The sequence below is a fragment of the Streptomyces sp. NPDC039480 genome, assembly GCF_055597165.1.
Genome location: NZ_JBVITX010000013.1, coordinates 113,363 through 171,033, shown reverse-complemented (window position 1 = coordinate 171,033; position 57,671 = coordinate 113,363). Strand labels below are relative to the sequence as shown.

The window sequence follows — 57,671 nt, the reverse complement described above, 5'->3', positions numbered from 1 at the left end:
CGACGTCATCGACTTTCTGCAGCAACTGACCGTCCGCTGCTGTGACATCTTCGCCGTCACCGACGTCGCGGTCCTGCTGGCCTACCCCGGTCCACAGTTGTACAGTCCCGCCCCGTGCGACCCCAGCCCCGCCCTGGCCGGGCTGCTGGAGCTGGCCCTGCGCGAGGGCCCGGCCCTGGACGCCTACCGCGCGGCCGACACCGTCGCGCCGGGGGACCTCGCCAACGCCCCCGCCGACTGGCACGACTTCACCGCGCTGGCCCGCGCATCCGGCTACGCCTACGCCAGCGCGGTCCCCCTGCGGCTTCGCCGGGAGACCCTCGGCAGCCTGCTGCTCCTGCGCACCGTCGACAGTCCGCTGCCCGCCGACGACCTCGCCATGGCCCAGGCCTTCGCCGACGCGGCCACCATCGGGCTGCTCCACGCCCGCACCCTGCGGCAGGCCGAAACCGTCAACGGCCAGCTCCACACTGCTCTGCACAGCCGCATCGTCATCGAGCAGGCCAAGGGTTTCCTCGCCGCCCACCGCACCATCGCCCCCGACGAGGCCTTCACCGTCATGCGCCGCCACGCCCGCCACCACCGCCTCCTGCTGACCACCGTCGCCCGGCACGTCGTCGACACGGGAGAACTCCCACTCCCCAGCCGTGCGACCGACGGCGCGTCGAAGGGGTAGCGGGAGGGCCCCGCTGAGGGCCCTCGGATGAATCGATTCATGCCGGGCTGGGGCGGGCAGGGAGCACTGTCCGGTCGGCCTCCTGCGGTGGGCGCGTCGGGCAGGGGGGCACGCCGGGTCGGCGGCGGGCGTAGCGCCGGGGGCCCTGGGTGTGGCGCGCCTGGCGGGCGTTTCGCCGCAGGCGCGTCGGCTGGGGGGGGCTGCTGTCGGGCTGGTCTCCTGCGGTGGAGGCGTCGGGGAGGGGGCATGTCGGGGCGGCCGGGCCGGCGGGTGAGGGCGGGCGTGCGGCGGATGTAGCGCCGGGGGCGCCCTGGGTGTGGCGTGCTTGGCGGGTGTCTCGCCGTAGGTGCGTCGGGTGGGTGGGCCGCTGTTGGGCTGGGCGCCTGTGGTGGACCGTCGCCGTCGGGGAGGGGGAATGCCGGGGGCGGCCCGGCCTATGGGTGAGGGCGGCGTACGGCGGACGTAGCGCACGGGGCGGGCACCCAGGGCGTGGCGTGCCAAGCGGGCGTCTCGCCGCATACGCGTCCGGGCCGCGGCTCGCTCCCTCGGACGCGCCCGTACCGTGCCCCGCGCGCCATTTTGCAGGCGACCCGCAGCAGGATCGCGGGCCGCGATGCGCTCCCTCGACCGCCTCCGTCCTGTGTCCGCGCGCCCTTTGCGGGCGGCCCGCAGCAGGACCGCGGGCCGCGTGCACTCCCTCGGCCGCCTCCGTACCGCGCCTCCGCGCCAGTTGTGGGCGGCCCGCGCAGCAGGAGCGTCCGGCTGCCCGTCCTGGACACGCGCAACCCGGCCTTCGCGTACTTGGCCGTGGCCGCCGAACGCCCGGGCCCGTGGCCCGGGGCTCGGCGTGGTGCGCTGCGACGGCGCGCGGGACGTGGGGGAGTGGCCGTCCGCCTGGGTCTCTTCGCTGAGTAGCGGGTGCGAGCCCCCCTGGCGTGACCTGCGGAGCTGGGCGGCGCGACGCCGCGCGCGTGGCCGCCGAACGCCCGGTCCGTGACGTGGGGCTGTATGTGGCGTGCTGCGACGTCGCGTGGGACGCGGGTGAGGAGGCCGGCCGCCTGGGCCTCTTCGCGGAACAGCGGTTGTGGGCCCTCCTGAAAGGACCTGCGGAGCTGGACGGCGTGACGTCGCGCGTGGCCGGGCGGCACGGTACTCCGTACGTTGCCGTGGACCGCGCGGTGAGGGACCGCGGCGCCCGCCACCTGCCGAGCACCCGGTATCGCGCTCCCGCCTTCGTCGCCGGTGCGGCGCACGTGGCGCAGCGCAGGGGGGCGCGTGCGTCACCGTGTGCTCTCCGCGCACGAAGCCCACCACCTCCCGCGAGCCCCGTGCCAACAGCGCGCCGACACCCGGCGCCGCAGGCGTTGTTCGCCGCCGGCGACCCCGCCGCGCCGACCCACGCGCCGGACGCGCACCCCGCGGCGGTTCCGGCCCGCCGCTCCGGCCGGCACCCCGGCGAAGCGCTTCGACGAATTTCCTGTCCGAACCGTTGACGTACGAACGCCCTCTCCCTACGTTGGCCCGGAAAGCGCTTGCCTAAAACGATTCAACTCGCGTCTCGAGGGGCTAACTGTGCCTGTACAAGGGGAACTTGACCGACGCGGCCTGCTCAAGTTCGCGGGCGGCTCGCTGGCCGCCGTCGGCCTGACGGCGGCGGGCTGCGGTTCCGGTGACGGGTCCGGGAACGGCACGGTCACGCTCCGGTACGCGTGGTGGGGGTCGGACGACCGGGCCCAGCGGATCAACAAGACGATCGCCCTCTTCGAGAAGAAGCACCCGAAGATCAAGATCAAGACGGACTTCCAGCCCTACCTCGACTTCTGGAAGAAGTTCAACACGCAGGCGGCGGGCGGCAATCCGCCCGACGTCTTCCAGAACGCGATCGGTTTCCTGCGCAAGTACGACGAGCGCAATGTGCTGCTCGACCTGAACGCGCAGGCGAAGGCGGGCAACCTGCGGCTCGACGGCTTCCGGGCCGGCCTGGAGAAGTTCGGCGAGGTCGACGGCAAGCTGCTCGGTGTGCCCGTCGGCAGCAACTCCATGGCCCTGGTGATCGACAAGCCGCTCTTCGCGAAGGCGGGCGTCACCCCGAAGATGGGCTGGACCTGGGACGACTTCCACGCCGCGATGAAGAAGATCCGCGACAGGGGCGGGCGGCCGGGCGACAGCGGGCTCTACGGCGTCATGTACCTGTACGACCTCTACCTCCGCCAGCACGGCAAGGCCTTCTTCACCGAGGACGGCCTGGGCTTCACCGAGGCCGATCTGAAGGAGTGGTGGGCGAAGGGGTACGAGGGCGTCAAGTCTGGTGTCTACGCCGACCCCAAGAAGGTCGCCCAGGTCAAGCCCAAGTCCGCGGTCGCCGCCGAGCTCGCGGCCGCCGAGTTCACCTGGGACAACTTCACCGTCCGCTACTCCGCCGAGGGCAAGAGCAGTTACGGTCTCGCCCCCATCCCGACGACCGACGGCGAGAAGACCGGCCAGTACCTCGGTTCCCTGATGCTCAGCGGCTCCCGGCGCACCAGGCATCCCAAGGAGGTCGCGCGGTTCATCGACTTCATGGTGCACGACCCGGAGGTCGCCAGGATCATGGGGTACGACCGCGGGGTGCCGACGACGACGGCGCAGTACGAGGCGTACAAGCCGGCGCAGGAGAGCGACAGGACGATCGCGTCGGTGAACAAGGAGATCGCCGCGTACGAGGAGAGCCTCGTCGACGCGGGGGTCCTGGAGACCATCACCCCGCATCCGGCGGGCGCCGACGTCTGCGAGGCGGGCTTCCTGCGCATCGCCGAGGAACTCGCCCTCGGGAAGCGGTCGGTCGGCGAAGCGGTGGAGCAGTATTTCGCCGAGTGCAAGACGGCCCTCGGTTCCCGATGAGCGCCACCATGACCCCTGTGGGCGCGGCCCGGCGCGGCCGGAGTGACCCGGACGGCGGGCCTGGCGGACGCGGTCGGCGCGGGCGGCGCGGCCGGCGTGGTGAGAATCTCGCGGGATACCTCTTCATGTCGCCCTGGATCGCCGGGTTCCTGCTGCTCACGGCAGGCCCGATGGTCGCCTCGCTCTACTTCGCGTTCACCGACTACAACCTCTTCGACGCGCCCACGTGGGTCGGCCTGGACAACTTCACCGAGATGTTCGGCGACCCGCGCTGGCGCACGTCGGTAGAGGTGACGCTCTGGTACGTGGTCATCGGCACCCCGCTGAAGCTGGCCGCCGCACTCGGTGTGGCGCTGCTCCTCAGCCAGCGGCGACGCGGCCAGGGCTTCTACCGCGCCGCGTTCTACGCCCCCTCGCTGATCGGCGCCAGCGTGTCGGTCGCCGTCGTCTGGAAGGCGATCTTCTCGGACGACGCGATCGTCGACCGCACCCAGCGCGCCCTGTTCGGCGTGGACGTCGGCGGCTGGACCGGCGACCCCGACTGGATCATCTACAGCCTGGTGGCGCTCACCGTCTGGCAGTTCGGCGCGCCGATGGTCATCTTCCTGGCCGGCCTCAAACAGGTGCCGCGCGAACTGTACGAGGCGGCCGCGATGGACGGCGCGGGCAGCTGGCGCCGGTTCTGGCACATCACCCTGCCGATGATTTCCCCGGTGCTGTTCTTCAACGTCCTCCTGGAGACCATCCACTCCTTCCAGATCTTCGCCTCCGCGTACATCGTCGGCGGTGGCGCGGGCGGCAACGCCTGCGGTCCGGCGGACGGTTCGCTCGTCTACACCTGCTACCTCTACGTCCAGGGCTTCGAGAACAGCCGGATGGGCTTCGCCTCGGCCATGGCCTGGATGCTGCTGCTCGCCGTCGGCCTGGTCACGGCGGTCCTGTTCTGGTCGCAGAAGCGCTGGGTGCACTACGAGGAGGGGGCCCGATGAGTACAACGCGTGTGACGAGTACATCGCGTGTGACGAGTACGTCGCGTGTGACGGCCGGAGCCCGTGAGGGCCGCGCCGGCTCCCTCGCCTGGCACATCGGGGCGCTCGCCGTGCTCGCCGTGGTCCTCTACCCCGTGGTATGGCTGATCGGCGGCTCGTTCAAGCCCAATGACAAGATCGTCGGCAGTCTGGATCTGCTCCCGACGGACCCGGTCGTCTCCAACTACACCGGTCTCGCCGACGGCCTCGCCGACATCTCGATCACCACCTTCTTCACCAACTCCCTCTTTCTGGCCGGGGGTTCGGTGGTGGGGGTGCTGGTCTCCTGCTCGCTCGCCGCCTACGCCTTCGCCCGGATCAGGTTCGCGGGCCGCAATCTGCTCTTCGCCCTGATGATCGGCACGCTGCTCCTGCCGTACCACGTGCTCCTCATCCCGCAGTACGTGCTGTTCCAGAAGCTCGGCCTGATCAACACCTACACGCCGCTGCTGCTCGGCAAGTACCTCGCCGTCGACGCCTTCTTCGTCTTCCTGATGGTGCAGTTCATGCGGAGCCTGCCGCGCGAACTCGACGAGGCGGCGCGGCTCGACGGCTGCGGCCATCTGCGGATCTACTGGTCGATCGTGCTGCCGCTGTGCCGGCCTGCGCTGATCACCAGCGCGATCTTCACGTTCATCAACGCGTGGAACGACTTCATGGGCCCGTTGATCTACCTCAACGACCCCTCCAAGTACACCGTTTCGCTCGGTCTGAAGATGTTCGTCGACCAGGAGGGCCTCGCCAACTACGGTGGCATGATCGCGATGTCGCTGGTGGCGCTGCTGCCGGTGCTCGCCTTCTTCCTGGCCTTCCAGAGGTATCTGATCGACGGCATGGCCACGTCGGGGCTGAAGTGACAGGCACGCGCGGCAGACGGTTCGGGGTCTTCGCCGAGTGCCTGCTCACCGGGGTGTGGATCGCGGTCGCCGCGCTGCCGCTGGTGACGGTGCCCGCCGCCCTGGCCGCGGGCGCCGCCCACCTGCGGCGGCATCTGGCTCATGAGGCGGGCGGTTGGCGGGAGTTCGCCGCCGACGTGCGGGATGCCGCCGTGCGGCGCGGGTGGCTCGTGGGGGTCGCCGGGTGGGCGGCGCTCGGGCTGCTCTGGCTCGACCTGTCCGTCGTGCGGTCGGGGGAGCTGCCCGGTGGGGCGGCCGTCGGAGTGGTGGGCGTGCTGGTGCTGCTCGTGCTGGTGGTCACGGGCGTGCGGGGGGCCGTGGCCTGGCGGCCCGGGGCGTCCTGGCGGGAGCTGCTGACCGGCGCGGTCCGCCGTACGGTCCGTGACCCCGCCGGGTCGCTGGTGCTGGTGTGCGGGCTCGCCGTGGTGGCGGTGTCCGGGTGGTTCGCGGCGCCGCTTGCCGCTCCTGCGGTGGGGGTCCTCGCGGCTGCGGGGGTGGCGGTGGAGCGGCGCGGCTGAGTTGTTCTCTTGGCTGCGGGCCGCGTGTGGCTGGTCGCGCCCCGCGGCGGAGCCGCACATGTCGGAGTCCCGCGCCCCTGGAGGGGCGCCCATGTCCTGTCAGCGCATTGGTACCGGTGAGGAAGTCGAGGGATCGTATGCCGCCCGTAACCCGTAGATCTCTGCTCAAGGCCGCCACCACGGCCGGCGTGGCCGCGCAGTTCAGCTGGGCGCTCGGGCGTGGCGAGGCCCGCGCCGACGCGCCCGGGGCGCCTGCGGCCGGCGCCCCCGCCGACATCCGCTGGCTGGAGGACGGCGGGCTCGGTGCCGCGCCCGGCTCCACCTTCGGGGTGCCCTGGCCCAAGGGCGTGCACGACGCGGACACCACGTTCGCGCTGGTCGCGGGCGACGGCACCGGCGTTCCGGTGCAGAGCTGGCCCACCGCGTACTGGCCCGACGGATCGTTGAAGTGGACGGCACACGCGGTCGGCCCCGGGGGCGCCGACGCCGAACGGTTCACGCTCGCGGCCGGGACCCCGGCGACGTACGAGAAGAAGCTCACCGTCTCCCGGACCGGCCGCGAGGTCACCGTGGACACCGGGGTCATCACGGCGGTGATCGGCGAGGGCGGCGAGCGGCTCGTGCGGTCGGTGACGCGCGGGGGCAGGAAGGTCGCCACCGACGGGCGGCTCGTCCTGCTGCGGCAGGGCGACGTCGACGACGGGGACTCGGGCAGTGCGAAGTGGGAGCGGTTCGACGGTGAGATCGGCGACGTGCGGGTCGAGCAGGACGGGCCGGTGCGCGCGGTCGTCCGCATCGACGGCAAGCACCGCAGGGGAAGGCGGAGTTGGCTGCCCTTCAGCGTCCGCCTCTACTTCTACGCGGGCGCCGAATCCTTCCGCATGGTGCACACCATCACCTACGACGGGAACCAGGAGAAGGACTTCATCCGCGGGCTCGGCGTGCGCTTCACCGTGCCGATGCGGGACGCGGCGTACGACCGGCACATCCGGATCGCGGGCGAGGGGAAGGGGTTCCTCACCGAGGCCGTGAAGGGGATCACCGGGCTGCGCCGCGACCCGGGCGCCGCCGTGCGCGCCGCGCAGGTCAAGGGCGAGAAACTGCCGGACCCGGCCACCTGGGACCAGCGGGTCACCAGCAGGCTTCAGTACATCCCGACCTGGGGCGACTACACGCTCGCGCAGCTCTCCGCCGACGGGTTCACGCTCCGCAAGCGCACCGAGGAGGGCCGGGGCTGGATCACCGCGGGCGGCGGCGGGCGGGCAGCCGGCTTCGGTTACGTCGGCGGGGTGAGCGGCGGATTCTCCTTCGGGCTGCGGGACTTCTGGGAGAAGCACCCCGCCCAGCTCGACATCCGGGGAGCCGCGGGCGACGCCGCCGAGGTCACCCTCTGGCTCTGGTCCCCCGAAGCACCCCCGATGGACCTGCGCTTCTACCACGACGGCCTGGGCCAGGACACGTACCCCGAGCAGCTCGAAGGCCTCAACATCACCTACGAGGACTACGAACCCGGCTTCGGCACGCCCTACGGCATCGCCCGCACCAGCGAGCTGATGTTCTGGGCCGACGCCGCGACACCGTCCGCCGCGGCGCTCGTCGCCCGGTCCGCCGCGGTCCGCACCCCGCCCCAGCTCGTCGCCGCGCCCGAGCACCTGAGCAGGGCCAAGGTCTTCGGCGGGCTCTTCGCGCCCGTCGACCGCTCCACGCCCGCGAGGGCCGAGATCGAGGACCACCTCGACTTCCTCTTCACGTACTACAAGGACCAGGCCGAACAGCGCCGCTGGTACGGCTTCTGGGACTACGGCGACATCATGCACACCTACGATGAGGACCGGCACCAGTGGCGGTACGACGTCGGGGGATACGCCTGGGACAACTCCGAGCTCTCGCCCGACCTCTGGCTCTGGTACGCCTACCTGCGCTCGGGCCGCGCCGACATCTTCCGCTTCGCCGAGGCGATGACCCGGCACACCGGCGAGGTCGACGCCTACCACCTCGGCGAGTGGGCCGGGCTCGGCACCCGGCACGGCGTGCAGCACTTCGCGGACAGCGCCAAGCAGCAGCGCATCTCGACGGCCGTCTACCGCCGCCCCTACTACTTCCTCACCGCCGACGAACGCGTCGGCGACCTCATGCACGCCCTCGTCGACTCCGACGAGACGTTCCTCGCCCTCGACCCGCTCCGCAAGGTTCGCACAGAACCGTACGAGCCGGACCGGCACGCCCTGTCCATCGGCTTCGGCACCGACTGGAGCGGCCTCGCGGGCGCGTGGCTCACCGAGTGGGAGCGCCGGGGCCCGAAGGCGAAGAAGGCGGAGGCGCGGCTGCGCTCCACGATGCGGACCATCGCCGCGCAACCCAACGGCTTCGTGCAGGGCAGCGGCCTCTACGACCTCGACACGGGCGAGTTCGCCGTCGCGGCCGACCCCGCGGTGAACGTCTCGCACCTCTCCGCGATGTTCGGCCTCGTCGAGATGTGCGCCGAGCTGATCGACCTCATCGACCTGCCCGGCTTCAGGACGGCCTGGCTGGACTACTGCCGCTACTTCAACGCGACCAAGACCGAACAGAAGGGCCGGTACGGCAAGGACTTCGGCAGCCTGCTCCTGTTCCAGGGCCACTCCCGCCAGGACGCGTACGCGGCAGCACAACTGCGGGACGACCAGCTGGCCGCACGCGCCTGGCGGAAGTTCCACGACAGCGACGGCTACACCCGCGCCATGAAGTGGGAACGCACGAGGATCGAGGGCCCCGCCACCCTGGAGCCGGGCCACGAGCACCCACGCGTCAGCACCAACGAAACGGCCCTGTTCGCCCTCGCCGCGATCCAGAACCTCGCCCTCATCGGCGACAGGCTGCCCGGCTAGCCGACTGCCGAGGTCACGCGGACCCCCGCCGCACCAGCCGGCAACGCCTGGGAGAACCAGGTGCTGTTCGGCTACGGCCGTCAACTACCTCCGGCGGCCCGCTGGTTCGGGCGCCGCTGGTGCCGCCGGGAAGGTCGTCGGTGCTTCTTTTGTCAGAAGCGTTGACGAAGACGTGGCGCCCTCTTAGCTTCTACGCGTCGTACTTCGTACGTCATATATGAGACGTGATACGCGATACGTGAGATCTGAGGGTGCCCATGACGTCCGTGCCGACCCCGATCCCCTCGCGCACGCAGTTCGTGCTCGAAGCGATCAAACACCGCATCCTCGCCGGCGAGTTGAGACCGGGACAGCCCCTGGTCGAGACGGAGCTCGCCGGTGAGTTCGGGGTCTCCAAGACGCCCGTCCGCGAGGCCCTCAAGACGCTGGCGGGCACCGGGCTCGTCGCGATGAGCCAGTACAAGGGCGCCGCCGTACGCACCGTGGACGCGGCCATGGCGCGTGAGGTGTACGACGTACGGCTGCTCCTGGAGCCCGAGGCGCTGCGCCGCACCGTCCGGCGCGGCGCGGCGCTCGACACCGCGCGCGAGGCTCTGGCGCGGGCCGACCTCGCCGAGGACGCTGCCGAACGCTCCCTGGCCAACCGGGAGTTCCACCGCACGCTGTACTCCGCCTGCGGCAACCCGCTCCTCGGCCGCCTCCTCGACGAGGTGCGGGACCAGGCCGCCCTCGTCTCGGCCGTCGCCTGGGCGGCCGACCCCTCGTGGGCCCGCGAGGCCACCGAGCACCAGGAGATCCTGCGGCTCGCCCTCGCCGGGGACGCCGACGGCGCCGCCGAGGCGCTGCACCGCCACATCGCGTCGTTCGTGCAGCGCGCCTTTCCCTCGGAAGGGGACCTCCAGTGACCCTCGTGACACCGCGGACCTTCGCGGACCGGCGCGCCGCGCTCGCCGACGTGGTGGCGATTCCGGTGACGCCCTTCGCCGAGGACGGCTCGATCGACCACGGCGCCCTCCGCAAGCTGCTGCGCCGGCAGCTCGACGCCGGGGTGCGGACCCTCACGCCGAACGGCAACACGGGCGAGTTCTACGCCCTCACTCCCGACGAGCGCCGCGCCGTCGTCGAGTCGACCGTCGAGGAGGCTGCGGGACGCGCCGCGATCCTCGTCGGGGTCGGCCACGACGTGCCCACCGCGGTGGCCGCCGCCCGGCACGCCGCGACGGTCGGTGCACACATGGTGATGGTCCATCAGCCCGTGCACCCCTACGTCTCCGACGACGGCTGGGTCGACTACCACCGGGCGATCGCCGAAGCAGTGCCCGGGCTCGGCGTCGTCCCCTATCTGCGCGACGCCGCCCTGCCCGGCGCCCGCCTCGCGGAACTCGCCGACGTCTGCCCCAACGTGATCGGCGTGAAGTACGCCGTGCCGGACGCGGTCCGCTTCGCCGGGTTCGCACGCGACGCCGGGCTCGAACGGTTCGTATGGGTCGCCGGACTCGCCGAGCCGTACGCCCCCTCGTACTTCTCGGCGGGCGCCACCGGCTTCACCTCCGGGCTCGTCAACGTCGCCCCGAGCCTTTCGCTGCACATGATCGAAGCGCTTCGATCCGGTGACTACGGGGCAGCCATGGCGGTCTGGGCGCGGATCCGCCGCTTCGAGGAGCTGCGCGCGGCCGACGGCTCCGCGAACAACGTCACCGTCGTCAAGGAAGCCCTCGCCACCCTGGGTCTCTGCCGCCGGGACGTGCGCGCCCCGAGCAGCCTCCTGCCGGAGGCGGAGCGGGCCGAGGTCGCCGCCATCGTCGCGGGGTGGTCCCTATGACCGGCACGGGCGGGCAGCCGCCCCGCGAGCTGCGCAGCAGCCAGTGGTACGGCGACAGCGTCTCCGCCGGGCTGCGGTCCTTCAGCCACCGTGCCCGCACCCGGCAGCTCGGATATCTCCCCGAGGAGCACCTGGGCAAGCCCGTCATCGCGGTGCTCAACACCTGGTCCGACATCAACCCCTGCCACTCCCACCTGCGCGACCGCGCCCAGGCCGTCAAGCGGGGCGTGTGGCAGGCGGGCGGCTTCCCCCTCGAGTTCCCGGTCGCCACGCTCAGCGAGACCTTCCAGAAGCCGACCCCCATGCTCTACCGGAACCTCCTCGCCATGGAGACCGAGGAGCTGCTCCGCTCCTATCCGGTCGACGGCGCCGTGCTGCTCGGCGGCTGCGACAAGACGACGCCCGCGCTGCTCATGGGCGCCGCGAGCGCCGACCTGCCGGCCGTGTTCGTGCCCGCGGGGCCCATGCTGCCGGGGCACTGGCGGGGCGAGACCCTCGGCTCCGGCACGGACATGTGGAAGTACTGGGACGACCACCGCGCCGGACTCGTCGGCGACTGCGAGCTGACCGAACTGGAGAGCGGGCTCGCCCGTTCCCCGGGACACTGCATGACCATGGGCACCGCCTCGACGCTCACCGCCGCGGCCGAGGCGCTCGGGGTGACCGTGCCCGGCGCCTCGTCCATCCCCGCCGTCGACTCCGGGCACGACAGGATGGCGGCCGCGGCGGGACTGCGGATCGTCGAACTCGTCCGCCGCGACCTGCGGCTGTCGCACCTCCTGACCCCGGACGCCTTCGCGGACGCCGTCACCACCGTCCTCGGACTCGGCGGCTCCACCAACGCCGTCATCCACCTCATCGCGCTCGCCGGCCGCGCCGGGGTGAAGCTCACCCTCGACGACTTCGACCGGATCGCCCGCACCGTGCCCGTCCTCGCCAACGTCAGGCCGGGCGGCGACACGTACCTGATGGAGGACTTCCACTTCGCGGGCGGGCTGCCCGGATTCCTCTCCCGGATCACGGACCTGCTGCACCTGGACCGCCCCACCGTCGCGCACGACACCCTGCGCGAGCAGCTCGCGGGCGCCCGCGTCCACAACGACGACGTGATCCGCCCCCGCGACAACCCCGTCGCCGGGGAGGGCGGCGTCGCCGTCCTGCGCGGCAACCTCTGCCCGGACGGCGCCGTCATCAAGCACATCGCCGCCGACCCGCGGCTGCTCCGGCACACCGGCCCGGCCGTCGTGTTCGACGACTACCGCACGATGCAGCGCACCATCCACGACCCGGCGCTCGGCATCACCCCCGACCACGTGCTCGTCCTGCGCGGCGCTGGACCCAAGGGCGGCCCCGGCATGCCCGAGTACGGCATGCTGCCCATCCCGGACCACCTGCTGAAGCAGGGCGTGCGCGACATGGTGCGGATCTCCGACGCGCGGATGAGCGGCACCTCGTACGGCACATGCGTCCTGCACATCGCGCCCGAGTCGCACGTCGGCGGGCCGCTCGCCCTGGTGCGCACCGGCGACCTCATCACCCTCGACGTCGCGGCACGCAGCCTTCGACTGGAGGTGGATGAGGGGGAGTTGGCGCGGCGACGGGCCGAGTGGACCGCGCCGCCCGAGCGCTACGAGCGCGGCTACGGCGCGCTCTACAACGAGCAGATCACCCAGGCCGACACCGGGTGCGACTTCGCGTTCCTGGCCAGGCCGGGCACGGTGCCGGACCCGTACGCGGGCTGACCACCCCCCTTTTTTTTCTGTTCGGTACCTCGAACGACGTACGCGAAGCGCTTCACCGCACCGTCTCGTCACGCCTCTCAGCACCTCGTACCTCCACGATCGGAGAAGTGTCATGGCCCACGCCGCAGCCGTGGCGAAGCCACCGCCCCGCACCGCAGGGGCGCCGCCACCCCCGCAGAAGAAGCGGCGCAGGACCGGGACGACCCCGCGCCGCCTGCCCTACCTGCTGATCGCCCCCGCCGCCCTGCTGATGCTCGGCTTCATCGCCTACCCGGTGATCAGCGTCTTCTACTACAGCCTGCGCCACTACAACCCCACCAAGCCGTGGCGCAACGGCTACGCGGGCTTCGAGAACTTCGTGACGGCGTTCACCGACGACCCGGACTTCTGGCGCACCCTCGGCTTCAGCTTCCAGTGGGTGGCCGTCGAGGTCGTCCTGCAACTGCTTCTCGGGCTCGCGCTCGCCCTGCTCGTCAACCAGACCTTCGTCGGCCGTGCCATGGCCCGCGCCCTCGTCTTCTCGCCGTGGGCCGTCTCCGGTGTGCTGACCTCCACGATCTGGCTGCTGATCTTCAACTCCCAGACCGGCATCACCCGTTACCTCGCAGATGCCGGCATCGGCTCCTACGGCACGTCCTGGCTCTCCGACACCGGCACCGTCTTCCCCGCCGTCGTCGTCGCCGAACTCTGGCGCGGCGTCCCCTTCTTCGCGATCCTCATTCTCGCCGACCTCCAGTCCGTATCGAAGGACCTGTACGAGGCGGCCGAGGTGGACGGCGCGAGCCGCGTCCGGCAGTTCTTCCACATCACGCTGCCGCACCTGAAGGACGCGATCATCCTGTCCACGCTGCTCCGCGCGGTCTGGGAGTTCAACAACGTCGACCTGCTCTACACCCTCACCGGCGGCGGCCCCGCGGGCGAGACCACGACCCTGCCGCTGCGCATCGCGTCCATCGCCGTCGACTCCCACGACTTCGGCTACGCCTCCGCGCTGACCGCCATCGCCTTCGTGATTCTTCTCTTCTGCTCGCTGCTCTATCTGCGGCTCAGCAAGTTCGGGGGGCAGGACAAGTGACCGCAGCCATCACCGCCACCACCACCGCGGCCGAGGACATCCGGCGGGGCAGGAAGCGTGCCTGGGACGAGGCGCCCCGCTGGCAGATCTACCTCCCCCTCGGCCTCTACCTCCTCTTCACCCTCATCCCCTTCTACTGGATCCTCCTCTTCGCCCTGCGGCCCAGCGGCTCCACATCCCTCCTGCCGTGGCCCGTCACCTTCGAGCACTTCGACAAGGTGTGGACCGAGCGCAGCTTCGCCACCTTCTTCCAGAACAGCCTGCTCGTCGGCGTGGCCTCCATGGTGATGACCACGCTCGTCGCCCTCGCCGGCGGCTACGCCCTGGCCCGCTTCGACTTCCGGATCAAGCGCGGCTTCATGCTGGCGCTGCTGTGCTCGCAGTTCATCCCCGGCGCCCTGATGCTCGTGCCGCTCTTCCAGATCTTCGCCGAGCTCCAGATGATCAACTCGCTCGGCAGCGTGATCATCGCGGAGACCGTCTTCCAGCTCCCGCTCTCCATGATCCTGATCAGCGGCTTCATCAGGAACGTGCCGTACTCCCTGGAAGAGGCCGCCTGGGTCGACGGCTGCGGGCGCTTCCGTGCCTTCTGCGCGATCGTCCTGCCGATGCTGCGGCCCGGCCTCATCGCCGTGGGGTCCTTCGCCTTCGTGCACAGCTGGAACCACTTCCTGTTCGCCCTGATGTTCCTCAGCGACCAGGGCAAGCAGACGATCCCGGTGGGCCTCGCCACCCTGATGGGCGCCGACAGCGTCGACCTGGGCGCGCTCGCCGCGGGCGGTGTCGTCGCCGCCGTGCCCGTGGTGATCGTCTTCGCCTTCATCCAGAAATGGCTGGTCACCGGGTTCAGCGCCGGGGCGGTGAAGGGATGAGGGGTCTTCGGCTGCCGCTGCCCGTCGTCCTGGCCGGGGCGCGCGGTCACGGTGCCTGGCACCTGGAGAACATCCGCCGCCTCCAGCACGCCGGTCTCGTACGTCTCGTCGGTGTATGCGAACTGCGGCCGCTCGACGCGGCGGAACTCGCCGGGTTCGGCGCGGTCGAGCAGTCCGAGGACTTCGCCGGGCTGCTCGACTCCACGGGCGCCGCCGTCGCCGTCGTCTGCACCCCCATCCCCACCCACACGCCCCTGGCCCTCACCGCCGCCACCCGCGGAGTCCACCTGCTCCTGGAGAAGCCGCCCGCCCCCTCCTACGCGGAGTTCCGGCGGATGGCCGACGGCGCGGCCGCGGCGGACACCGCGGTCCAGATCGGCTTCCAGTCGCTCGGCTCGCACGCGATCCCCGCGATCCGCCGGCTGCTCGCCGAAGGGGCGGTCGGCGAGGTCACCGGCGTCGGCGGGGCGGGGGCCTGGGTGCGGGACGAGGCGTACTTCCGCCGCGCGCCGTGGGCGGGGCGCCGCCGCCTCGACGGGGTGGACGTCGTCGACGGCGTCCTGACGAACCCCCTCGCGCACGCCGTCGCCACCGCCCTCGCCCTGGCGGACGCCGGCGCGGCAGAGGACGTCACCTCGGTGGAGACCGAACTGTTCCGGGCCAACGCCATCGAGTCCGACGACACCTCGTGCGTACGCGTCCACACGGCGGGCGGCGCCCGGATCACCGTGGCGGCGACGCTGTGCGCGGACACGAGCGAGGAACCGTACGTCGTCGTGCACGGCACCCGGGGACGCATCACCCTCTGGTACCGACAGGACCGGGTGGAGGTGCGCCGCGAGGGTACGGGGCCGACCTCCGTGCACGCCACCCTGTACGGCAGGACCGACCTCCTGGAGAACCTGGTCGAACACCTCACAGGCCGGGCCCGGCTCCTCGTCCCGCCCGCCGCGACCGGCGCCTTCATGCGGGTCGTCGAGGCCGTCAGGACCGCCCCCGACCCGGTCGAACTGCCCGCGACGGTCTGGCGCACGGCCCCGGGCGAGCGCGCGGACCGCCGCGTCGTGCACGGCATCGACGGCCTCGTCACGGTCGCCGCCGACACCCTCTGCCTCTACTCCGAGCTGGGCACCGACTGGGCCCGGCCCGCTCCGACGACATTCACAACGAGGTGAGTACGTCATGAACCAGTCCCTCGTCCTGCGCTGCGCGGGACGGCCCGTCGGCCGCTACGCCTACCGGCCGGAGCTGGACCCGCACCTGTCCCCGCGCCCCTACCTGCACCCCGTCACCACCCTCGCGGGCACCCCGGTCAGCGAACTGCGCCCCGCCGACCACCCGCACCACCTCGGCGTCGGCGTGGCCGTCCCCGACGTGGCGGGCCACAACTTCTGGGGCGGCCGCACCTTCGTACGGGACCGGGGCCCCGTCGACCTCGACAACCACGGGGTCCAGCGCCACCAGGGGTTCAAGCTCCACGACCCCGACGGCTTCGTGGAGGACCTGACCTGGTCGGCCGGGGGAGAGGCGCTGCTGAGCGAGCGCCGCACCGTCGCCGCCGTCGAACTGACCGCCACCGCCTGGGCGTTGGACTTCACCTTCTCCCTCACCAACAGCACCGGCGAGGAGCTGTCCCTCGGCAGCCCCGCCACCAACGGCCGCCCCGGCGCCGGATACGGCGGCTTCTTCTGGCGCGCCCCGAAGGAGCCCGCACCCCCGCGCGTGTTCACCGCGGGCACCGACGGCGAGGCGTCCGGGCACGCCGCCCGCGCGGACTGGCTCGCCCTCTCCGGTGACGGCTGGACCCTGGTGTTCGCCGGAGCCACCGCGACGACCCGCCACGACCTGTGGTTCGTGCGCGCCGCCGAGTACCCCGGCGTCGGCTCCTCCCTCGCCGCCGACGCCCGGCTCCCCGTCGCGCCCGGCGACACCGTCGTACGCCGCGTGGTGACCGTCGTCGCCGACGGCACCCTGGACCGCGACGAGGCGGCGGCGCTGGTGCGCAAGGCGGTGACGGCGTGAACGCGCCCGGACCCGGCCGGGCCACCGGTGACCTCGGCGACGGCACCTACCGCAACCCCGTGCTCGCCGCCGACTGGTCCGACCCCGACGTCCTGCGGGTCGGCGACGACTTCTACCTCACCGCGTCCAGCTTCGGCCGGGCACCCGGACTGCCCCTGCTGCACTCGCGCGACCTGGTCAACTGGACGCTGATCGGGCACGCCGTCGGCCGCCTGGAACCCGCGGAGGCCTTCGCCGTGCCCCGGCACGACTGCGGCATCTGGGCACCGGCCCTGCGCCACCACGGCGGACGATTCTGGATCTTCTGGGGTGACCCCGACCACGGCGTCTTCCAGGTCAACGCCCCCGAGATCCGCGGCCCCTGGACCCGGCCGCACCTCCTCAAGCCCGGCAAGGGCCTCATCGACGCGTGCCCCCTGTGGGACGAGGAGACCGGCGCCGCCTACCTCGTGCACGCCTGGGCCAAGTCGCGGTCCGGCGTGAAGAACCGCGTCACGGGGCACCTCATGAGCGCCGACGGCCGCGAACTCCTCGACGAGGGGCGGGTGTTGATCGACGGCGACCGGATCCCCGGCTGGTTCACCCTCGAAGGGCCCAAGATCTACCGGCACGACGGATGGTTCTGGATCCTCGCCCCGGCCGGCGGGGTCGGAACCGGCTGGCAGGGCGCCTTCCGCGCCCGCCGCTTCCACGGCCCCTACGAGGAACGGACCGTGCTCCAGCAGGGCGACACCGACGTCAACGGGCCCCACCAGGGCGGCTGGGTGCGCACCGCGCGCGGCGAGGACTGGTTCCTGCACTTCCAGCAGCGCGGCGCGTACGGGCGGGTCGTCCACCTCCAGCCGATGCGCTGGGACGCCGAAGGATGGCCGGTGCTCGGCGCCGACGGCACCCCCGTCGACGTACACAGAAAGCCCCAGCTCCCGGAGCAGCCCCGGTCCGCGCCCGCCACCGACGACGACTTCCCCGGCGGGCGGCACGGGCGGCAGTGGCAGTGGGCCGCCAACCCCCGTGACGGGTGGGCGACTTCGCACTCCGGGGACGGGCTGCGACTGGCGTGCGTGCGCACCCCGGGGGCGGACGACCCGCGCACCCTGCCGCACGTGCTCACGCAGCGCCTCCCGCTCGCGCCGTGCGTCGCGGAGACCTGGCTGACCCTCGCCGCGAAGGCGCCGGGCGCGCGGGCCGGCTTCGCGGTGCTCGGCGACGCGTACTCCTGGATCGGCCTGGAGCGGGACACCGACGGCACGGTCCGGCTCGTGCACCGGTTCGCCGAGCGGGACGGCCGGGAGCGCGACGCCGAGCGCCCGCGAGCGGCGCCGGACGGCACGGCCCTGCTCCGCGTCGAGGTCACCGAGGGCGCACGCTGCCGCTTCCACGCCGACACCGGCGACGGATTCCGCCCCTCGGGCCCCGTCTTCGCCGCCACCCCCTGGAACTGGGTCGGCGCCCTGCTCGGCCTGTTCGCGGCCGCGCCCGACGGCACGGGCCCCGCCGGTACGGGCCCTGCGGGCACGGCCCTGTTCACGCACTTCCGGATCACCCACTGAAGAAGAGAGCCGAAGATGAACACGAGAGCCACCACGACCGCCGTCGCCCTGACCGCCCTCCTCGCCCTGACCGTCACCGCCTGCGGCGACGACGGGAGCGGCGCGGCGGGGGACAGCGGCGGTGAGGGTCCCGGCAAGGGCGAGATCACCTTCTGGGACAACAACACGGCCGTCCGGCACGACATCTGGCAGGAGATCATCAAGGACTTCGAGAAGGCGAACCCCGACATCGACGTCAAGTACGTCGGGGTGCCCGCGGAGAGCGTCCAGTCCAAGTACGACACCGCCATCCAGGGCGGCGGCCTGCCCGACGTCGGCGGTGTCGGCGCCGCCATGCTCGCCGGGATCGCCGCGCAGGACGCCCTGGAACCGCTGGACAAGCGCCTCGACGGCAGCGCGCTGAACGGCAAGCTGAACACGGGCATGGTGGACAGCGTCCGCGCGGCGGGCGGCGGCGGTCAGCTGTACACGGTGCCGACCTCCGCCAGCAACGGCGTCCTCTACTACCGCACCGACCTGTTCCAGGCGGCCGGCCTCGATGCGCCCACCACCTGGTCCAAGTTCTACGAGGCGGCGCAGAAACTCACCGACCAGAAGGCCAACCGCTTCGGCTACACCATCCGCGGCGGCGAGGGCTCCATCGCGCAGGCGCTCGACGCGATGTACGGCCAGTCGGGCATCGGCTCCTTCTGGGACGGCGACGAGACCACCGTCAACCACCCCAAGAACGTCGCCGCGTTGAAGAAGTACGCCGCCCTCTACAAGAAGGCCACGCCCTCCGCCGACCTCAACAACGACTTCACCAAGATGAACGCCCAGTGGGACAACGGGCAGATCGGCATGCTCAGCCACAACCTCGGCTCATACGCCGACCACGTGAAGGCGCTCGGCAAGGACAAGTTCCGCGGCCTGCCCAACCCGACGACCGACGCCGGGGTCCGCGTCCAGGTCTCCAACCCGGTCGACGGCCTCGGCCTCTTCAAGTCGAGCAAGAAGAAGAAGGCCGCCTGGAAGTTCATCGAGTTCGCCGCCTCGCACGCCTCCAACAGCAAGTGGAACGAGTCGGCCGGCGCCATCCCCGCCAACACCGAGGCCGCCAAGGACAGTTGGGTCAAGAAGGCGGAGCCCACCAAGCTCGCGGCCGCCGCGCTGAACGACGGCTCCACGAAGATCGTGCAGCTGCCCTACTACCTGCCCGACTGGAACACCATCAGCAAGGCGGAGAACGAGCCCGACTTCCAGAAGGTGCTGCTCGGCAAGATGTCCGCGAAGGACTTCCTCGACAGCCTCGCCGAGCAGCTCGACAAGGCGCAGGCCGAGTGGCAGGAGCAGGAGCGGAACCGGTGACGGCGGCGGGTCCGGGCGTGCGCACCCTGTACGTGGCAGGGGACTCCACCGCCGCCCAGAAGTACGCGGCCGCCGCACCCGAGACCGGGTGGGGCACGGCCCTGCGCTTCTTTCTGCGCGACTGGCTGCCGGTCGCCAACCACGCGGTGAACGGGCGCAGTTCGAAGAGCTTCGTCGACGAGGGCCGCCTCGACGCGATCCTCGACGTGCTCACCCCCGGCGACTTCCTCCTCGTCCAGTTCGGGCACAACGACCAGAAGAAGGACGACCCGGCCCGCTTCACCGAGCCCTGGACGACCTACCAGGGCTATCTGCGGCGGTACGTCGACGGGGCGCGGGCACGCGGGGCCAGACCGGTGCTCCTCACACCGGTGGAGCGCAGGAGATTCGACTCGGCGGGCAACGCGCTGCCCACCCACGGCGACTATCCGGCGGCGATGCGCGCCCTCGCCGGGGAGGCGGGCGTCGCGCTCCTCGACATCCAGGAGCTGTCGCGGGCGCTGTGGCGGAAGCTCGGCGCCGAGGAGACGAAGAAGTACTTCAACTGGACGGCGACCGAGCAGGACAACACCCACTTCAATCCGCCCGGCGCGATCGCCGTGGCCCGCCTCGTCGCCGCCGAGCTGCTGCACCGCCGGGTGCTCGCCCCCGGCGACGTGCGCCGCCTCGACGACGAGATCCCCGAGTCCTGGATCACCTGGCCACAAGGAGCCTGACCATGCGTACGTCTCACGCGGTCCTCGCGGGCTGCACAGCGCTCGTCCTCGGCACCACGGCCACAGCCACGGCTACGACTAAGGCCAAGGTCACCGCCACCACGGCGCAGGCCGCGCCCGGGCAGGCGCGCCACGTCCTGCCCCCGCACGACGGCTGGGCGTCCACAGACGGCGGCACCACCGGCGGCGCGGGCGCCGATACCGCGCACACCTTCACGGTCACCACCTGGGAGGAGTTCCGCGCGGCACTGGCCGCGGGCGGCGACGCCCCCAGAGTCATCAGGGTCAAGGGCGTCCTGCGCGCCGACGCCGCGGGCTGCGGGGCTTTCGAGGCCGAGGGGTACGACTTCGCGAAGTACCTCGCCGCCTACGACCCCGCCGTGTGGGGCAGGGACCGGCCGGTCAGCGGGGAACAGGAGGAGCTGCGCGCCGCGTCGGCCACCCGGCAGGCCGCGGCCGTCAAGGCGTACATCCCCTCCGACACGACCGTCGTCGGGGTGGGCGGGAACGCTGGGATCACCGGCGGCAGTCTCCAGATCAAGGACGCCGACAACGTCGTCGTCCGCGGTCTCACCCTGGAGAGCCCGCTGGACTGCTTCCCGCAGTGGGACCCCACGGACGGCGCCACCGGGGCGTGGAACTCGGAGTACGACAGCGCGGTCGTGCACGGCTCGACGCACGTGTGGCTGGACCACAACACGTTCACCGACGGCGCCCACCCCGACAGCACGCTGCCGTCCTACTACGGAGAGCTGTATCAGCGGCACGACGGCGAACTCGACATCGTGCGCGGCGCGGACCTCGTGACCGTCTCCTGGAACGTCTTCGCCGACCACGACAAGACCCTCATGATCGGCAACAGCGACAGCGCGGGCGCCACCGACCGCGGCAGGCTCCGCGTCACCCTGCACCACAACCTCTTCCGGAACGTCATCGAGCGGGCCCCGCGCGTCCGCTTCGGCAAGGTCGACGCCTACAACAACCACTTCGTGGCCCCGGCGAGCGGCTACCAGTACAGCTTCGGCATCGGAGCGGAGTCCCGGCTCGTGGCCGAGGCCAACGCGTTCACGCTGCCCGCCGGGGTCGGCGCGGGACGCGTCCTCAAGAAGTGGAAGGAGGCCCCGGTCACCGCGGTCGGCAACCGCGTCAACGGCAGGACCGTCGACCTGATCGCCGCCCACAACGCGGAGCACCCGACAGAACCCCTGCAGTCCGGTGCGGGCTGGACCCCGACCCTGCGGACCGGCGTGGACGACGCGCGGCACGTGCCGCACATCGTCGGCCGGCACGCGGGCGCGGCCCGGCTCCGCTGACGCCCGGCCGCTGTCAGGCGGGCTGAATCCGCGCGCGCAGCAGGCAGAACTCATTGCCCTCCGGGTCGGCCAGGACGTGCCAGCTCTCGCTGCCGGTCTGGCCGACGTCGGCGGGCTTCGCACCGAGCGCGAGCAGCCGCTCCAGCTCGGCGTCCTGGTCCCGGTCGGTGGCGCTGACGTCGATGTGCAGCGGCAGCTTCGCGGCGCGCGGGGCGCTGCTGGGGCTGAGGATCAGGGTGGGCTGCGGTCCGCCGAAGCCGGCGTCGGGCGGCCCGATCTCGATGCTTCCGTCGTCCTCCCTGCCGAGTTCGACGAATCCGAGGACCTCGCTCCAGAACGCGGCGAGACGCTCGGGGTCGGCGGCGTCGAGGACGAGCTCACTGATGCGGCATGCCATGTGCGTCAGTGTACGGAGATCACCCGCAACCCGGCGCGCACGACGAGGCGTTGTACGCCCCGTACATGGCGACTCCGTCCTCGCTCAGCCGGTGTGCAGGACCCGGAAGCGCTCGGGTTGCGCCGGGTCCCGGTCGACGACCTGGATCGGCGGCCGGTCCCACTGCCAGACATGGCTGTCCGGCGTGCGGGAGAACCGGATCGTCCCGCGGGTTCCCTCGACCGCGACGCGGGGCCACGCGGCGGCGGTGCGGGCCCGGTCCACGCCGTGGGAGCGCAGCACGTCCGCGAGGACGGTGACCGTGTCGTAGCCCTCGAAGGCGACGAAGGAGGGCGCTTCGGCAAGCCGCTCACGGAGGGCCGTCCCGACGCGCGCGCCGAGCGGTGTGAGGTGCTCGGGCAGATAGCGCAGGAACGGGACGGCGGCGCCCTCCGTGCCCAGCGTCGTCGCCCATTCGGCGAACTCCGGCTGCCCGGGCGGAGCGCCGATCGTGAGGTCGGCGAGCCGCGGGTCGCGGCGGACGGCGCGGACGACCGACATCGCCGGTTCCGGGTGGCCGAGGAGAAGGAGGAGGGCGGTCGTCCGCTCGGCGACGAGGGCGTCGCACACGTCGGCGGGGGTGAGCGCGGTCAGGTCCAGTTCGCCGACAGTGCCGCCGCGTAGCGCGAGGCGGTCGCGCAGGATGCGGGTCCCCGCCGCCCAGTAGACGCTCGGCTGGGCCGCCACGGCGATACGGCGGTGGCCCGCGCCGAGGAGGAAGTCCGCGTAGACCTGCCAGCCGCGGGACTGCGGCGGGGGAAGGCGCGCGACCCACTCCGTCGGCCCGTCGGTGAGCGCGTCGAGCACCGCGGACGAGCAGAGGTACGGCAGGCCGAGGGCGTCGGCGGCGGTCGCGGCCGCGCGGGCGACGACGCTGTGGTACTCGCCGGCCAGCGCGGCCACGCCCAGACCGGCCAGTTCCGCCACGGCCGCCTCGGCCCGCCGCGGATCGGCGGCGGTGTCCCTGACCACCAGTTCGAGCGGCCTGCCGGTGATTCCACCGGCGTCGTTGACGTCACGGACGGCCAGTTCGAGTCCGGCCAGCAGCTGCCGGCCCGCCGCGGTCCAGCCGGGCCGGGTCAGCGGCACGAGCGCGCCGATCCGGACGGCCGACGCGTCGGCCCGCTCCACTCCGGGCGGCGGTGGCGGCGTACTCATGTGGGGCGTCTCCCGGGTGCCGGCGCGATCGCGGTGCGGCCCCGGATCGCGGAGTGAACGTCAGAGGCGCCGAGCGTAACCGAGCCGAACTCGGCTCAGCTCGGCGCCCCGTCCGGGCGTCAACGCCACCGTCACCACCACAGCCGCTGTCGCGCTACCGCGAGCGACGCACCGCCGTGTCGCCGTAGATCACCCCGCGCCCGTTCGTCGCCACGTAGACCCGGCCGAAGACCTTGGGGTCGCCGGTGATGGCCGCGCCGGTCCAACCCCACTGGTGGCGGTCGTCGTTGACCCGTACCCAGGTCGCGCCCGTGTCCGTGGAGCGGAAGATGCCGCGTACCCCGCCGATCTTCGCGCTGGTGTAGAGCGTCTGGTACGAGGCGCCGGGCGCCGCCTTGCCGAAGCCGATGGTGTCGGCCTCCTGGACCCCCTCGATCTTCTTGAACGTGGCGCCGGCGTCGGTGGAGCGCCACAGGCCGTACGTCGCACCGGCCTTGCCGCCCGCCAGCCAGATGTCGCCCTTCTTGCCGGGCACCGCCTGGAACTTCACGGGTCCTTCGGCGGGCAGTCCGGCCGACGCCTTCGCGGTGAAGGTCGCGCCGCCGTCCGAACTCACGTAGAACGTGCCCGACTTGAAGCCGTAGAACGTCTTCGGATCCGAGCGGTCCGCCTCGACGACGGCTCCCTGCGGGATGCCCTTCGACGCCGTCCACGACGAGCCGAAGCCAGCGGCCGTGTGCACGCCCGTGCCGTCCGGGCTCCACACGAAGCGGCTGCCGTCGGCCGCCGCGGCGACCGTGCCGCCGCCCATCACACCGGCGGGCTCCTGCCCGGCGAACCAGTTGGCACCGTTGTCCGTGGAGAAGCCGATGCGGGGTGCCGCCTCGGCGTTGCCGACCCGCACCACCGTGTTCGGGTTCGACGCGGCGTAGTCGAGGCTGGTCGTGGTGGAGAGGTTCGGCTGGGTGTACATGAGGGACGGCACCTTGGTCACGTCCGTGTGGCGGAAGCCGCCGATGTCGCCGAGCGCGCTGAGCAGCGGCGCCCCGGACGGGGGAGCGGCGAGGTCGTTGACCGCGGTCTCCTCAAGTCCCCTCACCATCGGCCTGATGGTGAATCTGCCGCCGCTGTCGTCCCATGCGGTGAGGTCGTCCGTGCCGTAGACGGTGGCTCCCGTGCCGTACATCATCCGGTCCGAGTCGAACGGGTCGATCTCCAGGGCCTCCGTCATCCAGCCGAGCTTGGGCGTCTGCTCGGGCGGCGTGGGGTGTGCGCCCCAGGAGAGCCACGGCACGGACGAGACGTCCATCGTGTAGCGGTTCTCGCGGTTCGGATACGACGAATAGCTCCACGCCGACGTCCACTCGGCGCCGCTGTCCGTGGTGCGGAAGATCTGGGTGTCCGGCCACCAGGAGCTGTAGCCGGTGACCATGACCGTGCCGGGACGCTGCCGGTCGACGGTCAGTCCGCCGTAGCCGTAGGACGTGTCGGCCTCGGCCACCGGGCTGATGTTCTTCCACTCCCCGCTCTTCGTCGTGTACCGCCACACCTGGCCCTTCCCTCCGTCGTAAGGGCCGCCCTTGTCGCTGTACGCGAGATAGAGGTATCCGTTCTCCGCGTCGAGGACGCCCTTGTGCGGCAGATAGCCGGTCGGCTGGCCACCGACCCGAGCCCAACTCCCGCCGCCGTCAGTCGACTTGTAGACGGCGTTCTGCTTGTCGGCGACCCCGACGTAGATGGTCTGTGTCCTGCCGCCGCTCTTCCCCGTCGACTCGTCGAAGGTCACCCAGACGACGCCCTGGTTGTCGGAGGCGTAGCCGCTGGTGTCGGCAGGGTTCTCCGCGTAGTTGCCGGGGTTGGGGAAGCTCGTGAGCTGCCGCCAGGTGGCGCCCGAGTCCGTGGAGCGCCACAGGCCCTTGCCACTCGGCGCGCCCAGGTACAGCACCCTGTTGTCGTGCGGGTCGACGGCGAGGCGCTCGCCCATGCCGCGCCCGGGCATGTTGCCGCCCAGCTTGAAGGGCAGGTCGGCCTTGCGCCAGGTCTCGCCCCGGTCGGCGGAGCGCAGCACGGCGCCGTTGCCGGGGTCCCAGCCGTTCGTGTACGTGCCGACGGCCGCGTACACCTTGTCGGGGTCGACGGAGTCGGAGGCGAGGCTCGCGACGCCGGTGTGCCCCCAGTCGTCCCAGCCGACCGAGTCGAGCAGCGGCTTCCAGGACCGGGTGGACTCCTGCCAGCGGTAGGCGCCGCCGATGTCGGTGCGGGCGTAGGCGAGGCCGGGCTCGGAGCGGTTGAAGACGATGCCGGGGACGAAGCCGCCCCCGTCGACGCGCACGTTCTTCCAGGAGTACGGCACGGCGGCGGGGGCGGACGCCGTGGCGGCGGAGGCGTCCGCGTCCGCCGATGTCACGGGACCGCCGGCGAGGAAGCCGACCAGCAGGCCGAAGAGGGCGGGGAGCGTGCGCGCTCGACGGGCACGGGCACGGGGGGACACGCGGGGGCCAGGGGACATGGGGGTTCCCTTCACGAGGAGGACGGGAGGGGCCGGCCGGCGCCCCCGGCGGGGGATTCCGGCCGGCCCGTACACGGAGCGGCAGGGCTAGACGAGGAGCTCCGCGTACGCCCCGAGCGCGAGGGCGATGTCCGCCTGCGCCCAGAACCGGTGGTACGTGAAGGTGGGCGCCGCGCCGCCCGCCAGATATGCCTCGACCTTCGGCCAGTCGGGGTCCTTCTTGTAGAAGGAGCGGATGGAGAGGAACGTCGACGACGTGTTGATCGGGTCGCCGTTCGGCATCGTGCCGCTCCAGCCGTTCGGCACGTACACGGCGTCCTTGAAGCGGCTGAAGTCGGCCCGCTGCTCCGGCACCGCGATGCCCCGCGCGTCCTGGTGGTGCGTCCACATGCCGTCGAGGAGCGCCTTGGCGGTCCTCTTCGCCGCCGCGTGGCCGGACTTGGCGGCGTAGTAGACGAGGGTGCGCGCATAGGCACCGGCGACGCCGACGTCGTTGGTGCGGTCCACGACCGATACATGAAGCCCGCTGTTGCGGCCGGGATTCGACGGGTTCCAGGTGTCGGGCGCGCCGCTCCACCGCAGGGTGGAGGGGAACGTGTACGTGCCGTCGGCGGCGACCCGCGTCTCCGACAGCGCCCAGGTCACCCACTTGTCGAGGACGGCCTTGGCGTCGGCCGCGCCCGTCTGGTGGTAGTACTCGGCGACCCGCTCCATCGACCAGGCCTGGAAGCCGAACCACTGGTTGGACGGCGGGTCGTGGTAGACCGGCTTCTCGTCGTAGTACATGCCGTAGAAGGTGGGCGTGCCCGCCGGCGGCTGCGCGTACCTGCCCTGCCAGCTGTTGGTCGCGCCGCCCGCGATGGCGCCCTCGGCGGACTGCAGCCAGCGGTAGAACTCCAGCTGCCGGGTGAGGCTCTGGCGCCAGTCCGCCCTGCCGGTCGGCGACTTGGGGGCGAGCGCCGCGTACGAGCTCAGGGCGTAGGCCGCCAGGGGGTTCTGGTAGCCGCCGTGGCTGTGGCTGCAGCCGATGCGCCAGGCCCAGCCCGCCGAGGTGTCGAGCGCGCCGCCCCACGCGTAGTACCAGGACAGCAGGTAGTGCGAGCTGTTCTTGCCGCTGCCCGGGGCGCACCCGGACGGGCTCGTGCAGTCGCCGACCTTCTTGAAGTACTTGTCGAACAGGGCGTACCGGAGGTAGTCGCCCATCTTGGCGGCCTTGGCGACTCGCCGCCACCTGGCCCGCCTTGCCCTGCGCGGAGGCCCACTTGTGCGCCCAGTAGGCGGCCTGGACGGCGCGCGCGTCGGCGTCGGGGGCGTTGGTGAACTTCCACTGCTTCGCGTACGAGGAGTCGCCGGTGAAGAGGTCCAGATAGCCGTTCCTGCCGCCGTAGGTGAAGGCGTCGCGGCAGGGCTGCGGGACCGTCTCCCACACGGACTCCTGCGAACCGCGCTGGAAGGTGTTGATGTACGTCGGCGGAGTGCCGGAGCCGCCCAGGCCGTACGTGTTGTCGACGTCCTGCAGCCAGTGCATGCCGTAGACGTCGTCGGTGCCGTACGCGCTCCTCAGCTCGGCCGCGAGCGGGTCGGCGCCGGTGGCGACCGACGGATCGAGACGGGCCGGATACTGGGAGGGCTGATCCCATTCGGGAGCATAGGTGGCCGGTTTCGAGGGATTGTAGAAACTGTTCGTCGGCTGGTCCGCACGGGTCGGGATCATGAATTTCTCCATGGTTTCCCACGCCGCGTTGAAACGGCTCCAATCGCCCGTGACCTTGCCGTACATGGCCTGCAGCCAGATCAGATAGCTGTACGCCTCGGACGTCGTCTCGTGGCCGTGGTCGGGGGCCTCGACGATGAGTGTCTCGACGGAGTGGTACGGAATGCCCTCCGGCGAGAAATAGCCGTTCGCCGGGCTGGTGATCTTCGCGTAGAGGTCGAGGAAGCGCTGCTCGTACTCGTTCGCGGCGGCCCGGGCCTCGGCCGCGTGGGCCGTCTGACCTGCGGACGTCAGGGAGGTCGTGGCGGGGACGGCGACGGCGGCGGCGCCGATCGCGAGCAGCCGGCGTCGGCTGAGCGGGGGTCTGGACTCGTCGGGTTCCGGTGATCCGGGGAAGGCGCGCATGCGCTGGTCCCTCCTGTCGGTGCGTCGGGGGGTGAGTTCCAAGAGGTGGGAACGGGGAACCAGTGGGAGCGCTCCCAAAGTCAACGTGTTACAAGAACATGTCAAGGGAGTGGGCGAGCATTGGGCCGTCGAATTCATTCGACGGCCGGCCTGTCGAATGAATTCGACAAGTAAATCTCCGAAGAATGCGTGAACCCATCTGGCCCCGGCGGCAACTCACTGATAGCTTCCGCGTTCAACAGTGGGAGCGATTCCGTTCAGTTGACCTCGAAATCGGCTGCGTCGATGTCGAGTTGACCTCGAAGGAGTCGCTCATGCGACACGTCCAGGGCTGGGGCGTCTTCGACGGCCCCGCCGACGACGCCTCCGTCAGCCGATGCCGAACGCCCGGTACGCCCCGGCGTTCCGGCGCGACGGCGGCCGCTGCCCCGGCATCGGCGACGAAGTCGCCGGAACGCAGGCCCTGTTGCACGCCGTCCGAGCCACGGGCGCACCCTCGCCCCCCCGTCGCCGCCCGAGTCCCGCTCGTCGCGGGTGAGATCGGCGAGAACACCTGCTCCCACGGGTCCATCGACCGCGTCATGAAGTGGTGCGACGACCGCGGGCTCTCGTAACCCGACACCCGATGGGGCACCGCCCCCGGCACCCGCCCCCGACACCCGAGAGGCACCGAACTCATCATGAGCCGCACAGACCGCACAGACCGCACAGACCACATACACCGCCCAGACCGCTCGTACCGCAGACCACGCACCCTCCTCCTCGCACTCGCCACGGCGCTCGCCGTGAGCGGCGGCACCGCCGTCGCCCTCACCGGCGGCACCGCCGCCGAGGCCGCCGCAGCCGCACGCGTCGACAACCCCTACGCCGGCGTCAAGGGCTATGTGAACCCGGAGTGGAAGGCGAAGGCCGACGCCGAACCGGGCGGCAGCCGGATCTCGAACCAGCCCACCGGCGTCTGGCTCGACCGGATCGCCGCGATCGAGGGCGGCAACGGCAAGATGGGCCTGCGCGCCCACCTCGACACGGCCGTCCGGCAGGGCGCCGGCGTCATCCAGCTGGTCATCTACAACCTGCCGGGCAGGGACTGCGCGGCACTCGCCTCCAACGGCGAGCTCGGCCCCACCGAGATCGACAAGTACAAGACGGCCTACATCGACCCGATCGCGCGGATCCTCGCCGACCCGAAGTACGCGAACCTCCGCATCGTCACGACCGTCGAGATCGATTCCCTGCCCAACCTCGTCACCAACACCGGGGGCCGCCCCACCGCGACCCCCCAGTGCGACGTGATGAAGGCCAACGGCAACTACGTGAAGGGCGTCGGCTACGCCCTGAACAAGCTCGGCGCCGTCCCGAACGTCTACAACTACGTCGACGCGGGCCACCACGGCTGGATCGGCTGGGACGACAACTTCGGCCCCTCCGCGCAGATCTTCCGCGAGGCGGCCACCGCCGAGGGCAGCACGGTCGACAAGGTGCACGGCTTCATCACCAACACCGCCAACTACAGCGCGCTGAAGGAGGAGAACTTCCGGATCGGCGACTCGGTCAACGGCAGGTCGGTCCGCGAGTCCAAGTGGGTCGACTGGAACCGCTACACCGACGAGCTCTCCTTCGCCCAGGCCTTCCGCAACCAGCTGGTGTCCACCGGCTTCCGGTCCGACATCGGCATGCTGATCGACACCTCCCGCAACGGCTGGGGCGGCACGGCACGGCCCACCCAGCCGGGTCCGACCACCGACGTGGACTCCTACGTCAACGGCGGCCGCTACGACCGCCGCATCCACATCGGCAACTGGTGCAACCAGTCGGGCGCGGGCCTCGGCGAACGCCCGAGGACCGCACCCGCGGCCGGCATCGACGCCTACGTGTGGATGAAGCCGCCGGGCGAGTCCGACGGCTCCAGCAAGGAGATCCCGAACGACGAGGGCAAGGGCTTCGACCGGATGTGTGACCCCACGTACGGCGGGAACGCGCGCAACGGTTACAACAAGCCCGGCGCGCTGCCCGATGCGCCGGTCTCCGGGCACTGGTTCTCGGCACAGTTCCAGGAGCTCATGAGGAACGCCCACCCGAAGCTGTAGGGCGCGGCCGGCACAGGGAAACCACCAAGGGGGTGGGCCGGGCTCCCAGCGGCCCGCCCCCTGTCGAAGCGCTTCGACAGGCCTCTGGACAGGTCATGCCCGCCCCCATAGGGTCGGTGGGCGGTCCGCATCGAAGCGGTTCACCGCCCAGGCCGCTCAAGCAGCTCAGGCAGCTCAGTGGGAGGAGCGCTCCATGGTCACCCTAGCCGAGGTAGCCAAGCACGCCGGGGTCTCGGCCAGCACGGTCAGCTATGTGCTCAGCGGCAAGCGGTCGATCTCCCGGGGCACCCGCGAGCGTGTGGAGCGCAGCATCGAGCAGCTCGGCTACCACCCGAACGCGGGCGCGCGTGCCCTGGCCAGCGCCAAGTCGAACGTCATCGCGCTGATGATGCCGCTGCGCACCGACATGTACGTGCCGGTGATGATGGAGATCGCCCTCGCGGTCACCACGACGGCGCGGACCTACGGGTACGACGTCCTGCTCCTCACCGGTGCGGAGGGCCCGGCCGCCGTGCGCCGCGTCACCGGCAGCGGCATCGCCGACGCGATGATCCTCATGGACGTCGAACTCGACGACGAGCGGCTGCCGTTGCTGCGCGCCAGCGACCGGCCCGCCGTCCTCATCGGCCTGCCCGCCGACCCCGACGGGCTGACCTGTGTGGACCTCGACTTCGCGGCGACGGGCGCGCTCTGCGTCGAGCACCTGGCGGGGCTCGGCCACCGCGACATCGCCGTCATCGGCGAGGCGCCCGCCGTGTACGAACGGCACACCGGCTTCGCCGAGCGCACCCTCGACGGGCTCCGCGCCCGCGCCCGCGAGCTGGACGTGCGGCTCCTGCACCGCCCCAGCGACGGCGGCTACGACGCGATGGCGACGACGCTCTCCCGTATCTTCGACGAGCGCCCCGGCACCACGGGCTTCGTCGTCCAGAACGAGTCGGCCGTCGAACCCCTCCTCGCCCTGCTGCGCCAGCAGGGCCGCGCGGTCCCCGAGGACGTCTCGGTGGTGGCGATCTGCCCCGACCAGGTCGCGGTCGGGGCCTCCGTGCGACTCACCTCCGTCTCCATCCCCGCCCAGGAGATGGGCCGCAGAGCGGTGGACCGAACCATCGCCAAACTGGAGGCCCGCGGCACGGACGACGTAGAACTCCTACCCCCCACCCTCACCCCACGATCCAGCACGGGCCCGCTCCCTCAACAGGCCCTGTCGAACTCGGGTTGACCTTTCTCCGCCGAGGTCGTCATCGACCCGGCGCACGCCACGGGTGGGAATACCCCTCCATCAACGGCCCCCCGAACAGGTCGAGCGCCTGCCTCACCGCGGTGGCCAACGGCAGGGGGTCGGCGCGCTCGGCCACGGCCTGATGGCCGTCCAACAGGGCTTTGCCCAGCACTGGGTCCGCGCTCAGCAACCGGCGGGGGACCCATTTGCCGATACCGGTCCAGGCACCGTGGTGGGCGGTGACCAGGTCCGCCGCTTTACGCAGCACCTGATCGGCGAGGGAGAGCTGTTCGTACCGGTCGCCCGACGGAGTGTCGACCAGGTCGTCCAGGAAGCAGGTCAGCACATAGCGACCGTGTTCCCACTCGGCGGTGGTGAGCGGAGGAGGCCCGGAGGCGAGGACGTCCCGGGCCAGCCGCCGCGCACCGGCGACATGCCCGTGCGGATCGGTCAGAGGCAGACCCTGGGCATAGACGAAGAGGACGGTTCCACGGCGCCGGGCGCGGTCCCATGCGAAGAATTCCGGCACGTCCGCGAGGGTGTTCAGGAACAACTCGACGATGCGGCCCTCGTAACGGATCACCTCCCGGCGGCTGGTCTCCGGGTCGGGGAGGAGGACGGCCACATCCAGATCGCTGGACGGTGTGGCGCGTCCTTGGGCGGCGGAGCCTCCGAGCACGGAGCCGAGGGCATGCGGAAAGAGCTCTGTGACCACACGCAGAGCGTGGGCTCGGACGGTTTCCTGATCTTCCATGGAGGCTCATCGTGCCAGTTCCCCGAGAGGGGATCACTTCGTGCCGAGGTAGTAGCTCACCTGGGGTGGCTGGTTGTAGCCGGTGTTCTGCCAGGTGATGCCCAGGCGGTAGACCGGGTCGTGCATCAGGGTCGGGAGGCGGTGGGTCGTGGGGTGGGGGGTGGTGTACAGACGTAGTGTCGTCGAGTCTGCGGTGCGCCAGAGCATTTCCTCGCGCCAGTCGCCGAGCAGGTCGGCGGACAGGACCGGGTTGCCCTTGGTCCAGTTGTTGGAGCGGGTCTCGGTGTCCGACCAGATCCGGGTCAGTTCCGTGTCGCCGTCGTATTTGAGGATCTGGCCGTAGCCGGTGCCTGCCGAGCCCGACCAGCGGTGGTCTAGGAGTTCGCGGTGGGCGTCGCCGTCCCACCAGATCGCCGCGTTGTACGAGGCTCCGCCGCCGAAGGACGGCACGGTGTCGCTGAGCTTCGTGCCGCTGGCGGCGTACAGGCCGCCGCCGCTCGACCAGCACTCCGCGCCCGCGTGCGCGCGCGTCAGGTCGGCGCAGAGGCCACGGCCGACGTCAGTGCCGGTCCTTGCGCCCCACAGGATGCGGCCGGTCCGCGCGTCGTGCATCTCGTAGCCGTATGCCGCGTCCTTGTGCTCGTGCACGTTGAAGGATTCCAGGCCGGGGCGGGCCGGATCGAGGTCACCGACGTGCAGGGCGTCGCCGTGGCCGAGCTTCGTGGTCCACAGTCCGCTGCCGTCGTCGTCCACGGCCATCGCGCCGTAGACGATCTCGTCCTTTCCGTCGTCGTCCACGTCGGCGACCGCGAGGTTGTGGTTGCCCTGCTTGTCGTAGCCCTTGCCGAGGTTGGTGGAGCTGTTGCTGTCGAACTTCCAGCGGCGGGTCAGCTCGGTGCCGTTCCAGTCGTACGCGGCGAGCGCGACGCGTTCGTAGATGCCCCGGCTGAAGATCATGCTGGGCCGGGATCCGCTGACGTGCGCGGTCGCGGAGAGCAGTCTGCCCTCCCGGTTGCCCCAGGTGTCGCCCCAGTCGGAGACCTTGCCGCGGGCCGGCTCGAAGGGCACGGAGTCCAGCACCCTGCCGGTCCGCCCGTCGAAGACGGAAAGGAACTCGGGGCCGGACAGCACGCCGCAGTTGTCGGCCAGGTGCGAGGCGCCCGCGTCGCCGATGACCGTGCCCGCGGAGTCCTTCGAGCCGTCGGAGGTCCGCACGGCCATCTCGGCCCTGCCGTCGCCGTCGTAGTCGTACACCTGGAAGGAGTCGTAGTGCGAACCGCTGCGCACGTTCGTGCCGAGGTTCACGCGCCACAGCCGCCTGCCGGTCAGCTCGTACGCGTCGTAGACCGTCGGGCCCGTGCACGTACCGGAGTTGGCGGAGTCGGTGGCGTTCGACGGCGCCCACTTGAGGACCAGTTCGTACTGCCCGTCGCCGTCCAGGTCGGCGGCCGACGCGTCGTTGGCGGAGTAGGTGTAGGCCACGCCGTCGCGGGTGGTGCCGCCCGGCGGCTTGTCGAGCGGGATGTCGCGGCGGCTCGCGGCCCACACCGACGCCTTCTCGCCGGGCCGCTCGGTACCGCCGACGACGGCTCGGATCTCGTACGTGGACGAGGTGCTGCCGCCGCTGTCCAGGTAGTTCGTCTTCGTCGTCTCCTCGATCAGGGTGCCTCCCCGGTAGAGCCTGAAGGAGAGGTCCGCCGGGTCGTCGCCGCTCAGCCGCCAGGTGACCAGGACGCCGCCGCTCGCGGGCACGGCCACCAGGCCGCGGTCGAGCCGCTCGGCCACGCGGCTCGCGGCACGCGCATCGACTTCGACACTGGACGGGGCGGCGGGTGAGGCGGTGGCCGCACCGCCGGTCAGGAGCGCGGCGAGCGCCGCCGCGATGAGTGGCCTGGGCATGACCGTCAGCCGCCCGAGACGGTCAGCGAGTTGGTCCTGAAGTCCAGGCCGCCGGCCGAACCGCTGATCTCGTAGCCGAACTGCACGTCACCGATGGTCTCGTTGCCCATCCAGCCCTTGGTGTCCTTGATCCACTTGAGGATCGGGAGGATGTCGACGGTGCCGGCCGACGAGTCGGAGGTGCGCAGGAACGAGAAGACCTCGTTGTGGCCGTTGCTGCCCTTGTAGACGTTCCAGGTGTGGCCGCCGCGCGTGACGGTGCCCTGCGGGGTGCCGAGCGGTCCGACGTTGCCGTGGTGATTGACCCACAGCATTATCTCGTAGTCGTAGTCGTAGTCGGTGTCCCAGATGTCGTACGAGGAGTTGTAGTCGCCCGCCGCCGGCACCGTGACGTTGTACGAGCTCTTCAGCGACGACAGCGAGTCGACCGGCTTGCCGATCACCTTCTTGGAGTTGGGGTAGGACTTGATGCCGCTCGTGTTCGGGTGGTCGGCGCGCACGCTCCACTTGGTGCCGGAGTCGGCGGAGACGCACTGGCTGCCCGCCCCCGAGCCCCAGATGTTGTTGTAGAGGGTGTAGCCGTTGAGCGTGGTGTTGCCCCACTGTTCGCAGCTGCTCCACACGGCTGCCTGGGCGGGCGCGGAGGTGAGTCCGACGGTCACGCCCGCGGCCAGCGCGGGCGCGAGGAGCAGACGGAGCACGGTGGTGCGGCGGGTGTGTCGTCCCATGGTGTTCTCTCCAGGGGTGGGGGGATGGCTCCGCGGGCTCAGGGCGAGCTCGCGGGTCGTGCGTCCTCGCGCAGTACGGCCACGCCGTGCCGGCCGAGCGTGACCGTGCCGTCGACCGGTTCGCCGGTCAGCAGGTCGCGGTGCCGGCCCGGCACGGTCACGGTCACCTCGGCGCGGCCGTGGTGCAGGAGGAAGAGCAGGTCACCGCGGCGTACGGCCTCGACTCCGTGGGGGAGGCCGGGGAGCGGAGGCCGTACGCCGGCTTCGGTGGCCGCGCGGACGAGCAGGCCGCGCAGGGCGTCGGGGGCGGGGAGCGTGGACACGTACCAGGCGCGGCCGCGGCGCAGCACCGCGGGCAGCCCTTCGAGCTCGCCGCCCCGGTGGGCGGCGACCGTCTCGGCCCCGTCGTCGGCCGTCAGCTCCTCGGACCAGAGAGTGCCGGTGAACTCCCCGCAGTCCACGCTCTCTTCCGCGTCCAGCGGCCACCACTCGTGAAGGGTGCGGACGCCGAGCAGGGCGCGCAGCCGCGCGTCCATTCCGCCCGGCCGCACCCGGTCGTCCGCATCGGCCACCCCCGTGAAGAAGCCGCAGACGAGCGTGCCGCCCTCGCGGACGTAGGTGACGAGGCCGTCGATCGCGGTGTCGGTGAGGAGATAGAGGTGCGGCACGACGACCAGGCGGTACGCCGACAGGTCGTGTTCCGGGTGGGCGAAGTCGGCCGGGAGGTTCGCCTCCCACAGGGCGCGGTGCCAGGCGCGGAGGAGTTCCGCGTGGTCGAGCAGGGAGGAGGGGCGGCCGTCCTGCCGGCCCGCCCACCACGCGTCCCAGTCGTGCAGGATCGCCACCTCGGCGGTCGTGCGGGTGCCCGCCACCTCCGGCCCCAGCGCGCGCAGTTCGGCGCCGATCCGGCCGACCTCCCGGAAGGTTCGGCCCTCCTCGCCCGCGTGGCTCAGCATCCCCGAGTGGAACTTCTCCGCGCCCTGCCGGGACTGCCGCCACTGGAAGTAGCAGACGGCGTCTGCGCCGCGCGCCACGGCCTGCCAGGTCCAGAGCCGGTTGAGCCCGGCGGGCTTGGGGTGGTTCACGCCGCGCCAGTTGACGGGCCCCGCGGCCTGCTCCATCAGCATCCAGGGCCCGCCGCCCGCCTGCGAGCGCGTCAGGTCCTGGACCAGCGCCCCGTACTGGCCGCCCAGCGGGTCCCTCGGGTCGGGGTACAGGTCCACGGACACCACGTCCTCCTCCGCCGCCCACTTCCAGCCGTCCTGGCCCTGCCACAGCGGCATGAAATTGGTGGTCACCGGCAGGTGCGGGGTGTGCGCGCGGACGATGTCGCGTTCGGCGGCGTAGCACTCCAGCAGGGCGTCGGACGTGAAGCGCTTGAAGTCGAGGACCTGCGTCGGGTTCTTCATGTAGTGGGCGCGGCGGGGCGGCAGGATCTCCTCCCACGCGTCGTAGCCCTGCCCCCAGAACGCCGACCCCCAGGCGGAGTTGAGCGCAGCCAGGTTGCCGTACCGCTCCCTGAGCCAGCGGCGGAACGCGGTCGCGGCCTCGTCGCCCCAGTCGTAGGTGCAGTATTCGTTGTTGATGTGCCACATGGTGAGCGCGGGGTGGTGCGCGTACCGGGCGGCCAGGTCCTCGGTGATGGCGGCCGCGTAGCGGCGGTAGGCGGCGCTGGAGTGCGCGAAGTGCTGGCGTGAACCCCACCACTCGACGTTGCCGTCCTCGTCGCGCGGCAGCGTCTCGGGGTGCAGCCGGCCGAGCCAGGGCGGGGGAGCGGAGGTCGGCGTGGCGAGGACGACGCCGATGCCGTGCTCGTGCATGAGGCCCATCAGCCGGTCGAGCCAGCCGAACTCCCGGGCACCCGGGCGTGGTTCGAGCTTCGCCCAGGAGAAGACGCCGAGGGTGACGGTGGTGACGCCGGCCTCTTTCATCAGCCGGACGTCGTCGTGCCAGACCTCCTCGGGCCACTGCTCGGGGTTGTAGTCGCCGCCGAAGAGGATCCGGCCGCGGGTGACGTCCTGGAGGGAAGGCATCGTGGTCAGCCCTTCACTGCGCCGGTGAGCATGCCCTGCTTGAAATGCCGCTGCACGAACGGCGAGAGGACGGCCACGGGGATCAGTGCGAGCACCATCACGGCCATCTGGATGGCGAGCGGCGACAGGTGGCCCGTGTTGATGGCCTGGCTCAGACCGGTCGGCTTCTGCTGCTTGAGCACCAGCTGCTGCATGACGTTCTGCAACGGCATCATGTCGGGGTCACTGAGGTAGATCGACGCGTTGAACCACGCGCTCCAGTAGCCCACCGCGTAGAAGAGGGTGATCACCGCGAGCACCGCGCGCGAGAGGGGCATGACGATCCGCCACAGGATGCGCAGGTCCCCGGCCCCGTCGATGCGGGCACTCTCGACCAGCTCCTGCGCCGTGCCCATGAAGAACGCGCGCAGCACGAGGATGTTGAACACGTTCACGGCGCTCGGCAGGATCAGGGAGAGATACGTGTCGGTGAGGCCGAGGCCCTGCACCACCAGATACGTGGGGATCAGCCCGGCGCCGAAGAACATCGTCGCGACGATCACCAGGAGGATCGGGCGGTGCAGCACGGACCCGGGCCGCGAGAGACCGTATGCGCAGAGGACCGACACGACCATGCTGAACAGCGTCCCGACGACCGTGACGCCCACGCTGACCAGCGCGGCCCGCGACACCTGCCCGCCGCTGAGCAGCTCCTGGTAGTGGATGAACGTGACGCCCCGTGGGATCACCACGAGGCCGCCCGTCTCGGTGATCGTCCGCACCGAGGAGAGACTGGTGACGACCACCACCCACACCGGGAAGAGCACCGCCAGGCACACCAGTGTCAGGGTGACGCCCTTGGTGGCGAGCCCGGCCCTGGTCGGCGGCTCCTCCCACACGGGGCGCAGACCGGTCCTGCTGCCCGGCTTGACGCCGAAGTTCAGTACGTCGAGAGAGCTCACCGCTTGTACACCCCCTGCTCGCCCATGAGGTGGGCGGCCTTGTTGGCGCCGAGCACGAGGAGCAGACCGAAGACGCCCTTCACGATGCCGATCGCGGCGCCGTAGCCGAAGTTGCCGTTGTCCAGACCGGTGTTCCACACATACGTGTCGAGGACCTCGGAGGCCGCGGCGCCGACCGCCGCGCGCTGCAGGAGGATCTGCTCGAAGCCGACCGTGAGCGCGTTGCCGACCTGGAGGACCAGGAGCAGGGCGACGACCGGGCGCAGCGCCGGGAGCTGGATGTGCCACATGCGGCGCCAGCGGTTCGCGCCGTCCATCGCCGCGGCCTCGTACAGGTCGGGGCTGACGGCGGCGAGCGCGGCGAGGAAGACGATGACACCCCAGCCCGCGTCCTTCCAGATCATCTCGAAGGTCAGCAGGAACTTGAACAGGCCCGGGTCGGTCATCAGGTCGAAGCCGTCGTGCCCGTGGTCCCGAAGCACCTGGGCGACCAGGCCCGCACCGCCGAACATCTGCTGGAAGACCGTGATCACGAGGACCCAGGAGAAGAAGTGCGGCAGATACAGGATCGCCTGCGCCACCGCCCGCACCCGGGGCCGCACGAAGCTGTTGACGAACAGCGCGAGCGCGATCGGCACCGGGAAGAACAGGGTCAGCTGGATCGCGAAGATGGCGAGGGTGTTCCTGACCGCCTGCCAGAACAGCCGGTCGTCCACCATGTGCCGGAAGTGCTCGAAGCCGATCCACGGACTCTGCGACATCGCCTGGAACGCGTTGTCCGCGATGTACGGGTCGTAGTCCTGGAACGCGACGACGTTGCCGATCAGCGGGACGTAGTTGAAGACGAGGAGCAGCAGCAGCGCGGGCAGCACCATCAGGAGCAGGACGCGGTCGCGGCGCAGCCGGTGCCGGAGCGGGACACGCGCCGGGCGCGCCTTGGCGGGCCGGTCCTGGGACGCCTTCGATGGCGGCGCGGCCTCTCCGGAGGCGGGGACGGGGGAGGGGGCGGCGGCGCGTGCGTCGGTCGTACCGTGCGCCATGTCAGGACGCCGATCCGCCGGACTCGTCGAGCAGCTTCTTGTACCAGTCGCGCAGCTTGTCGCCGCCGCCCGACTTCCAGTCCGACGCCGCCCGCTGCATGTCGGAGACCTTCCTGCGGCCGCGCACGATGTCCTTCTCCAGGTCCTCGAACTCGGCGTTCAGCTCGGTGTACCGGGTCGGCTCGATGATCATCATGCCGTGGAAGAGCGGCTTCTTCGCGTGCGCGCCCTGGCGCTGTTGCCAGCCGACCATGCCCTCGGTGACGTCCGGCAGGTCGGGATAGGCGACGAAGGGAGCGGGCGACGCCAGATACTCGTACGTCGAGAAGACCTCGTTGTTGCCCTTGCCGTTCTTGGTGAGGACACCGTCGTCGAACGTGTGGTGGACGCCCTCGACGCCGTACATGCGCAGCCGCTGCTCCTTGGAGCCGTAGGGCGCGGCGGTGAAGTTGGCGAGGGCGAGGATGTCGCGGACGGTTTTCTCGTCGGCCTTCTCGCTGATGAACGTCCAGATGTCGGCCGGCGGGCGCTGATAGAGGGTGGGCGCTCCGCCGTCGGGGGCGAAGTAGTCGAACGCCTCCATCCGGAACTTCTTGTTGTCGACGCGCTGCACGGCGGCCTTGCCGTACCAGTCGGACAGGTCCTGGCAGTACATCCAGACCTTGCCCGCGGCGCACAGGTCGCCGACGTTGCCGGTCTCGGCCTTCGCGTCGGGGTGCACGAAGCCCGCCGAGTAGAGCTTGCGCGACCACTCCAGGGCTTCCAGGTACTCGTCGGTCTCGTAGCGGTTGACCAGCTTGCCGCCGACGAGCTTCCAGTAGTACGGCTTCTCGGGCAGTACGCCGAAGATGTGCCAGGCCGCCCATGTCATGTCGCCGCACGCCCAGACCCCGCTCCGCGGGGCGTTGAGCTGCTTGCACAGGTCGTGGAACTCCTGGGCGCTTGTGGGCGGTTCGATGCCCTCCTTCGCGAAGAGGTCGGTGCGGTGGAAGGGCGCGATGTTCGGGGTGGTCGCCGCGGGCATCGGCAGGCCGCGGAGCTTGCCGCCGAAGACCGAGCGCCGCCAGGCACCGGTCGGGATCGCCGCGAGGTTCGGGTACCGCTCGACCTTGTCGCCGCTCAGGTAGGGGCCGAGGTCGGCGAACTTGTTGGCGATGGCGCTCGGTATCTTGCCGGTCAGCTCCCAGCCGGGCACGACCACGGCGTCCGGCACACGGCTGGAGGCGAGGACCGCGCCCAGCTTCTGGCCGTACGTGTCGCCCTGCTGGTTCTGCCACGTGACCCGGACGCCCGCGGCCCTGTCCATCGCCGTCCAGTACGGGTTGCCCTGCTTGGGGACGTTGCCCCAGATGGGGGCCATGACGGTGAACCGGCCGCCCTTGCCGAGCCGCTCCGGCACGGACACCTTCAGCTCGGCCGCGGGCAGGGCCTTGGTGAAACCCGCGGCCGAGCCGTTCTCGGCCGGGATGTCCGGCGCGGCGACGTCCGACGCGACGTACGCGGGCAGCAGGTCCTTGAGCTTCTTCCCCGTCGTGGTGCCCTCGTTCTTCGAACCGCTGCCGCCGCACGCCGTGAGCAGCGGGGCGCCGCCCGCCAGGGCGAGCGCGGCGAGCCCGGAGGAGGCGAGGAAGCCCCTGCGGGAGGGGGAGTTCGGCGTCATTGCGTCAACCCTTCGTGGGGCGCACTCGAAACCCATGTCGAAGCGCTTCGATTTCGGAGCGAGAGTAGGTGAAGGGGAGGGGCGGGACAAGGCTTCGGTACCGAATTCGTCTGCTGCGCCATTGAGTTGGTGTCCCCAGTCGCCACAAGGCCACTGGGTTCTTCTAGCGGCCCGCCCCGATCCTTCCCTTGACATGGACGCCATCGAACGCAGAGCATCGAAGCGCTTCGAAGGAGCCCGTCGCCCGCCCGGAGGACCCTGACGTGACCGACAACCCGCCGCCGTTCCGCGACCCCGGCCTGCCGCCGGACAAGCGGGTGGACGACCTCCTCGCGCGGCTGACCACCGACGAACGCGTCGCGCTCCTGCACCAGTTCGCGTCCGCGGTCGAGCGGCTCGGCATCGCCGCGTTCCGCACCGGGCAGGAAGGCCTGCACGGCGTCGCCTGGATGGGCCCCGCGACCGTCTTCCCGCAGGCCGTCGGGCTCGGCGCGACCTGGCACGACGACCTGCTGAAGCGCGTCGGCGAGGCCGTCGGCACCGAAGCGCGGGCCATGCGCGCACGGGACGACCGCGTCGGCCTCAACCTCTGGGCGCCCACCGTCAACCTCCTGCGCCACCCGCTGTGGGGCAGGAACGAGGAGGGGTACGCCGAGGACCCCCACCTCACCTCCGCACTTGCCGTCGCCTACACGCGCGGCCTGCGCGGCGACCACCCCACGCGCTGGCGCACCGCCCCCGTCCTCAAGCACTGGCTCGCCCACAACAACGAGACGCACCGGGACACGTCGAACTCCTCCGTGCGCCCGCGCGTCCTGCACGAGTACGACCTGCGCGCCTTCCGTACCGCCGTCGAGGCGGGCGCGGTCGCCGGTGTGATGCCCGCCTACAACCTGGTCAACGGCCGCCCCAACCACGTATCGCCGTACCTGCGCGAGCAGTTGCGCCGCTGGACCGACGAGGACCTGCTCGTCTGCTCCGACGCGGGCGCGCCCAGCAACCTGGTCGACTCCGAGGAGTACTTCGACTCCCACGAAGAGGCCGTCGCCGCCGCGCTCGTCGCGGGCGTGGACAGCTTCACCGACCACGGCACCGACTCGACGGTCATCGTCGGCCGCCTCCAACGAGCCCTGCGCAGCGGCTTGTTGACGGCTGCCGAGATCGACGCCGCGGTGCGCAGGCAGCTGTCCGTGCGGCTGCGGCTCGGCGAGTTCGACCCGGACGGCGGCCCGTACGCGGCCGCTTCCCCCGACGACATCGACACGCCCGCCCACCGCGAACTCGCTCTGGAGGCCGCCGAACAGGCCGTCGTCCTGCTCAAGAACGACGACGCCCTGCTCCCGCTCGCCGAAGGCACCCGCATCGCGGTCGTCGGACTGCTCGCCGACGAGTGCAAGACCGACTGGTACAGCGGCACCCTCATCCGCCGCAGCACCCCACTCGACGGCCTCCGCGACCGCTTCGGCGCCGACCGTGTCGTCTTCGCCGAGGGCGCGGACCGCGTACGCCTGAAGTGCGCGGCGGGGTGGCTGCGGGTGCCCGCCCCTGCGGGCCCGGCCGACCGGGCGCCGGACGCCGCGGGCGCCCTCGACCCCGCACTGCTCGCGGGCCGCACCGACCTGCCGCCGCTGACCGTCTGCGGGGATCCGGCCGACGCCACCGAGTTCGCCCTCGTCGACTGGGGCGAGGGGGCGTGGACCCTGCGGGCGGCGGACGGGCGCTACCTCTCGGTCGCCGACGACGGCTTCGTGCGCGCCTCGGCGGACCGGCCGGGCGGCTGGGTCGTGCAGGAGACGTTCGGTCTTGTCGAGCACGGGGAGGGCTGCCTCATCAAGCATGCGGGGACGGGTGGATACGTCTCTGTCGCCGCCGGTGCCGTGAAGGTTGCCGCGGAGGAGGAACTTTTCACCGTCGAGGTCTTCGAGCGCGGCGAGGACGCCGTGGCCCGGGCCGCCGCCGACGCGGACGTCGTGGTCGTCGTCGCGGGCAACGACCCGCACATCAACGGCCGCGAGACCCAGGACCGCACCACCCTCGCCCTGCCGCCCCACCAGGAGCGGCTGTGGCGCGCGGCCCGCGCCGCCAACCCGCGCACCGCGCTGGTGCTCACCTCCTCCTATCCGTACGCGGTCGCCGACGCGCACGCGGAACTGCCCGCGCTGCTGTGGACCGCGCACGGCGGACAGGCCGCGGGCACCGCGCTCGCCCGCGTCCTCGCCGGCGACGTCTCCCCGGCCGGACGCCTCCCGCAGACCTGGTACGCCGCCGACGCCGACCTGCCGGACCTGCTCGACTACGACATCGTCGGCTCGCGCCAGACGTACCTGTACGCGGACCCGCATGCGGCGGACCGCCGCCCGCTGTACCCCTTCGGGCACGGGCTCGGCTACTCCTCTTTCGTGTACGAGGGCCTCACGGCCGCACGCGAGGGCGATGTGCTGCGGGCCGCGTTCACCGTCACCAACACCGGGTCCTTCGCCGCGGACGAGGTGGCGCAGCTCTACGTACGCCCGCCCCGGAACGCCGCGGCGGGCCTCACCCTGCCGGAGAGGCAACTGGTCGCCCACCGCCGCGTGCACCTCGCTGCCGGGGCGTCGTCCCGGTTGGAGTTCGAACTGCCGGTGACGAGCCTGGAGTTCTGGGACGTGCGGCACGACCGCTGGGCGCTGGCACCCGGCACGTACGACCTGCTCGCCGGGGCCTCCAGCCAGGACGTCCGGCTCACCGCGCCCGTCGTTCTCGGCGGCGCCCCGGTCGCCGCCAGGCCGACGCGGAGGGACGGCCTGGCGGCGACCGGCTACGACACGCAGACCGGCACCGAGATCGTCGACCGCACGAGGGCATCGGGTGACGCGGTGCGCGCCCTGCACGACGACACCGGTGAACTGCTCTTCTGCGCCTGCGACTTCGGGCCCGGCGTGCGCGGCGTCTCGGTCGAGGCCGCGGGCGAAGGCGCCGTCGACCTCATCGCGGGCAGCACCGCGACCACCGTGACGGTCCCGCCGACGGGCGGCAGGTACGACTACGTCCTCCACGGGGCGGTCTTCGCCGCCTCAGGGGTGCGTGACCTGCGCGTCCGCCTGCGCGGGGCCGTCAGGCTCGCGCGGATCACCTTCACGGCCGGCGACGAGGGCGAGGGCACGGCATGAGGTTCACCGACGGATTCTGGCTGATGCGGGACGGAGTGCACGCTTCGTACGCGACCGACGTGCGCGAAGTGCGGGAGAGCGACGGCGGGTTCACGGCGTACGCCGCCGTCAAACCGGTGCGCGAGCGGGGCGACACGCTCAACTCGCCGCTGATCACGGTCGAATGCTTCTCGCCCGCCGAAGGGGTGATCGGCGTCCGGACGACCCACCACGCGGGGAAGGCGCACCACGGCCCTGACTTCACCCTCTTCGCCAGCGGGGGGGCGGCGGCCTCGGAGGAGCTGCCCCGCATCCGCCGGGGCGGCACCGTCACCGAACTCACCAGCGGCCCCCTCACCCTCCGCCTGGACAGCGCGGCACCCTGGGGCCTGGAGTTCCTGGACGGCGAAGGGCAGCCCCTGACCGCTGTCGAGCGGCGCGGCACCGCCTTCGCCACCGCCCCCGACGGCACCCACCACATGATCGCCCAACTGACTCTGGGGGTGGGTGAGTTCATCTACGGGTTGGGTGAGCGCTTCACGCCGTACGTCAAGAACGGCCAGAGCGTCGACATCTGGCAAGCCGACGGCGGCACCAGCAGCGAGCAGGCCTACAAGAACATCCCCTTCCACCTCTCCTCACGCGGCTACGGCGTCTTCGTCAACCACCCCGGCAAGGTCTCGTACGAGATCGGCTCCGAGTCCGTCGGCCAGCTCCAGTTCAGCGTCGAGGACCAGTCGCTGGAGTACTACGTCGTCGCGGGCCCCACCCCCAAGGACGTCCTGCGCCGCTACACCGCGCTCACCGGCCGGCCCGCCCTGCCGCCCGCCTGGTCCTTCGGCCTCTGGCTGACCACCTCCTTCTGCACGCCGTACGACGAGGAGACCGTCACCGGATTCGTCGACGGCATGGCGGAGCGCGACATCCCGCTCAGCGTCTTCCACTTCGACTGCTTCTGGATGCGCGAACACCAGTGGACCGACTTCCAGTGGGACCCGGACGTCTTCCCCGACCCCGAGGGCATGCTGCGCAGACTCCGTGAGCGCGGACTGAAGGTCAGCGTCTGGATCAACCCGTACATCGCCCAGAAGTCCCCGCTGTTCGCCGAGGCCGCGGCCGAGGGCTTCCTCGTGCGGCGCCCGAACGGCGACATCTGGCAGTGGGACCTGTGGCAGCCCGGCATGGCGCTCGTCGACTTCACCCACCCCGGCGCCCGCGCGTGGTACGCGGCCAAGCTGCGCACCCTGCTCGACCAGGGCGTCGACTGCTTCAAGACCGACTTCGGCGAACGCGTCCCCACGGACGTCGTCTGGCACGACGGCTCCGACCCGCACCGCATGCACAACTACTACACGCAGCTCTACAACAGCACCGTCTTCGAGCTCCTGGAGAAGGAGCGCGGCACGGGCGAAGCGGTCCTCTTCGCGCGCTCCGCGACCGCCGGCGGCCAGCAGTTCCCCGTGCACTGGGGCGGCGACTGCTTCGCGTCGCTCGGCGCCATGGCCGAGTCGCTGCGCGGCGGCCTGTCCCTCTCGCTGAGCGGCTTCGGGTTCTGGAGCCACGACATCGGCGGCTTCGAGGGCACCCCGGACCCGGCGGTCTTCAAACGCTGGCTCGCCTTCGGCCTGCTCTCCTCGCACAGCCGCCTGCACGGCAACGTCTCCTACCGGGTGCCGTGGGCGTTCGGCGAGGAAGCCGTCGACGTGGCACGCAAGTTCACCCGCCTCAAGCACCGTCTGATGCCCTATCTGTACGGCGCGGCCGCCGAGGCCCACCACGACGGCGTGCCCGTGATGCGCCCGATGCTCCTCGAGTTCCCCGACGACCCGGCCTGCCGCACGCTCGACCGGCAGTACATGCTCGGCCCCGACCTGCTGGTCGCCCCCGTCTTCAGCGCGGCGGGCGACGTCGAGTTCTACGTCCCCGAAGGCACCTGGACACACCTCCTGACCGGCGAGACCGTGCAGGGCCCAGGCTGGCGGCGCGAGACCCACGGATTCGACAGCCTGCCGCTGTACGTGCGGCCCGGCGCCCTGCTGCCGCTCGGCGCCGACGAGCAGCGGCCCGACGGCGACTGGCTCGACGGCCTGACCCTGCTGGTCGCCCCCGGAGCGGCGCCCCGGAGCGAGCTCACCGTCCCCGACCACGAAGGGCGGCCCGCGGCGGTCTTCCGCGCGACACGGCACGGCACCGGGGTCCGCGTCCTCGCCTCCGGCACCCGACGGCCCTTCCGGGTGCGGACGGCCGACGGGCGCGCGACCGCCGAGGGAGTGGGGGAGGTGGTCCTGCCCGATGCCCGCACGCACGGAGAGACCCGCTAGAGTGCCCGCTCCCACCGCGACGACGGAAGACCGCGCGGCGCAGGCGGAAGAGAGGCCACCCATGACGCCGGCCGCGGACGACGCGGCCGCCGAGTTCCACGCCTTCTTCGAGCGGCACTACGCCGAACTCGCGCGCCTCGCCCACCTGCTGACCGGCGAGGCCGACGGCGCGGACGACCTGGCGGCCGACGCGCTCCTCGCCCTCTGGCACCGCTGGGACCGGGTGCGGGCCGCGGACCACCCGGCCGCGTACGCCAGGGGCGTCGTCGCGAACATGGCGCGCAGCCGCATCCGCAGCGCCGTGCGCGAGCGGCGCCGCATCACGCTCTTCTGGTCGGGCCGCGACGAGGACGTCGCGGACCCCGACATACCGGCGGTCGTCGACGTGCGGGACGCGCTGCGCGCGCTGCCCTTCCGCAAGCGGGCCTGCGTGGTCCTGCGGCACGCCTTCGACCTCTCGGAGAAGGACACCGCACTGGCCCTCGGGGTCTCGGTGGGTACGGTGAAGAGCCAGACGTCGAAGGGAATGGCTGAGCTGCAACGACGCCTCGGCCCGCACCCCGCCCTCGCACGGGTGCGCACGGTCGCGGCGGACACGGGGGGAAACCCATGAGGGACGACGGACACGACGACGAGGGCGTGCGCCGGAGGCTGCGCGGCGCGGCGCAGGCGCACCGGCCCGACCGGGAGCGGATGCGGGCCCGCATCGAGCGCGGCATGGCCGAGGGGCAGCGGCCGGAGCGCCGCTCCAAGGCCACCCGCCGGGCGGTGGGTGCGTCCTGGCTGCGCGTGGTGAGCGCGACCGCCGCCGTGGCGGGCGTCTGCGCGGTCGTCGGATACGGCGTGGCCGCCGCACTGCGCGACGAGGAACCGGCCCCGCAGTCCGTGGCGACGAGCACCACGCCCATGCCGCCGACGGCGACACCGGACCCGGACCGGGACCGCACCCCCGACGCACCCACGCGCCGCCCCAGCGGCACACCGCCGACGCCCCCCAAGTCGCCCAAGGAGCCGAAGCCGCCGAAGTCACCGAAGTCACCGAAGGGAACGCAGGCGCCGGACGCGCCGAAGGACGTGCCCGCGGACCGCCTCCTGTGGGCCGACGGCTCGATCGACCCCGGCTCCAGCACGTACTGGTCGCAGAGCGACATCACCGTCAAGGCGAAGAAGCCGCTGACCGCGCTCACCGTCGAGGTGCGCGTCGCCGGCAGCGGCGAGGTCGCCGACACCGGCAACTGGCGCTCCCTGCCCGAGGACGACTTCGCCGTCTCGGCCGTGGAGCGGGACGGTTTCCTCGTCTACCGCTGGACGCTCAGGCCGGGCAAGACCGTGCCCGTCGGTGAACACGTCTTCGCCGGGCAGTTCAACCACCCGGCGGGCAAGCGGGACGCGGGCGGCGACACATATACGGTCCATGCGGGCACATCGGACGAACGGACCCTCTGGCGGGGCGACTTCTACTGAGTCCACAGAAATTTCCGGCACGGCGGCAACCCATTCCCGCTCGGCGGAGACCACGCAGCGAAGAAGCTCTCCCCCCACGCACGAGGAATGGGACACATGACAGCACGAGCTGAACTGCGCAAGGGCCGCAAGCGGCGCCTGACCAAGCGCCGGGCCATCGGCGCGGCGGCCGCCGCACTCGCCCTCACGGGTGCCGGCGTCGCGACGAACATCATGCTGTCGCCCGCGGGCGCGGCCACCACGGCCGCGGCCTGGCCGGAGGCCAGGGGCCAGGCCCCGACGGCCCAGACCATCGAGGTCTCCGGCACCCGCGACGGCGGCCTGAAGCGCTACTACGGCACCGGTGACCTGGGCGGCGACGGCCAGAACGAGGGCCAGGACCCGATCTTCAAGCTGAAGGACGGCGCGGTCCTCAAGAACGTCATCATCGGCTCGCCCGCCGCGGACGGCATCCACTGCCAGGGAAGCTGCACCCTGCAGAACGTGTGGTGGGAGGACGTCGGCGAGGACGCGGCCACCTTCAAGGGGACCTCGCCGAGCTCGACGTACACCGTCCACGGCGGTGGCGCGCGGAAGGCCGACGACAAGGTCCTCCAGTTCAACGGCGCCGGCAAACTCGTCGTGACCAAGTTCCAGGTCTCCGACTTCGGCAAGCTGGTGCGCTCCTGCGGCAACTGCTCCAAGCAGTACAAGCGGTCGATCATCATCAACGACGTGGACGTCACCGCGCCCGGCAAGTCCATCGTCGGCATCAACACCAACTACGGCGACACGGCCGCGCTGCGCAACGTCCGCATCCACGGCGACGGCAACAAGAAGATCGCCACGTGCGACCGGTTCACCGGCAACAACACCGGTGCGGAGCCGACCAAGACCGGCTCGGGTCCCGACGGCACGTACTGCAAGTTCACGGCCGCGGACATCAGCTACCAGTAAGTACCAGTAAGTACCGGGTGAGCGCCTCCCCGCGAAGGGAGGCGCTCTTCCGCGTGCGTGCTCCCTGTCACTGCCCGGCGAGGCCGGTGTGCGCCACCCCCGCCACGATCTGCCGCTGGAAGAAGACGAACACGACGATCAGCGGCAGGCCGGCCATCAGACCTCCCGCCATCAGCTGTGCCCACTGGATGCCGTAGGAGTTCATGACGGTCGCGATGCCGTTCGGCATGGTCATCAGCTCGGGGTTGTTGGTCACCATGTACGGCCACAGGAAGTTGTTCCAGGAGCCGATGAAGGTGAAGATGCCGACCGCGGAGAGCGAGGGGCGGGCCAGCGGGAGGACGATGGTGAAGAAGATCCGCCACCGTCCCGCGCCGTCGCAGAACGCCGCCTCCTCCAGCTCCTTCGGGATGCCCTGGAAGAACTTGTAGAGGATGTAGACCATCGCGGCCGGCGCGCACTGCGGCAGGATCATGCCCCAATAGGTGTCGACCATCCCCAGGGACTGGACCGTGGTGAACAGCGGGACGCCGAGGACCGCGGGGGAGATCATCAGGCCCGCCATGACGAGACCCATCAGCGCGCCCTTGCCGCGGAACTCCGTGCGCGCGAAGCCGTAGCCCGCGAGGGCGCCGGTCAGCACGACGACGAAGGTGACGCAGACCGAGACGACGACCGAGTTCACGAACCAGTTCGTGATGTTGCCGGTCTCGAAGATGCTCCGCCAGGCCTGCGCGGTCCACTCCTCGGGCAGCCACCTCACCGGTACGGCGACGGCCTCCGCCTCCGACTTGAACGAGGTGAACAGGGTCCAGAAGAGCGGCGCGGTCATCACCGCGGAGACCAGCAGGCCGAGGGCGGTCAGGACGACCTGGCTCGGCCGCCACCCGCGGCGCGCACTTGTGACGGTTTTCGTGGCGGTGCTCACTGGACGCCCTCCTCACGCTTGCGCAGCAGCCACATGCGGCCCAGCGCGATGACCGCGATCAGCAGGAAGAACAGGATCGAGATCGCGGAGGCATAGCCCACGCGGTAGCTGGTGAAGCCCTGTTCGAGGGTGTACTGGACCATGGTCCGGGTCGATTCCTCCGGTCCGGGGCCGAACTCGTACATCACGACGACCTGGTCGAAGACCTGGAGCGAGGCGAGGATCTGGAGGGCCACGACCAGGCCCGTGATGGAGCGCAGCATGGGCAGGGTGATGTGCACGGTCTTGTGCCAGGCGTTCGCGCCGTCCAGCGCGGCGGCCTCGTACAGATGCCGCGGGATGTTCTGCAGCGCGGCGAGGTAGAGCAGGAAGCTGAAGCCGACGGTCCACCAGAGGGTGGCGACGACGACGGCCGTCATCGCCGTGTCCTTCTCGGTGAGCCAGGCCGACTCCATGCCGAAGACGTGGTCGAGGAGACCGGTGTCCGGGTTGAACATCCAGCGCCACATGTTGCCGACGACGGTCGAGGGCAGCAGGAAGGGCGCGAAGAAGCAGAGCCGCCACAGCCACTTGGCGTGCTCGAGGTGGTGCGCGAGCAGCGCGAGCAGCAGGGCGACGAGCACGATGCAGGGCACCACGAGCAGCGTGAAGTACGCGCTGTGGCCCAGCGAGTCCCACACCAGGGGGTCCTGGAGCGCCTCGGAGTAGTTGTCGAGGCCCACGAAGCGGGCGCCGTCGCCGGAGATGTTGGCGTCGGTGAAGCTCAGCCACACGCCGCGCAGCACGGGCACGATCACGAAGAGCAGGAAGAGCAGCAGGAACGGCGCCACGAACCAGCCGCCGTGCTGGAAGCCGCCGCCGGCGCGGGCCCGCCCACGGCGTTCGGCGGTAGGGCGGACGGCCGGTGGCTCGGTGGTGGCCGGGGCGGTGGCCTCGGCGCTGGCCGTGGTCATGCCGATCCCCCTTCGGCCGCGGTTCTGCCTTCCATGGGGTTCTTCATCTCCAGGAGCTTCTCCAGGACGCCGCGCATCCGGCGGGCCGCCGCGGCGGGCTTGGCCGAGCCGAGGTTGGCGGAGACGACGACCGGGCCGACGCGTTGCGCGAGCGTGCCGGTGGAGCCCGCGAACCAGGCCTCCGGTTCGAGGGCCAGCTGGTCCATCACCGAGACGTACTCGGACTGGGGGTGCAGCTTCCGGTACGCGGCGGTCTTCAGGGTCGGCAGGTGGGCGGGGATGTGGCCGCCGCGCGCCCAGTCCGCGCCATGCCGCACGATGTACGCGGCCAGGCGGTGCGCGGCCTCGTTGGCGGGCCCGCCCCGGTCGGCCTGGCGGGGCAGCACGAAGCAGTGCGACTCGGCCTGGGTGGCGGGCCGGCCGAAGAGCGCCGGCATCGGGGTGGCCCCGTACGTCACCTTCGCCCCCGAGTAGACCGGCACGGACCAGCCGCCCTCCCAGACGAAGGCGCCGCCGTTGATGAAGTGCTCGGCGTCGGGGGCGCCCGTGGTGGCGTACCCGTCGACGATGTGGCGGCGCAGGAACTCCAGGACCTCCTCGGCCTTGTCCTCGTCGAACGTGACGTCGGTGAGGCCCGGGTCGTAATAGGTGCCGCCGGCCTGCGCGTAGAACGACATGAAGAACCACCAGGGGTGGTTCTGGTTGGAGGCGTGCAGGCCGAGGGTCTGCACGCCCGGCCGCACCGCCTTCTTGGCGGCCTTGAGCCCGTCGAACCACTCGTCGACGGACGTGAAAGGGACGAGGTTCCCGTCGTCCCCGAGGAGTCCGGCCTTCTCGCAGACGTCCTTGCGGTAGAAGGTGAGTTGCGGGTGGATGTCGAGGGGGACGGCGTAGAGCTTTCCGTCGACGACGGACCGTTTCCACAGGGCGGGGTTGAAGTCCTCCTGGCGTACGCCGTAGCGGGCGAGGAGCTCCACGTCGAAGGGGTCGAGCAGCCGCTCCGGGGCGAAGCCGGTGAGCCGTCCCAGGTGCAGCACACCGAGCTCGGGGGCGCGGTTCCCGGAGGCGGCCATGGCGAGTTTCGTGTAGTACGGATTGCCCCAGAGCAGCGTCGAGTCCAGCACGTCGACGCCCGGGTTCGCCCGCCGGAAGGCGTCCAGCATCGCGATCATGTTCACGCCGTCGCCGCCGCTGAACAGGTTCCAGTAGCGCAGCCGCGCGTCCGCGCCGGAGGTCAGCGCGGAGGCGCTCCGGTTCGCGGCGGCCAGCCCGAAGCTGCCCGCGACGGCGAGTGCTCCGAGCCCGCCGAGCACACCGCGGCGGCTCGGGAGGGAGGGTGACATGACGCCTCTCTTCTCTCTTGTGCTTCTCGCTTGCGCTTGTTCGATATATCGAATAGTGATCGCAACTTCGAACGGACCGTAAGGTCGAACATCGTGCGCGTCAACGGTTCGGACGAAGTCCCCGTGAAATGCGGGGTGTTCTGCGCGATGCGTTGACGTGCTGAAGCTCCGCTGCCTAAGTTGCCGTTCGTAATCCTGATCAGCGTCCGAAATATCGAACGCTGGATGTCGAACGCGAGTATCGAGAACGGCAGAGGTGGACATGGCGCGCAGGAAATGGAAACTCGGGCTCACCGTCGGGGCGTTGGGGTCCCTGCTCGCGGGGACGCTCGCCGCGAGCCCCGGCGCGGCGGCCGGTCCCGCCGCACCGGACGAGCCGGCCGACTACACGCTCGACGTCGACACGTCCCGCACCGGAGCGAAGATCGACGACTCGATGTACGGCGTCTTCTACGAGGACATCAACCGTGCGGCCGACGGCGGGCTCTACGCGGAGCTCGTGCAGAACAGGTCCTTCGAGTACACCACCGACGACAACAAGGCCTATACGCCGCTCACTTCGTGGGACGCGTCGGGCGCCGCCCGCGTCCGCAACGACGACGGCCGCCTGAACACCCGCAACCGCAACTACCTGTCGCTGGACGCCGGTTCGGCCGTCACGAACTCCGGCTACAACACCGGCATCGCGGTCGCCAAGGGCAAGCGGTACGACTTCTCGGTCTGGGCCCGCACCGACGGGACGGCACGCGCGCCGCTGACCATCGGCATCCGGGACGCCGCCGGTGAACTGGCCGCCGCCCGCCGCGTCACCGCACGCGGCGGCTGGGCCAAGTACAAGGTGTCCTTCACCGCCACCCGCACCTCGGCGACCGGACGGCTCACCGTCACCGCGGGCGCTCCCGTCGCCCTCGACGAGATCTCCCTCTTCCCGCGCGACACCTACAAGGGCCGCGAGAACGGCCTGCGCAAGGACCTCGCCGAGAAGATCGCCGACCTGCACCCCGGTTTCCTGCGTTTCCCCGGCGGCTGCCTGGTCAACACCGGGAGCCACGAGGCGTACGACGAGAAGTCGGGCTGGCAGCGCAAGCGCTCCTACCAGTGGAAGGACACCATCGGCCCGGTCGAGCAGCGTGCCACCAACAGCAACTTCTGGGGCTACAACCAGAGTTACGGCCTCGGCTACTACGAGTACTTCCAGTTCGCCGAGGACACCGGCGCCATGCCGCTGCCCGTCGTGCCCGCCCTGGTCACCGGCTGCGGCCAGAACAAGGCCACCGACGACGACGCGCTCCTGAAGCGGCACATCCAGGACACCCTGGACCTCATCGAGTTCGCCAACGGACCCGTGACGAGCGAGTGGGGCAAGAAGCGCGCCCGGATGGGCCACCCGAAGCCCTTCCACCTCACGCATCTGGCGGTCGGCAACGAGGAGAACCTGCCCCACGAGTACTTCGCCCGCTTCAAGCAGTTCCGCGCGGCCATCGAGGCCGAGTACCCGGACATCACCGTCGTCTCCAACTCCGGGCCCGACGACAGCGGCGCGATATTCGACACCGCTTGGAAGCTCAACCGCGAAGCGGACGTCGACATGGTCGACGAGCACTACTACAACAGCCCCCAGTGGTTCCTGGAGAACAACGACCGCTACGACTCCTACGACCGCCAGGGCCCGAAGGTCTTCCTCGGTGAATACGCCTCCCAGGGCAACAAGTTCTCCAACGCCCTCGCCGAAGCCGCGTTCATGACCGGCCTGGAGCGCAACGCCGACATCGTGAAGCTCGCCTCGTACGCGCCGCTGCTCGCCAATGAGGACTACGTGCAGTGGAAGCCGAACATGATCTGGTTCGACAACGACCAGTCGTGGGGCTCGGCCAACTACGAGACGCAGAAGCTCTTCATGCGCAACGTCGGCGACGAGGTCGTACCTTCCACCGCCTCCGGCACCCCGGCCACCTCGGGCCCGATCACCGGTGCCGTCGGCCTGTCCACCTGGGCGACGAGCGCCGCGTACGACGATGTGAAGGTCACGTCTGCCGACGGCAGGACCCTGCTGGCCGACGACTTCTCGGCTGGTGACAGCCAGTGGAAGAAGGCTTCGGAGAAGGGCAGTTGGGCCGTCCGGGACGGCGCGTACGTCCAGTCCGACGAGGCCGCCGAGAACACCCTGGTCACGGCCGGCGACAAGAGCTGGCAGAACTACAACCTGAACGTGAAGGCCACCAAGAAGGCGGGCAAGGAAGGCTTCATGGTCGCCTTCGGCGTCAAGGACACCGGCAACCACTACTGGTGGAACGTCGGCGGCTGGAACAACACCCAGTCGGCCGTGGAGAAGACCACCGACGGCGGCAAGCAGACGATGATCCAGGACACCACGACCGTCGAGACCGGCCGCAGCTACGACCTGCGCGTCGAGGTCCGCGGCCGCCAGGTGACGCTCTACCTCGACGGAAAGAAGTGGGGTGCCTTCACCGACGACAAGCCCGCCGAGCCCTTCCGCCAGGTCGTCACCCGAGACAAGGCCACCGGTGAGCTGATCGTCAAGGTCGTCAACGCCCAGGGCACACCGGCCCGCACGCAGGTCGACCTCGGCGACGGCGTGAAGGTCGCCCCGAAGGCGCGGGTGACCACCCTGACCGCGGACCCGGCCGCCGAGAACACCAAGGACGCCCGGCCCGTCGCACCCAGGACGTCCACCTTCGACGGGGTGGACGACAGGTTCTCGTACACCTTCCCCGCGAACTCGGTGACGTTCCTGCGGATCAGGACCGAGTAACCCGGAGCCGTCCGCACGGACGGCCGCTCGACAGCCGCAATCCCAGATCAGGTCGAGGGAGTCATGACCCGTTCCGCCCGCTTCACCCTGCACCCGGACTTCGCCGTCGGCGACGTCGACCCGCGCCTCTTCGGCTCCTTCGTCGAACACCTCGGCCGGTGCGTCTACACCGGCATCCACGAGCCCGGCCACCCCACGGCGGACGAGACGGGCCTGCGCGGGGACGTCCTCGACCTGATCCGCGAACTCGGGGTCACCACCGTCCGCTACCCCGGCGGCAACTTCGTCTCCGGCTACAAGTGGGAGGACTCCGTCGGCCCGGTCGAGGACCGGCCCCGCCGCCTCGACCTGGCCTGGCGCTCCACGGAGTCCAACCGCTTCGGCCTCTCCGAGTACATCGCCTTCCTCAAGAAGATCGGCCCGCAGGCCGAGCCGATGATGGCGGTCAACCTCGGCACCAGGGGAGTGGCCGAGGCGCTGGAGCTGCAGGAGTACGCCAACCACCCCGCCGGGACCGCCCTGTCGGACCTGCGTGCCGCGCACGGCGACAAGGACCCCTTCGGCATCCGGCTCTGGTGCCTCGGCAACGAGATGGACGGCCCCTGGCAGACCGGCCACAAGACCGCCGAGGAGTACGGGCGGCTCGCCGCCGAGACCGCCCGCGCCATGCGGCAGATCGACCCCTCCCTGGAACTCGTCGCCTGCGGATCGTCCAGCCAGGCCATGGACACGTTCGGCGCGTGGGAGGCCACCGTCCTCGCCGAGACGTACGAACTCGTCGACCACATATCCCTGCACGCCTACTACGAAGAGACCGACGGCGACCGCGACTCGTTCCTCGCCTCCGCCGTCGACATGGAGTCCTTCATCGAGAACGTCGTCGCGACCTGCGACCACGTGGGAGCGCGCCTCAAGTCGAAGAAGAGGATCAACCTCTCCTTCGACGAATGGAACGTCTGGTACCTGACCAGGAGCCAGGAGGAGGCGGCGGCCGCCCGCCTCGACGGGACGCCGGACTGGCCCGAGGCCCCCCGCCTCCTGGAGGACAACTACTCCGTCACGGACGCCGTCGTCTTCGGCTCCCTGCTCATCGCGCTGCTCCGGCACGCGGACCGGGTGGCCGTCGCCTGCCTCGCCCAGCTCGTCAACGTGATCGCGCCGATCCTGACGGAGCCGGGCGGCCCCGCGTGGCGGCAGACCACGTTCTTCCCCTTCGCCCAGGCGTCGCGGCACGGACGCGGACGGGTCCTCGACGTGCGGGTGGACTCACCGACGTACGACACGGCGAAGTTCGGCGAGGTGCCGCTGCTGCACGCCACGGCGGTACGCGCCGACGACGGCACCGTCACCGTCTTCGCCGTCAACCGCCACCAGTCCGAGCCGCTGCCCCTCGAAGTGGCCCTGAGCGGCCTCGACGTGACGTCCGTCGTCGAACACAGCGCCCTCGCGGACGCCGACCCGGAGGCCCGCAACACCCTGGCCGAGCCGGAGCGGGTCGCCCCGCACGAGGTCACGGGCACGGAGCTCCGGGACGGCACGCTGACCGCCACGCTGGAGCCGCTGTCCTGGAACATGATCCGCCTCAGGTGACCCCAGCTTTCCAGGCCCGACCGGCAACCCGGTGACGGGTGGCGGCGACTACCCGGCGTACCCCCCAATGAGCCGCTCTGAAGGGACGTCCGTATGAGCACGCACCGCCGGGGCCACCACCGCCGCCACCTGATCCTGTTCACCGGAGCCGGCGCCGCCGCGCTCGCGCTCGGCGCCGCACTGCCGCACCTCGCAGCGGCGGAGCCCGCGCGGGCGGCGGAGGCCCGGTCCGCGCAGGCCGAGAACGCCCCGATCGGCTTCGGCGCGGGCACGACGGGCGGCGGCAACGCCACCCCGGTCACCGTCACCACGCTCGCCGCCTTCAAGTCCGCCGTCGCGGGGGACACCGCCAAGGTCGTCAAGGTCAACGGCCTGATCCCGCTCAGCGGCCAGGTCGACATCGGCTCCAACACCACGGTGCTCGGCACCGGTTCGGCGTCGGGCTTCACCGGAGGCGGCCTGCGCGTGAAGGAGGCCACCAACGTCGTCGTGCGCAACCTGAACATCAGCAAGCCGGTGGCGCCCGCCGACGGCATCACCGTGCAGGAGTCGACGAAGGTGTGGATCGACCACAACTCCTTCTCGGCGGACCGCGAGCACGACAAGGACTTCTACGACGGCCTCCTCGACATCAACCACGGCTCGGACCACGTCACCGTGTCGTGGAACACCTTCAAGGACCACTTCAAGGGCTCCCTCGTCGGACACAGCGACAACAACGGAGCAGAGGACAAGGGCCACTTGAAGGTGACCTACCACCACAACCACTTCAGCAACGTCTACTCGCGCATCCCCAGCCTCCGCTTCGGCACCGGCCACTTCTACGACAACTACGTCCAGGGCGCCGACACGGCGGCCCACTCCCGCATGGGCGCGCAGCTGCTCGTCGAGAACAACGTGTTCCGCTCCACCAAGATCGCCGTGACCACCAGCCGCAGCAGCGACGTCGACGGCTACGCGGTGCTGCGGGGCAACGACCTCGGGGGCGCCGCCACGGAGATCTCCCAGGTGGGCTCCTTCACGAAGCCGCCCTACAGCTACACCGCCGAGCCCGCCTCGACCGTCGTCGCGTCCGTCACGCAGGGCGCGGGCGCCGGAAAACTCTGACGTCCGCGAAAGCTCCGACGTGCTCAACAGCTGAAGGAGAACCGTGTGAGCCGCAGCCGTAGCCGAAGCAGTAGCCGCAGAGCGCTTCTCGTCCTGCCCGCCGCCGTGCTGCTCGCCCTCGTGCCGGGCACCGCGTCGGCGTACCCCGCGCCGGGGAGGGTCACGGGCAGTACCGTCGTCCACGACCCGACGATGGTCCGCACGCCGTCCGGCAAGTACCTCCTGTACGCCACCGGCGGCGGCATCGGCCACCGTTCCTCCACCGACCGGATCGCCTTCCGCGCCGGCGCGGACGCCTTCGGGAGCCGGCCGGGCTGGTGGTCGCGGTACTCCGCCGTGCCGGAGGCCTGGGCTCCGGACATCTCGTACCACGGCGGGAAGTACATGATGTACTACTCCGTCTCCAGCTTCGGCTCGAACACGTCCGCGATCGGACTCGCGGGCTCCGCCACGGGCGAGCCGGGCACCTGGACCGACTACGGAGCGGTCGTCACCTCCGGCCCCGACAGCGACCACAACGCCATCGACCCGAACCTCTTCGTCGACGACGACGGCAAGTGGTGGCTGTCCTTCGGGAGTTGGTGGACGGGGATCAAGATGATCCGCGTCGACCCCGCGACGGGCAAGCCGTACGCGGGCGACACGACCCGTCACTCGCTCGCCTCCCGGCCGACCGGGACGAAGGCGGTCGAGGCGCCCTACGTCGTCAAGAGGAACGGCTTCTACTACCTCTTCGCGTCGTACGACACGTGCTGCGCGGGCACCGCCTCGACGTACAAGATCAAGGTCGGCCGCGCGACCTCGCCGACCGGCCCGTACTACGACAGGGACGGTGTCGCGCTGACGAAGAACGGAGGAACCACCGTCCTGGAGTCACACGGCCGCTACATCGGCCCGGGCGGCCAGTCCGTACTGAAGGACGTCGACGGCGATCTGCTCGTCTACCACTACTACGACGGACAGGACAACGGCACCCCGAAGCTCGGGGTGAACCTTCTCGACTGGAGCTCGGGCTGGCCGGTCGCCCGCTGACCGGCCCCTGGGACGGGACGCGTCGATTCGTTATTGAAAACGATTGTCATGCTGCTATGGTCATGCAGCTGCAAAGTCGACGTGTCCCGTTCCAGGAAGAAGTCCCAGTCCCGTGCGCCATCGCAAGCTGCTGCCCCCCGCCGCCCTGGCCCTGTCCTCCGTGCTCGCTCTCACCGGGTGCTTCGC

General features: G+C 71.0%; 42 protein-coding genes and 2 pseudogenes (2 of these 44 running past the window's edge). 30 read left to right on the top strand and 14 right to left on the bottom strand.

Annotated features, from left to right (window positions below; translation table 11 throughout):
- From ACZ56E_RS33840 to ACZ56E_RS33760, 17 genes are all read left to right on the top strand, one after another.
- Positions 1-676, top strand: the 3' portion of a protein-coding gene (locus ACZ56E_RS33840; RefSeq protein WP_471220123.1) for an ANTAR domain-containing protein. Its footprint begins 65 nt before the window's first position; only the last 676 of its 741 coding nucleotides appear in the window; its start codon lies beyond the left edge, outside the window; the stop codon is at positions 674-676.
- Positions 677-2,248: 1,572 nt separating this feature from the next.
- Positions 2,249-3,556 (top strand): ABC transporter substrate-binding protein, encoded by a 1,308-nt coding sequence (locus tag ACZ56E_RS33835; RefSeq protein ID WP_471220121.1) that lies wholly within the window; start codon positions 2,249-2,251, stop codon positions 3,554-3,556.
- Positions 3,557-3,564: 8 nt separating this feature from the next.
- Positions 3,565-4,545 carry a carbohydrate ABC transporter permease gene (locus ACZ56E_RS33830; RefSeq protein WP_471220119.1) on the top strand — a complete coding sequence of 327 codons (981 nt, stop codon included), beginning with the start codon at positions 3,565-3,567 and terminating at the stop codon, positions 4,543-4,545.
- Positions 4,542-5,441, top strand: a complete 900-nt coding sequence (locus ACZ56E_RS33825) for a carbohydrate ABC transporter permease (protein WP_471220117.1) — start codon at positions 4,542-4,544, stop codon at positions 5,439-5,441. Before ACZ56E_RS33830 ends, ACZ56E_RS33825 begins: the two co-directional genes overlap by 4 nt.
- Positions 5,438-5,998, top strand: a complete 561-nt coding sequence (locus tag ACZ56E_RS33820) for a hypothetical protein (protein ID WP_471220115.1) — start codon at positions 5,438-5,440, stop codon at positions 5,996-5,998. Before ACZ56E_RS33825 ends, ACZ56E_RS33820 begins: the two co-directional genes overlap by 4 nt.
- Positions 5,999-6,135: 137 nt before the next feature.
- The gene (locus ACZ56E_RS33815; protein WP_471220112.1) at positions 6,136-8,865 is read left to right on the top strand and encodes an exo-rhamnogalacturonan lyase family protein; all 2,730 of its coding nucleotides are present in this window, start codon (positions 6,136-6,138) and stop codon (positions 8,863-8,865) included.
- Positions 8,866-9,122: 257 nt separating this feature from the next.
- Positions 9,123-9,770 carry a GntR family transcriptional regulator gene (locus tag ACZ56E_RS33810; RefSeq protein ID WP_471220110.1) on the top strand — a complete coding sequence of 216 codons (648 nt, stop codon included), beginning with the start codon at positions 9,123-9,125 and terminating at the stop codon, positions 9,768-9,770.
- A gap of 5 nt (positions 9,771-9,775) precedes the next feature.
- Positions 9,776-10,687, top strand: a complete 912-nt coding sequence (locus ACZ56E_RS33805) for a dihydrodipicolinate synthase family protein (RefSeq protein ID WP_471220108.1) — start codon at positions 9,776-9,778, stop codon at positions 10,685-10,687.
- Positions 10,684-12,429 carry an L-arabinonate dehydratase gene (araD, locus tag ACZ56E_RS33800; RefSeq protein WP_471220106.1) on the top strand — a complete coding sequence of 582 codons (1,746 nt, stop codon included), beginning with the start codon at positions 10,684-10,686 and terminating at the stop codon, positions 12,427-12,429. The genes ACZ56E_RS33805 and araD overlap by 4 nt, the downstream gene beginning before the upstream one ends.
- A gap of 112 nt (positions 12,430-12,541) precedes the next feature.
- Positions 12,542-13,504, top strand: a complete 963-nt coding sequence (locus tag ACZ56E_RS33795) for a carbohydrate ABC transporter permease (RefSeq protein ID WP_468603191.1) — start codon at positions 12,542-12,544, stop codon at positions 13,502-13,504.
- Positions 13,501-14,376 carry a carbohydrate ABC transporter permease gene (locus ACZ56E_RS33790; protein ID WP_468603193.1) on the top strand — a complete coding sequence of 292 codons (876 nt, stop codon included), beginning with the start codon at positions 13,501-13,503 and terminating at the stop codon, positions 14,374-14,376. The genes ACZ56E_RS33795 and ACZ56E_RS33790 overlap by 4 nt, the downstream gene beginning before the upstream one ends.
- Positions 14,373-15,551, top strand: coding sequence for a Gfo/Idh/MocA family protein (locus ACZ56E_RS33785; RefSeq protein WP_471220103.1), 1,179 nt, complete (start codon positions 14,373-14,375; stop codon positions 15,549-15,551). Before ACZ56E_RS33790 ends, ACZ56E_RS33785 begins: the two co-directional genes overlap by 4 nt.
- A gap of 7 nt (positions 15,552-15,558) precedes the next feature.
- Positions 15,559-16,398 carry a DUF6807 domain-containing protein gene (locus tag ACZ56E_RS33780; protein ID WP_471220101.1) on the top strand — a complete coding sequence of 280 codons (840 nt, stop codon included), beginning with the start codon at positions 15,559-15,561 and terminating at the stop codon, positions 16,396-16,398.
- Positions 16,395-17,948 (top strand): glycoside hydrolase family 43 protein, encoded by a 1,554-nt coding sequence (locus ACZ56E_RS33775; protein ID WP_471220099.1) that lies wholly within the window; start codon positions 16,395-16,397, stop codon positions 17,946-17,948. The genes ACZ56E_RS33780 and ACZ56E_RS33775 overlap by 4 nt, the downstream gene beginning before the upstream one ends.
- A 15-nt stretch (positions 17,949-17,963) precedes the next feature.
- The gene (locus ACZ56E_RS33770; protein ID WP_471220097.1) at positions 17,964-19,295 is read left to right on the top strand and encodes an ABC transporter substrate-binding protein; all 1,332 of its coding nucleotides are present in this window, start codon (positions 17,964-17,966) and stop codon (positions 19,293-19,295) included.
- On the top strand, positions 19,292-20,011 hold the full coding sequence (locus ACZ56E_RS33765) for a rhamnogalacturonan acetylesterase (protein WP_471220095.1): 720 nt from the start codon (positions 19,292-19,294) through the stop codon (positions 20,009-20,011). The genes ACZ56E_RS33770 and ACZ56E_RS33765 overlap by 4 nt, the downstream gene beginning before the upstream one ends.
- 2 nt (positions 20,012-20,013) lie before the next feature.
- A complete protein-coding gene (locus tag ACZ56E_RS33760) occupies positions 20,014-21,324 on the top strand; it encodes a pectate lyase family protein (protein WP_471220093.1) in 1,311 nt (436 codons plus the stop codon).
- Between the two features lie 13 nt (positions 21,325-21,337).
- Here ACZ56E_RS33760 and ACZ56E_RS33755 read toward each other — a convergent pair whose 3' ends face one another.
- From ACZ56E_RS33755 to ACZ56E_RS33740, 4 genes and pseudogenes are all read right to left on the bottom strand, one after another.
- Positions 21,338-21,721, bottom strand: coding sequence for a VOC family protein (locus tag ACZ56E_RS33755; protein ID WP_471220091.1), 384 nt, complete (start codon positions 21,719-21,721; stop codon positions 21,338-21,340).
- Positions 21,722-21,805: 84 nt separating this feature from the next.
- Positions 21,806-22,918 carry an ABC transporter substrate-binding protein gene (locus tag ACZ56E_RS33750; RefSeq protein ID WP_471220089.1) on the bottom strand — a complete coding sequence of 371 codons (1,113 nt, stop codon included), beginning with the start codon at positions 22,916-22,918 and terminating at the stop codon, positions 21,806-21,808.
- Positions 22,919-23,072: 154 nt separating this feature from the next.
- Positions 23,073-25,427, bottom strand: coding sequence for a WD40/YVTN/BNR-like repeat-containing protein (locus ACZ56E_RS33745; RefSeq protein ID WP_471220087.1), 2,355 nt, complete (start codon positions 25,425-25,427; stop codon positions 23,073-23,075).
- 87 nt (positions 25,428-25,514) lie between these two features.
- Positions 25,515-27,546 (bottom strand): annotated as a pseudogene (locus ACZ56E_RS33740) (glycoside hydrolase family 48 protein).
- Between the two features lie 409 nt (positions 27,547-27,955).
- Between ACZ56E_RS33740 and ACZ56E_RS33735 the strand changes: the two are divergent.
- The 3 genes and pseudogenes from ACZ56E_RS33735 to ACZ56E_RS33725 all read left to right on the top strand — a co-directional run.
- Positions 27,956-28,157: pseudogene (locus ACZ56E_RS33735) on the top strand (cellulose-binding protein); the annotation flags it as partial.
- Positions 28,158-28,226: 69 nt separating this feature from the next.
- Complete coding sequence (locus ACZ56E_RS33730) at positions 28,227-29,633, top strand: glycoside hydrolase family 6 protein (RefSeq protein ID WP_471220085.1); 1,407 nt, start codon at positions 28,227-28,229, stop codon at positions 29,631-29,633.
- A gap of 193 nt (positions 29,634-29,826) precedes the next feature.
- Positions 29,827-30,855 carry a LacI family DNA-binding transcriptional regulator gene (locus ACZ56E_RS33725; protein WP_471220083.1) on the top strand — a complete coding sequence of 343 codons (1,029 nt, stop codon included), beginning with the start codon at positions 29,827-29,829 and terminating at the stop codon, positions 30,853-30,855.
- A gap of 19 nt (positions 30,856-30,874) precedes the next feature.
- On the opposite strand, the gene ACZ56E_RS33720 is transcribed toward ACZ56E_RS33725, so the two are convergent.
- Genes ACZ56E_RS33720 through ACZ56E_RS33690 form a run of 7 tightly spaced genes read right to left on the bottom strand, consistent with a single transcriptional unit; the run spans position 30,875 to position 39,910 of the window.
- Positions 30,875-31,609: a nucleotidyltransferase domain-containing protein gene (locus tag ACZ56E_RS33720; RefSeq protein ID WP_471220081.1), complete on the bottom strand. Its 735-nt coding sequence runs from the start codon at positions 31,607-31,609 to the stop codon at positions 30,875-30,877.
- Positions 31,610-31,642: 33 nt separating this feature from the next.
- On the bottom strand, positions 31,643-33,508 hold the full coding sequence (locus ACZ56E_RS33715; RefSeq protein ID WP_471220080.1) for a rhamnogalacturonan lyase: 1,866 nt from the start codon (positions 33,506-33,508) through the stop codon (positions 31,643-31,645).
- Positions 33,509-33,513: 5 nt separating this feature from the next.
- Entirely contained in the window at positions 33,514-34,236 is a 723-nt protein-coding gene (locus ACZ56E_RS33710; protein WP_471220078.1) for a glycoside hydrolase family 12 protein, read from the bottom strand.
- A gap of 38 nt (positions 34,237-34,274) precedes the next feature.
- Positions 34,275-36,269, bottom strand: a complete 1,995-nt coding sequence (locus ACZ56E_RS33705; RefSeq protein ID WP_471220076.1) for a beta-galactosidase — start codon at positions 36,267-36,269, stop codon at positions 34,275-34,277.
- A 5-nt stretch (positions 36,270-36,274) separates the two neighbouring features.
- Positions 36,275-37,210 (bottom strand): carbohydrate ABC transporter permease, encoded by a 936-nt coding sequence (locus ACZ56E_RS33700; RefSeq protein WP_471220074.1) that lies wholly within the window; start codon positions 37,208-37,210, stop codon positions 36,275-36,277.
- Positions 37,207-38,250 carry an ABC transporter permease gene (locus ACZ56E_RS33695; protein WP_471220072.1) on the bottom strand — a complete coding sequence of 348 codons (1,044 nt, stop codon included), beginning with the start codon at positions 38,248-38,250 and terminating at the stop codon, positions 37,207-37,209. Before ACZ56E_RS33695 ends, ACZ56E_RS33700 begins: the two co-directional genes overlap by 4 nt.
- Position 38,251: 1 nt before the next feature.
- Positions 38,252-39,910 (bottom strand): extracellular solute-binding protein, encoded by a 1,659-nt coding sequence (locus tag ACZ56E_RS33690; RefSeq protein WP_471220070.1) that lies wholly within the window; start codon positions 39,908-39,910, stop codon positions 38,252-38,254.
- Between the two features lie 263 nt (positions 39,911-40,173).
- Between ACZ56E_RS33690 and ACZ56E_RS33685 the strand changes: the two genes are divergently transcribed.
- From ACZ56E_RS33685 to ACZ56E_RS33665, 5 genes are all read left to right on the top strand, one after another.
- Positions 40,174-43,059 (top strand): beta-glucosidase, encoded by a 2,886-nt coding sequence (locus ACZ56E_RS33685; protein ID WP_471220068.1) that lies wholly within the window; start codon positions 40,174-40,176, stop codon positions 43,057-43,059.
- Complete coding sequence (gene yicI / locus ACZ56E_RS33680) at positions 43,056-45,359, top strand: alpha-xylosidase (RefSeq protein WP_471220065.1); 2,304 nt, start codon at positions 43,056-43,058, stop codon at positions 45,357-45,359. The genes ACZ56E_RS33685 and yicI overlap by 4 nt, the downstream gene beginning before the upstream one ends.
- Before the next feature lie 61 nt (positions 45,360-45,420).
- Complete coding sequence (locus ACZ56E_RS33675; RefSeq protein ID WP_468603232.1) at positions 45,421-45,972, top strand: SigE family RNA polymerase sigma factor; 552 nt, start codon at positions 45,421-45,423, stop codon at positions 45,970-45,972.
- Positions 45,969-46,823, top strand: a complete 855-nt coding sequence (locus ACZ56E_RS33670) for a hypothetical protein (RefSeq protein WP_471220063.1) — start codon at positions 45,969-45,971, stop codon at positions 46,821-46,823. Before ACZ56E_RS33675 ends, ACZ56E_RS33670 begins: the two co-directional genes overlap by 4 nt.
- Before the next feature lie 96 nt (positions 46,824-46,919).
- Positions 46,920-47,759: a pectate lyase gene (locus ACZ56E_RS33665; RefSeq protein ID WP_471220060.1), complete on the top strand. Its 840-nt coding sequence runs from the start codon at positions 46,920-46,922 to the stop codon at positions 47,757-47,759.
- 67 nt (positions 47,760-47,826) lie between these two features.
- Here the strand turns inward: ACZ56E_RS33665 and ACZ56E_RS33660 are convergent, their stop codons facing one another.
- Genes ACZ56E_RS33660 through ACZ56E_RS33650 form a run of 3 tightly spaced genes read right to left on the bottom strand, consistent with a single transcriptional unit; the run spans position 47,827 to position 50,983 of the window.
- Entirely contained in the window at positions 47,827-48,687 is an 861-nt protein-coding gene (locus ACZ56E_RS33660; protein ID WP_471220058.1) for a carbohydrate ABC transporter permease, read from the bottom strand.
- Positions 48,684-49,640, bottom strand: coding sequence for a carbohydrate ABC transporter permease (locus tag ACZ56E_RS33655; protein WP_471220057.1), 957 nt, complete (start codon positions 49,638-49,640; stop codon positions 48,684-48,686). Before ACZ56E_RS33655 ends, ACZ56E_RS33660 begins: the two co-directional genes overlap by 4 nt.
- Positions 49,637-50,983, bottom strand: coding sequence for an extracellular solute-binding protein (locus ACZ56E_RS33650; RefSeq protein WP_471220055.1), 1,347 nt, complete (start codon positions 50,981-50,983; stop codon positions 49,637-49,639). Before ACZ56E_RS33650 ends, ACZ56E_RS33655 begins: the two co-directional genes overlap by 4 nt.
- A gap of 262 nt (positions 50,984-51,245) precedes the next feature.
- On the opposite strand from ACZ56E_RS33650, the gene ACZ56E_RS33645 reads away from it, so the two are divergent.
- The 5 genes from ACZ56E_RS33645 to ACZ56E_RS33625 form a co-directional block, all read left to right on the top strand.
- Positions 51,246-53,756 (top strand): alpha-L-arabinofuranosidase C-terminal domain-containing protein, encoded by a 2,511-nt coding sequence (locus ACZ56E_RS33645; protein WP_471220053.1) that lies wholly within the window; start codon positions 51,246-51,248, stop codon positions 53,754-53,756.
- Between the two features lie 63 nt (positions 53,757-53,819).
- A complete protein-coding gene (arfA, locus tag ACZ56E_RS33640; RefSeq protein WP_471220049.1) occupies positions 53,820-55,346 on the top strand; it encodes an arabinosylfuranosidase ArfA in 1,527 nt (508 codons plus the stop codon).
- Positions 55,347-55,439: 93 nt separating this feature from the next.
- Positions 55,440-56,453 carry a pectate lyase family protein gene (locus ACZ56E_RS33635; protein WP_471220047.1) on the top strand — a complete coding sequence of 338 codons (1,014 nt, stop codon included), beginning with the start codon at positions 55,440-55,442 and terminating at the stop codon, positions 56,451-56,453.
- Between the two features lie 45 nt (positions 56,454-56,498).
- On the top strand, positions 56,499-57,485 hold the full coding sequence (locus tag ACZ56E_RS33630) for an arabinan endo-1,5-alpha-L-arabinosidase (RefSeq protein ID WP_471220045.1): 987 nt from the start codon (positions 56,499-56,501) through the stop codon (positions 57,483-57,485).
- A gap of 112 nt (positions 57,486-57,597) precedes the next feature.
- Positions 57,598-57,671, top strand: the beginning of a protein-coding gene (locus ACZ56E_RS33625) for an ABC transporter substrate-binding protein (protein ID WP_471220043.1). 1,420 nt of this gene lie beyond the right edge of the window; only the first 74 of its 1,494 coding nucleotides appear in the window; its start codon is at positions 57,598-57,600; its stop codon lies beyond the right edge, outside the window.

Bases quoted from the DNA above. Each gene is read 5' to 3' on its own strand.
- ACZ56E_RS33830 (WP_471220119.1), top strand. From the start codon at position 3,565: ATGACCCCTGTGGGCGCGGCCCGGCGCGGCCGGAGTGACCCGGACGGC.
- ACZ56E_RS33825 (WP_471220117.1), top strand. From the start codon at position 4,542: ATGAGTACAACGCGTGTGACGAGTACATCGCGTGTGACGAGTACGTCG.
- ACZ56E_RS33815 (WP_471220112.1), top strand. From the start codon at position 6,136: ATGCCGCCCGTAACCCGTAGATCTCTGCTCAAGGCCGCCACCACGGCC.
- ACZ56E_RS33810 (WP_471220110.1), top strand. From the start codon at position 9,123: ATGACGTCCGTGCCGACCCCGATCCCCTCGCGCACGCAGTTCGTGCTC.
- araD (WP_471220106.1), top strand. From the start codon at position 10,684: ATGACCGGCACGGGCGGGCAGCCGCCCCGCGAGCTGCGCAGCAGCCAG.
- ACZ56E_RS33795 (WP_468603191.1), top strand. From the start codon at position 12,542: ATGGCCCACGCCGCAGCCGTGGCGAAGCCACCGCCCCGCACCGCAGGG.
- ACZ56E_RS33785 (WP_471220103.1), top strand. From the start codon at position 14,373: ATGAGGGGTCTTCGGCTGCCGCTGCCCGTCGTCCTGGCCGGGGCGCGC.
- ACZ56E_RS33780 (WP_471220101.1), top strand. From the start codon at position 15,559: ATGAACCAGTCCCTCGTCCTGCGCTGCGCGGGACGGCCCGTCGGCCGC.
- ACZ56E_RS33770 (WP_471220097.1), top strand. From the start codon at position 17,964: ATGAACACGAGAGCCACCACGACCGCCGTCGCCCTGACCGCCCTCCTC.
- ACZ56E_RS33760 (WP_471220093.1), top strand. From the start codon at position 20,014: ATGCGTACGTCTCACGCGGTCCTCGCGGGCTGCACAGCGCTCGTCCTC.
- ACZ56E_RS33755 (WP_471220091.1), bottom strand. From the start codon at position 21,721: ATGGCATGCCGCATCAGTGAGCTCGTCCTCGACGCCGCCGACCCCGAG.
- ACZ56E_RS33750 (WP_471220089.1), bottom strand. From the start codon at position 22,918: ATGAGTACGCCGCCACCGCCGCCCGGAGTGGAGCGGGCCGACGCGTCG.
- ACZ56E_RS33745 (WP_471220087.1), bottom strand. From the start codon at position 25,427: ATGTCCCCTGGCCCCCGCGTGTCCCCCCGTGCCCGTGCCCGTCGAGCG.
- ACZ56E_RS33730 (WP_471220085.1), top strand. From the start codon at position 28,227: ATGAGCCGCACAGACCGCACAGACCGCACAGACCACATACACCGCCCA.
- ACZ56E_RS33725 (WP_471220083.1), top strand. From the start codon at position 29,827: ATGGTCACCCTAGCCGAGGTAGCCAAGCACGCCGGGGTCTCGGCCAGC.
- ACZ56E_RS33720 (WP_471220081.1), bottom strand. From the start codon at position 31,609: ATGGAAGATCAGGAAACCGTCCGAGCCCACGCTCTGCGTGTGGTCACA.
- ACZ56E_RS33715 (WP_471220080.1), bottom strand. From the start codon at position 33,508: ATGCCCAGGCCACTCATCGCGGCGGCGCTCGCCGCGCTCCTGACCGGC.
- ACZ56E_RS33710 (WP_471220078.1), bottom strand. From the start codon at position 34,236: ATGGGACGACACACCCGCCGCACCACCGTGCTCCGTCTGCTCCTCGCG.
- ACZ56E_RS33705 (WP_471220076.1), bottom strand. From the start codon at position 36,269: ATGCCTTCCCTCCAGGACGTCACCCGCGGCCGGATCCTCTTCGGCGGC.
- ACZ56E_RS33695 (WP_471220072.1), bottom strand. From the start codon at position 38,250: ATGGCGCACGGTACGACCGACGCACGCGCCGCCGCCCCCTCCCCCGTC.
- ACZ56E_RS33690 (WP_471220070.1), bottom strand. From the start codon at position 39,910: ATGACGCCGAACTCCCCCTCCCGCAGGGGCTTCCTCGCCTCCTCCGGG.
- yicI (WP_471220065.1), top strand. From the start codon at position 43,056: ATGAGGTTCACCGACGGATTCTGGCTGATGCGGGACGGAGTGCACGCT.
- ACZ56E_RS33675 (WP_468603232.1), top strand. From the start codon at position 45,421: ATGACGCCGGCCGCGGACGACGCGGCCGCCGAGTTCCACGCCTTCTTC.
- ACZ56E_RS33670 (WP_471220063.1), top strand. From the start codon at position 45,969: ATGAGGGACGACGGACACGACGACGAGGGCGTGCGCCGGAGGCTGCGC.
- ACZ56E_RS33665 (WP_471220060.1), top strand. From the start codon at position 46,920: ATGACAGCACGAGCTGAACTGCGCAAGGGCCGCAAGCGGCGCCTGACC.
- ACZ56E_RS33655 (WP_471220057.1), bottom strand. From the start codon at position 49,640: ATGACCACGGCCAGCGCCGAGGCCACCGCCCCGGCCACCACCGAGCCA.
- ACZ56E_RS33650 (WP_471220055.1), bottom strand. From the start codon at position 50,983: ATGTCACCCTCCCTCCCGAGCCGCCGCGGTGTGCTCGGCGGGCTCGGA.
- ACZ56E_RS33645 (WP_471220053.1), top strand. From the start codon at position 51,246: ATGGCGCGCAGGAAATGGAAACTCGGGCTCACCGTCGGGGCGTTGGGG.
- arfA (WP_471220049.1), top strand. From the start codon at position 53,820: ATGACCCGTTCCGCCCGCTTCACCCTGCACCCGGACTTCGCCGTCGGC.
- ACZ56E_RS33635 (WP_471220047.1), top strand. From the start codon at position 55,440: ATGAGCACGCACCGCCGGGGCCACCACCGCCGCCACCTGATCCTGTTC.